Origin of the sequence: Micromonospora sp. DT46, assembly GCF_049841735.1 — a bacterium.
GTDB classification, from domain to species: Bacteria; Actinomycetota; Actinomycetes; order Mycobacteriales; family Micromonosporaceae; genus Micromonospora; species Micromonospora reichwaldensis.
The window spans coordinates 679,087-724,764 of the sequence record NZ_JBNCKW010000002.1 but is presented as its reverse complement, the minus strand read 5'-3'; the positions used below and the strand labels follow the sequence as shown (position 1 = coordinate 724,764).

Genomic DNA, 45,678 nt, shown 5'->3' with positions numbered 1-45,678 from the left:
GGGGCGGGGGGGGGGGGGGTGGGGGGGGCGCCGGTGCGGGGGGTCAACCTCCCTCCCCGCCCGGAGCGGGCGGGCTCCCCGGCAACCCCCAGCGCGGCGGAGAGCGCACGCAGCAACTCGCCCCGCCCCGCGCCCACGTCGACCACGCGGAGGTCGGCGGGGTGGCCGAGGGCGGCGTCGACCTGCTGGACGAGCCGCAGCAGCGCGTCGGCGAAGGCCGGAGACGCGTGCACGCTGGTGCGGAAGTGGCCGGCGGGGCCCGACCCGGAGACGAAGAAGCCGCCCGGCCCGTAGAGGGACCGTTCCATCGCGTCCCGCCAGCGCTCCGGCATCAGTTCGTTCCTCCCGAGCTGCCTGTCCTGCCCGCCACCGGCCGGCCGTACGGCGTGCGTCACCGGCCCGACCCTACGGTCAGCCGGTCGGAGCGGACGTTCCATCCCCGGGTGTGCCGCCGGTGCCGCCGGTGAACGTTTTCACACATCCTTGTCCCGCTTCCGTAACCCCGGCGCATACTTGCCATCGACCGGTACCCCTTCTCGAGGACTGGATCGTCGCCCATGAGCGCACCCCCGCGCCCGCGTTCGGCCGCCCCCCACGGGGCCGCCGTACCGCCGGCCGCCACCCCCCGTCTCCTCACCGTCGGCGTCGTCGGCTCCGGCCGGGTCGGCACCGTGCTGGGCGCCGCACTCGCCGCCGCCGGCCACCGGGTCGTCGCCCTCACGGCCGGCTCCGGCGCCTCCCGGGCCCGGGCCGCGCTGCTGCTTCCCGACGTGCCCCGCCGCTCCGCCGCCGCCGTGGCGCGGGCGGCCATTGACCTGCTGCTGGTCGCCGTGCCCGACGACGCGCTCGCCGGGGTGGTCGCCGCCCTGGCCGACGGCGGCGCGCTGCGCCCCGGCCAGGTGGTCGCGCACACCTCGGGCGCGCACGGGCTGGCCGTGCTCGCCCCCGCCGCCGCGGCGGGCGCCCGCCCGCTCGCCCTGCACCCCGCGATGACCTTCACCGGTACGCCGGACGACCTGGCCCGGCTGGCCGGCATCTCGTACGGGGTGACCGCCCCGGCGGAGCTGCGCCCCCTGGCCGCCCGGCTGGTCGCCGACCTCGGCGGGGTGCCGGAGTGGGTCGGCGAGGCGGACCGGCCGCTCTACCACGCGGCGCTGGCGCACGGCGCCAACCACCTGGTGACCCTGGTCAACGAGGCGGCCGACCGGCTGCGCGACGCCGGGGTGGCCCAGCCAGAGAAGGTGCTCGCCCCGCTGCTGCGGGCCGCCCTGGAGAACGCGCTGCGCCTCGGCGACGACGCGCTGACCGGGCCGGTGTCCCGGGGCGACGCCGGCACGGTCGAGCGCCACCTGGCGCGGCTCGCCGCGACTGCCCCCGAGTCGGTGGCGCCCTACCTGGCCCTGGCCCGGCGTACGGCCGACCGGGCCATCGCCGCGGGCCGGTTGCGGCCGGTCGACGCGGAGTCGCTGCTCGGCGTGCTCGCCGGCGACCGGCGCGAGGTGGCGGCGTGACCGGGCCGACGGTGGACGGAGGGGGACAGGTGACGGAACTGGTGCACACCCGCGCCGAGCTTGCGGCGGCGCGCGACGGGCTCAAGGGCACCGTGGGCGTCGTGATGACCATGGGCGCGCTGCACTCCGGGCACGAGACGCTGCTGCGGGCGGCCCGGGAGCGCGCCGACCACGTGCTCGTCACGATCTTCGTCAACCCGTTGCAGTTCGGCCCGAACGAGGACTTCGACCGCTACCCGCGCACCCTCGACGCCGACCTGGAGATCTGCCGGCGGGCGGGCGCGGACGTGGTCTTCGCCCCCGCCGTGGCGGACATGTACCCGGACGGCCAGCCCCGGGTGCGGGTCAACCCGGGCCCGCTGGGGGAGGACCTGGAGGGGCAGAGCCGCCCCGGGTTCTTCCACGGGGTGCTCACCGTGGTGCTGAAGCTGCTCCAGCTCACCCGCGCCGACCTGACGTTCTTCGGCGAGAAGGACTACCAGCAGCTGACCCTGGTGCGGCGGATGGCCCGGGACCTCGACGTGCCGGTCGAGGTGGTCGGCGTGCCGACCGTACGGGAGCCGGACGGGCTGGCCCTGTCCAGCCGCAACCGCTACCTGTCCCCGGCCGAGCGGGAGGCCGCGCTGAGCCTGTCCGCGGCGCTGCGGGCCGGGGCCGCGGCCGCCGACGAGGGCGGTGACGCGGGGGCGGTGCTCGCCGCCGCGCACGCGGCCTTCGGCGCCGGTACGCCCGGCGCGCGCCTCGACTACCTGGTGCTCACCGACCCGGACCTGGAACCGGGGCCGGTCTCCGGGCCGGCGCGGCTGCTCGTGGCCGCCTGGGTGGGCGCCACCCGGTTGATCGACAACGCGGCGATCCGGCTCGCCCCCCGTTCCTGAACCCCGCCCCCGCCACCTTCCGCGAAAGGCATCCCGATGCTGCGCACCATGCTCAAGTCGAAGATCCACCGAGCCACGGTGACCCAGGCCGACCTGCACTACGTCGGCTCGGTGACCGTCGACGAGGACCTGCTCGACGCCGCCGACCTGATCCCCGGCGAGCAGGTGGCGATCGTGGACATCACCAACGGGGCGCGGCTGGAGACGTACGTGATCCCGGGCGAGCGGGGCAGCGGCGTGATCGGCATCAACGGCGCCGCCGCCCACCTGGTGCACCCGGGAGACCTGGTCATCCTCATCTCGTACGGGCAGATGGACGACGCCGAGGCCCGCGCCTACCGGCCGCGGGTCGTGCACGTCGACGCCGACAACCGGGTCGTCGAGCTGAACGCCGACCCGACCACCGCCGCACCCGGCACCGCCGGCGCCCCGATCCCCAATCCCCTCGCCGCCGCCGCCGTCTGACCCGCCCGTTCCCGCTTCCGCCCGCTCCTCCGGCGGCATTCTGTGGGCTTTTGTGCCCTTCGTGACCGCAGGACCCTGTCGGTGCGGGAAGCAGGCGTGCGTGCGGTCTGTCACCGGAAGGTCATCCCTGGGTAATCTGGTTGCCCGTCGAGAGACGCGGGTGGCTGGGGGAGGCCGCTGTGCGCCGTGCGATGACCACCCTGCTCGCTGCCGTCGCCACGGCCGCGCTCCTGGCCGGCTGCGCCGACGCCGGCGGGCTGGACGGTGACCTGGTCGACGACTGGGCGGCCCCGCCCGCCGTAGGGCCCTTCAACCCGGCCGCCGGGGTGTGCCAGGTCGCCGACTTCGTCGACGTGGTGACCCTGGCGGCGTACGCGCCGGTGGACTGCGCCGCGCCGCACCGGGTCGAGACCGTGCACGTGGGCGCCTTCCCGGCCGGGCGGCCCGCCCCGCCGCCGGGCGGCTCGGCCGAGCTGCGGGGCGCCTTCGCCGACTGCGACGCCCGGGCGACCGGGCACGTGGGCACCGACTGGCGGGCGGGGCGGCTGCGGCTGGCGGTGGCGGTGCCGTCCGGGGCGGGCTGGACGGCGGGCGCCCGCTGGTACCGGTGCGACCTGACCGAGGTGAGCACCGTCGAGGCCGCCGCCACGGTGGTGGTCCGCACCGGCAGCCTCCGGGACGCGCTGCGGGGGCCGTCCCCGCTACGCCTCGGCTGCCAGCAGGCCCGCTCCCGGGGCGGGTCGGTGCGGACGCTGCTCCCGGTCGACTGCGCTGCCCGGCACGACGCCGAGTTCGTCGGGGTGTGGCGGGCGCCCGACCGCCCGTACCCGACCCGGGCCGCCGACTGGGCCCCGCTGTACGCCGGTTGCCGCTCGGTGCTCAGCCGCTACGTGGGGGTGCCCGACGACGCCGACCTGCGCTTCCGCAGCGGGGTGGTGGTCCGTCCGCCGGGAGCGGGCCGGTGGCGCGTCGGCGACCGGGGCGTCCGCTGCTACCTCTGGCTCGACGACCGTACGGTGACCGGCTCGCTGCGGGGCGCGGGCCCGGCGGCCCTCCCGGTCCGGACGCGGTAGCGCGCCGGCCCACGCAGGCGGTCCCACGCGTGGCGCCGGCCGGCCTGCCCGGCTCGGGACCCCATGGCCCAAACCACTCGTCCCGCCCCCGCCGCCCCCCGCGAGGACCCTTCGGGTTGACTGTGGGTATGGACCTTCCGACCGTCGACCTGCCGGCGCTGCCCAGACTGCTGGCCGCCCCCGCGCCCGGCTGGGTGGAGACCACCGACGTGATCGTGGTCGGTTCCGGGGTGGCGGGCCTGACCGCCGCGCTGCACCTGCGCGAGGCGGGGCTGCACGTCACCGTGGTGACCAAGGTCGACATAGACGAGGGGTCGACCCGCTGGGCGCAGGGCGGCATCGCCGCCGTGCTCGACCCGCAGGACACGCCGACCGCGCACGCCTCGGACACCGAGATCGCCGGCGTGGGGCTCTGCGACCCGGCGGCGGTGCGGGTGCTGGTCGAGGAGGGCCCCACCCGGCTGCGTGAGCTGATGCGGATCGGGGCGGAGTTCGACCGCAACCCGGACGGCTCGCTGATGCTGACCCGGGAGGGCGGGCACCGGGCCGACCGGATCGTGCACGCCGGCGGCGACGCCACCGGTGCGGAGGTGCAGCGCGCCCTGCACGCCGCCGTGCGCCGCGACCCGTGGATCCGGCTGGTGGAGCACGCCCTGGTGCTGGACCTGCTGCGCGCCCCCGGGGACTCCCCGGAGGGCCTCGGCCAGGCCTGCGGCATCACCCTGCACGTGCTCGGCGAGGGCAGCGAGGACGGCGTGGGCGCCATCCTGGGCCGGGCGGTCGTCCTGGCCACCGGCGGGATGGGCCAGATCTACGCGGCCACCACCAACCCGGCCGTGTCGACCGGGGACGGGGTGGCCCTCGCGATGCGGGCCGGCGCGGCGGTGACCGACGTGGAGTTCGTCCAGTTCCACCCGACCGCGCTGATCACCCCGGCCGGCGCCGGCGTGCCCGGCGCCGGGCACGCCCAGCAGCCGCTGGTCTCCGAGGCGTTGCGCGGCGAGGGCGCCCACCTGGTCGACGGCGACGGCAAGCGGTTCATGGTCGGGCAGCACGAGCTGGCCGAGCTGGCGCCCCGGGACGTGGTGGCCAAGGGCATCCACCGGGTCCTGCTGGCCACCGGCGCGGACCACGTCTTCCTCGACGCCCGGCACCTGGGCGGTGACTTCCTGGCCCGGCGCTTCCCGACCATCGTCGCGTCCTGCCTGGCCATCGGGGTCGACCCGGGGACCGACCTGATCCCGGTCGCCCCTGCCGCCCATTACGCCTCCGGTGGCGTCCGCACGGACCTGCGCGGCCGCACCTCCATCCCCGGGCTGTACGCCTGCGGCGAGGTCGCCTGCACCGGCGTGCACGGCGCGAACCGGCTGGCCAGCAACTCGCTGCTGGAGGGGCTGGTCTTCTCCCGGCGGATCGCCGAGGACATCGCGGCCGGGCTGCCCGAGCAGGCCCAGCCGGCGGCGACGGGCGCCTGGGTGGGCGGCGAGGGCTGGGTGGTGCCGGCCGAGGCGACGCCGACGCTGCAACGGGCGATGACCCGGGGCGCGGGCGTGCTCCGCTCGGCGGAGACCCTCGCCGGGACCGCCGGCGTGCTGACCGGGCTCGGCGAGGGCCGGGGCCGGCCCCGGACGGCCGACTGGGAGGCGACGAACCTGATCACCGTGGCGTCGGCGCTGGTCGCCGCCGCGTACGCCCGCCGGGAGACCCGGGGCTGCCACTGGCGGGAGGACTTCCCGACGGCCGACGAGCGGTGGCACGGCCACCTGGTCGGCGCGGTCGGGGCGCAGGGCCGGCTGACGCAAACGTGGGAGGGAACCCGATGACGGAGTCGACGGAACGGGCACTGCGGGACGCCGGCCTGGATCCGGCGCAGGTGCGGCGGACGGTCGAGGCCGCGCTCGCCGAGGACCTGGGCCCGGATCTCCTGGACGTCACCAGCGTCGCCACCATCCCGGCCGGGCAGACCGACACGGCCGACCTGGTGGCCCGCGCCGACGGCGTGGTGGCCGGGCTGGCCGTGGCGGCGGCCGTGTTCGAGCTGGTCGGCGAGGCGACCGGCGCCGGTCGTACGGTCGAGGTGTCGGTGGTGGCCCGCGACGGCGAGCGGGTGGCGCGCGGCGACGTGCTGGCCACGGTGACCGGCCCCACCCGGCTGCTGCTGACCGCCGAGCGCACGGCGCTCAACCTGCTCTGCCGGATGTCCGGGGTGGCCACCCACACCCGGGCCTGGGCGGACGCCCTGGCCGGCACCAAGGCGATGGTGCTGGACACCCGCAAGACGACCCCGGGCCTGCGCGCCCTGGAGAAGTACGCGGTCCGCGCGGGCGGCGGCACGAACAAGCGGATGGGCCTGCACGACGTCGCGATGATCAAGGACAACCACAAGTTCGCGGCGGGCGGCATCACGGCGGCCTTCCGCCGGGTCCGGGAGACCTTCCCGGACGTGCCCGTGCAGGTCGAGGTGGACACGGTCGCCGAGGCGGTGGAGGCGGTCGAGGCCGGGGCGGACTTCCTGCTGCTGGACAACATGACCCCGGAGATGCTCACCGAGGTGGCCGCCCTGGTGGGGGACCGGGCGGAGCTGGAGGCGACCGGCGGGCTCACCCTCGACGTGGCGGCGCGGTACGCGGCGACCGGCGTCGACTTCCTGTCGGTCGGGGCCCTGACGCACTCCTCGCCGATCCTCGACATCGCCATGGACCTGCGCACCGCGTGAACCGGCGGCCGGGCGTTGTCTAGGCTGCGAGCGTGCTGCTCTGCATCGACATCGGAAACACCAACACCGTGCTGGCGACCTTCGACGGCGACAAGCTGGTGCACTCCTGGCGGATCAAGACCGATGCGCGGGCGACGGCCGACGAGCTGGGCCTGAAGTTCCGGGGCCTGCTCGCCGCGGACGCCGTCGAGATCACCGGGGTCGCGGCCTGCTCCACGGTCCCGGCCGCGCTGCGCTCGCTGCGCAACATGCTCGCCCGCTACTACGCGGACCTGCCGAGCGTGATCGTCGAGCCCGGCGTGCGCACGGGGGTGCAGCTCGCCATCGACAACCCCAAGGAGGTGGGCGCCGACCGGGTGGTGAACACCCTGGCCGCGTACACCCTCTACGGCGGGCCGTCGATCGTGGTGGACTTCGGCACCACCACCAACTTCGACGTGATCAGCGCCCGGGGCGAGTTCCTCGGCGGCGCCTTCGCCCCGGGCATCGAGATCTCCTTCGACGCGCTCGCCGCCCGGGCCGCCCAGCTGCGCAAGGTGGAGGCGGCCAAGCCCCGCTCGGTGATCGGCAAGAACACCGTCGAGTGCCTCCAGTCCGGCCTCTACTTCGGCTTCGCCGGGCAGGTGGACCGGATCGTCGAGCGGATGATCGAGGAGATCGGCGAGGTGAGCGCGGTGATCGCCACGGGCGGGCTGGCCTCGCTGGTGATCAACGAGTGCCACACCATCACCCATCACGAGCCGATGATCACCCTGATCGGCCTGCGGATGGTCTACGAGCGCAACCTATGAGCGTGGCGGTGGCTCAGCGGCGTCGGGCGCGGAAGACGAACGTGCGGTAGGGGAGTTCGACGGACTCCCGACCGGCCAGGTCGGGGTGGCTCGCGAAGAGTTCGCCGAGTTCCCGGTCGATCCTGTCCTGTTCGTCGATGGACGCGGTCAGCCAGAAGGAGCGGGTGTGCAGCATCGCGACCACCTCGTCGGGGGTGAGCGTCGTGGTGTGGGCGAATTCCCCCAGCTCCGTCGGCTCGAAGGCGGAGCCGAAGTCGCCGTACTTCTCCACCACGCTGCCCGCGTTGTCGCCGAGGTGGGCGATCCGGCTCAACTCGGCGACCCAGTCGATGCGCTCGTCCCGGGTGTTCCAGATCGGGGCGAACGTCCCGCCAGGCCGGAGCAGCCGGGCGACCTCGGCGTGCGCCCGCTCCCGGTCGAACCAGTGGTACGCCTGCCCGACGAGCACCGCGTCGGCCGTGCCGTCGGGCAGCGGCACCGCCTCGGCGCTGCCGGCCAGGGCAGTCGTGCCCGGGGTGGCTACCTCCAGTTGGGCGCGCATCGCGGGGTCCGGCTCCACGGGCACCACCTCGTGGCCGAGAGCGAGCACGCCCCGGGTGAGGATGCCGGTGCCGGCTCCCAGGTCGGCGACGCGGGCGGGCGCCTCCACCCCGGCGAGCGCCCACCGCAGGGCGGCCTCCGGATAGCGGGGTCGAAACCGGTCGTACTCGCGTGCGGCGACCCCGAACGACAGGGCGGGAGTGGGGTCCGTCATGGCGGGCAGGTTATCCCGTAACACCTCGCTGGGGCCTTGAGTACGCTCGGGGCCTGACCCCGCCCGAAATCTCCTTCTGAGGAAGCGTGCCGTGACCGAGCAGAACCCCGTGCCAGTCGATCCCGCCGACGACCTTCCCGAGCAGATGAAGGTCCGCCGGGAGAAGCGGGACCGGATGCTCGCCGAGGGCGTCGAGCCGTACCCCATCGGATTCCCCCGGACCAGCACGCTGGCCGAGATCCGCGAGAAGTACGCCGAGCTGCCCACCGACACCGCCACGGGGGACCAGGTCTCGGTCACCGGCCGGGTGATCTTCGTACGCAACACGGGCAAGCTCTGCTTCGCCACCCTCCGGGACGGCGACGGCACGGAGTTGCAGGCCATGCTCTCCCTCGACCGGGTCGGCCCCGACCGGCTGAACGACTGGAAGCGCCTGGTCGACCTCGGTGACCTCGTCGGCGTGACCGGCGAGGTGATCACCAGCCGGCGCGGCGAGCTGTCCGTGCTGGTCGAGCAGTGGGCGGTGACGGCGAAGGCGCTCCGCCCGCTGCCGGTGGCACACAAGCCGCTGAGCGAGGAGGCGCGGGTCCGGCAGCGCTACGTGGACCTGATCGTCCGGCCGCAGGCCCGCCAGATGGTGCGTACCCGGGCCACGACCGTGCGCAGCCTGCGCGAGACGCTGCACGGCCGGGACTTCATCGAGGTGGAGACTCCGATGCTCCAGCTGCTGCACGGCGGCGCGGCGGCCCGGCCATTCGTGACCCACAGCAATGCGCTCAGCACCGATCTGTATCTGCGAATCGCGCCGGAACTGTTTCTCAAGCGGGCCGTCGTCGGCGGCGTCGACCGGGTCTTCGAGATCAACCGCAACTTCCGTAATGAGGGTGTCGACTCTTCGCACTCGCCCGAGTTCGCGATGCTCGAGGCATACGAGGCGTACGGCGACTACGACACCATGGCCGAGCTGACCCGGAATCTCGTGCAGCAGGCGGCGATCGCCGTCAGCGGCTCGACCGTGGTGACGCACGCCGACGGCCGGGAGTTCGATCTGGGCGGCGAGTGGCCCTCGGTGACCCTCTTCGGGGTGCTTTCCGAGGCGCTCGGCGAGGAGGTCACGGCACGCACCGAGCGCGCCCGCCTGGTGGAGTACGCCGACAAGGTCGGTTTGGCGGTCGACCCGAAGTGGGGGCCGGGCAAGCTGGCGGAGGAACTGTTCGAGGAACTGGTGGTGCCGAGCCTCCAGACGCCCACCTTCGTCCGCGACTACCCGGAGGAGACGAGCCCGCTGACCCGGGCGCACCGCAGCGAGCCCGGGCTGGCCGAGAAGTGGGACCTCTACGTGCTCGGTTTCGAGCTGGGGACCGCGTACTCCGAGCTGGTGGACCCGGTGGTGCAGCGGGAGCGGCTGGTGGCCCAGGCCCAGCTCGGCGCCCGCGGCGACGACGAGGCCATGCGGCTGGACGAGGACTTTCTCCGGGCGATGGAGTACGGAATGCCGCCGGCCGGGGGTATGGGAATGGGAATCGACCGGCTCTTGATGGCGCTCACCGGCCTGGGAATTCGGGAAACCATCCTCTTCCCCCTGGTTCGCCCGGAGTAGCCGCGCATCTCCACCGGGTCGTTACCGCATCCTATTGACGCGGCAAGCGCCGCGCGGGTTATTGTGCTTACAGTTTGCAGGAGCACCCTGCTCGAAAGGAATGTGGGACGTGGCCAAGCAGATCATTCATAAGCTGGTCGATGACCTGGACGGCGGGGACGCTGACGAGACGGTCAAGTTCGCGCTCGACGGCGTTCAGTACGAGATCGACCTGTCTAGCTCCAACGCCGAGAAATTGCGCGACGTATTCGCCTCGTACATCGCCCACGGCACCAAGGTGGGCAGGGGCGGCGTCGTCGTCGGCGGCCGGGCCGCGCGCGGCCGGGGTGGCGCCACCGCCGACCGGGAGCAGAACAAGGCGATCCGCGCCTGGGCCAAGAAGGCCGGCAAGGACATCTCCGACCGGGGCCGGATCCCCCAGGAGATCGTCGACGAGTACCACGCGAAGGCCGGTCACTGACCGGGACCGCCGACGGGCGACACCGACGCCGGGCCGGAGCACGACTCCGGGCCGGCGTCGCCGTATCCGCCCGGGGTCGCGTCCGAGGGGGAAGAATTCCGTCCCGACGGTCGTTGTCCACAGCCGGTGGAGAGTCTGTCCACAGCCTGTGGACAACTCCCGAACGGCTCGGATCCGGGCCGCGTCGGCACCGGCGCGACCCGCACGACGGGTCCGGGACCGGGGTCGAATTTCGCTCTGCGCGTACAGGCAGGGGTACCGGAACACCCCCTGAGCGCGGACGGTTGTGCAAAACGACGCGTACACGGCTTCCGACGGGGACACACGACCTCAGCGGAGTCGGTCCGCGGCGATAGAGTAAGGAGGCACGGACGCCCGTCCCGGTCGTCCGCGCACCGGCCCCGCCACGACTTCTTGACCATCAAGATCGAGTGCGCACGGCACGTGAGGAGCACGAGGGCATGTTCGAGCGGTTCACCGACCGAGCGCGACGGGTTGTCGTCCTGGCCCAAGAAGAGGCCCGGATGCTCAACCACAACTACATCGGTACGGAACACATCCTGCTGGGCCTGATCCACGAGGGTGAGGGCGTCGCCGCCAAGGCTCTGGAGAGCCTCGGCATCTCCCTGGAGGGTGTGCGGCAGCAGGTCGAGGAGATCATCGGCCAGGGTCAGCAGGCGCCGAGCGGGCACATCCCGTTCACGCCGCGGGCCAAGAAGGTGCTGGAGCTGTCGCTGCGCGAGGCGCTGCAGCTCGGCCACAACTACATCGGCACGGAGCACATCCTGCTCGGCCTGATCCGCGAGGGCGAGGGCGTCGCCGCCCAGGTGCTGGTCAAGCTCGGCGCCGACCTCAACCGGGTCCGCCAGCAGGTGATCCAGCTGCTCTCCGGCTACCAGGGCAAGGAGCCGGCCGCGGCGGGCGCCACGCCGGGCGAGGCCGCGCCGTCCACCAGCCTCGTGCTGGACCAGTTCGGCCGCAACCTGACCCAGGCCGCCCGCGAGGGCAAGCTCGACCCGGTCATCGGGCGCGAGAAGGAAATCGAGCGGGTCATGCAGGTGCTCTCCCGCCGCACCAAGAACAACCCGGTCCTGATCGGTGAGCCCGGCGTCGGCAAGACCGCCGTGGTGGAGGGGCTGTCCCAGAAGATCATCAAGGGCGAGGTGCCCGAGACGCTGAAGGACAAGCAGCTCTACACGCTCGACCTCGGTGCCCTGGTCGCCGGTTCCCGCTACCGCGGTGACTTCGAGGAGCGACTCAAGAAGGTGCTCAAGGAGATCCGCACCCGCGGCGACATCATCCTCTTCATCGACGAGATCCACACCCTGGTCGGCGCGGGTGCCGCCGAGGGCGCGATCGACGCGGCGAGCATCCTCAAGCCGATGCTGGCCCGTGGCGAGCTGCAGACCATCGGCGCGACCACGCTCGACGAATACCGCAAGCACCTGGAGAAGGACGCCGCCCTCGAGCGCCGCTTCCAGCCGATCCAGGTGGGTGAGCCGTCGCTGGCCCACACCATCGAGATCCTCAAGGGCCTGCGCGACCGCTACGAGGCGCACCACCGGGTCAGCATCACCGACGCGGCTCTCGTGGCCGCCGCGACGCTGGCCGACCGGTACATCTCCGACCGCTTCCTGCCGGACAAGGCGATCGACCTGATCGACGAGGCCGGCGCCCGGATGCGGATCCGCCGGATGACCGCGCCGCCGGACCTGCGCGACTTCGACGAGCGCATCGCCCAGGTGCGTCGCGACAAGGAGTCCGCGATCGACGCGCAGGACTTCGAGCGCGCCGCCCAGCTGCGCGACAAGGAGAAGCAGCTCCTCGGCCAGAAGGCCCAGCGGGAGAAGGAGTGGAAGGCCGGTGACCTGGACGTCGTCAGCGAGGTCGACGACGAGCAGATCGCCGAGGTGCTCGGCAACTGGACCGGCATCCCGGTCTACAAGCTGACCGAGGAGGAGACCTCGCGCCTGCTGCGCATGGAGGACGAGCTGCACAAGCGCGTCATCGGCCAGGAGGACGCGGTCAAGGCGGTCTCGAAGGCGATCCGGCGTACCCGGGCCGGCCTGAAGGACCCGAAGCGTCCGTCGGGCTCGTTCATCTTCGCCGGCCCGTCCGGTGTCGGTAAGACCGAGCTCTCCAAGGCGCTCGCCGAGTTCCTGTTCGGCAGCGAGGACGCCCTCATCCAGCTGGACATGTCCGAGTTCCACGACCGCTACACGGTCTCCCGGCTGGTGGGTGCCCCTCCCGGCTACGTCGGCTACGACGAGGGCGGCCAGCTGACCGAGAAGGTGCGGCGTCGGCCGTTCTCGGTGGTCCTCTTCGACGAGATCGAGAAGGCCCACCCGGACGTGTTCAACACGCTGCTCCAGATCCTGGAGGACGGTCGGCTCACCGACGGTCAGGGCCGGATCGTGGACTTCAAGAACACGGTCATCATCCTGACCACCAACCTGGGCACCCGCGACGTCGCCAAGGCGGTCTCGCTCGGTTTCCAGGCGTCGGAGGACTCCGAGTCCAACTACGACCGGATGAAGCAGAAGGTCAACGACGAGCTCAAGCAGCACTTCCGGCCTGAGTTCCTCAACCGGATCGACGACACCATCGTCTTCCATCAGCTGCGCCAGCTGGAGATCCTGTCGATCGTCGACATCATGATCCAGCGGATCGAGGGCCAGCTGCGGAACAAGGACATGGGTCTGGAGCTGACCGACAACGCCAAGAAGTACCTGGCGAAGAAGGGCTTCGACCCGGTCCTCGGTGCGCGTCCGCTGCGTCGCACGATCCAGCGCGACATCGAGGACAACCTGTCCGAGCGGATCCTCTTCAACGAGCTGATCCCGGGTCAGATCGTGGTGGTGGACTGCGAGGGCGATCCGGAGGACATCGACAAGTCCAAGCTCATCTTCACGGGCGCGGACCGGCCGGCCACCGTGCCGGACGCCGTCCCGGCCGACCTCGGTGGCACCGCCGCCGCAGGCGCGGACGAGTAGGACCGAAACAGCACGAGGGCGGCGGCCCGGTGGCACCAGCCACCGGGCCGCCGCCTTCTTTCCACCCACCCCCGCTCACCGGCCCCCCACACCCCCGCCCGCCCCGCGCCCGGCCACCCCCGCCACCCCTGCCCGCGGCCACCCTCGCCACCCCCTGCCCGCGCCGATCATTCAGTCGTGGTGCCGGGTAACTGCCCATTCAGGCGTTTTACGCACCACCACACCTGCATGATCGCCCGCCGTCAACGCCGCCGTGACCGACGTCCACGCCGGCATCCCCGACTGAGGCGTCCGGTCGTCGGTAGCGTCGGCGAGTGCCGGGCGGGCTCCGGAAGCTCCGGCAGGTGACGGCCCGGCGCACGGCGCGCTCGGCGGAAGTGACGGCCGGTCTGGGGCGCGCGTCCGGTTCGTGGCGGCGTCGGTGGCGGGGCCGATCAGATCATCGTCCGTTTCGTGGCGTTTCAGGGTGGCCGACGCCACGGATGCGGTGGGCATGGGTCGGGGGGCCGGGTCGTTGTAACCACCGTGAGCGCGTAACCCCGGGCCCCACCCCTGAGCCCCCCGGGATGGCCGGGGTCGCCGGTCGGAATGCCGGCCGGGCCCGTGTCGTTACATCCCCCCGGACGCGCCCCACCCTCTCGTCGAGGGCGTACCTGGTTCGACCTTTCCCTCAGCCCGCGACGCCACCCGTCCCCCGCGGTGTGTGTCGCGTACCCCCGATCGAAAGGTGCTGCCATCATGCGTACCGACATCCTGCGTAAGACCGCCCTGACCGCTGCCGGGCTCGCCTTCACCGGCGGCGCCATCGCCGGCCCCGTCACCACCGCCCTCGCCGCCCCCACCACCCCCGTGTCGGCCTCGGTCGCCCAGGACCGCAAGGGTGGCGAGCGCGAACTCGGCGTGCGCTACGAGGCACAGCCCAACTTCTACTACTGCGGCCCCGCCGCCGCCCGCAACGCCCTCAGCGTGCAGGGCAAGAACATCGACGTCGACGGCATGGCCCAGCGCATGGGCACCACCGAAGCCGGCACCAACTCCATCAACGACATCACCCCCGTCCTCAACAAGGAAACCGGCAAGGACGCCTACCAGTCCGTCGAGATCCCCGACGCCAAGGCCGACGACAAGCAGACCGACAAGCTACGCGGCGACATCGTCACCGCCATCGACGAAGGCCACGCCATCGTCGCCAACATCGCCGGCACCGCCACCGACACCGACGGCACCACCCACTCCTTCGAAGGCGGGCACTACATCAGCGTCGTCGGCTACCGCGACAACGGCAACACCGTCACCATCGCCGACTCCGCCAACCCCAACCAGGCCTCCTACCGCATGAGCGTCGACAACCTCGCCGACTGGATCGCCACCCGCGGCTACACCGCCTGACACACCACACCCAACGACAAGGGCCGGCCCCACAAGGGGGCCGGCCCTTTCGTCACGCCCCGGCTGGCCCACGCCGACCCGGCGCCGCCCAGCGTCCGCGCCGGGTCAGCCCACCGGGACGGGTGGCCCGTCGCCGACGAGGCGGAACGAGGATTCGCCGACCGGTTCCACGAGACCGTCCCGCACCAGTCCGGCGAGCGCCCGGGACCGCTGGACGTCGTCGGCCCACACCTGGTCGAGCCGCTGGTGCGGCACCGGCCCGGCCGTCTCCCGTAGTACGCCGAGCAGCAGCCCGCGTACCTGGCGGTCGGTGCCGGCGTACCGCTGGGGGCGGCGGGTCGGACCCGCGGGCGCCTCGCGGCCGGACGCGCGCCAGGCGCAGACCGATTCGACGGGGCAGACGCCGCAGCGGGGCGACCTGGCGACGCAGACCACCGCGCCCAGCTCCATGAAGGCCGCGCTGGCCAGGGCGGCGGCGGCCGGTTCGACGGGGAGCAGTTCCTCGGTGGCGACCAGGTCGGCCGGGCGGGTCGCCGGGCCGGCGTCCGGTTCGCCGGCGATCGCCCGGCAGACCACCCGCCGCACGTTGGTGTCGACCACCGGGTGCCGCTGACCGTACGCGAACGCGGCCACCGCCCGGGCCGTGTACGTGCCGACGCCCGGCAGCGCCAGCAACTGGTCCAGCCGGTCGGGGACCTGCCCGCCGTGCCTCTCGACGATCGCCAGCGCGCAGTCGCGCAGCCGCACCGCCCGACGGGGATAGCCGAGCCGCCCCCACATCCGGATCGCCTCGGCGGGGCTGTCCGCCGCCAGCGCGGCCGGTTCGGGCCAGCGCGCCAGCCAGGCCTCCCAGGCGGGGAGCACGCGTACGACAGGCGTCTGCTGGAGCATGACCTCGCTGACCAGGATGGCCCACGGGGTCACGTCGGGTCCGCGCCATGGCAGGTCGCGGGCGTTCTCCTCGTACCACCGGCTGACCAGGGTGGCGAAAGTGGGCTCAGACATCGCGTCGCCGATGATGTCACGTGTCCCGTCGCCGGGGCGGTGCGGGCGACGGTGCCACGACGGGGCGCCACTACCGTCCCGCTGGCTGGGCGGTCCGGGCGGGGCGCTGCCGCGGCGGCGGACGGATCGGGCAGAATGCCCGGATGAACGAGCTCGCGATCACCGTCATCGGCCGGGACCGGCCAGGCATCGTGGCCGACGTCGCCGAGCTGCTCGCCCGGCTCGGCGCGAACCTCACCGACAGCACCATGACCCGGCTGCGGGGGCACTTCGCGATGACCCTGATCTGCGTGGGCCCGGCCGCCGCCGACGTCGAGGCCGCGCTGGCGCCGCTCTCCGCCGACGGTCAACTGCTGGCCACCGTACGCGCGGTCACCCCCGACGGCGAGACGGCTCCCGCCGGCGAGCCGTACGTGCTGGCGGTGCACGGCGCGGACCGGATGGGCATCGTGGCGGCCATGACCCGGGTGCTCGCCGACGCCGGCGGCAACGTCACCGACCTGAGTACCCGCCTCACCGGCTCGCTGTACGTGGTGGTCGCCGAGGTGGAGTTGCCGCCCGGCACGGCCGACGGGCTGGCCGGGCGGCTGGCGGCGACGGCCGAGGAGTTGGGCGTCGGGGTGACCCTCCGGCCGGCCGATCCGGACCTGCTGTGACCGGCGCGGGGCGCGGACCGGAGATCGAGGCGTACGTCGGCCTCGGCGACTGGACCCCGGAGTCCCTGGCCGTTCCGGGGGAGGTGCGGCCGGTGGTGTGCGCGCCGGAGCAGGTGCTCAGCCGCTCCGGCGGCGAGGTGGATCCAACGGCGCCGGAGACGGTACGGCTGGCCGCCGACCTGATCGCCACCATGCGGGTGTCCCCGGGTTGCGTGGGGCTGGCCGCCCCGCAGGTCGGCGTGGGTGCGCAGGTCTTCGCGGTGGACGTGACGGGCCACCCGAAGGCGCTCACCGTGCACGGCACCTTCGTGCTGTGCAACGCCCGGGTCGTCGAGGCGAGCCGGTGGAAGGTGGCGCGCGAGGGGTGCATGTCGGTGCCCGACCTGACCGGGGACGTCAAGCGGGCGAGCCGGCTGGTGGTGGAGGGCGTCCTGCCCGGCACCGGTCGGCCCGTACGGCTGGTGACGGACGGGTTCGAGGCGCGGGCCCTCCAGCACGAAATCGACCACTGCGCCGGCCTGCTCTTCCTGGACCGGGTCGCGGGTGCCCACGCCATCTACCAGCGCAAGGTGTACCTCTGAGTGCCGGCGGCGCGGCGACCCAGCGTCGCCGGCGGGACACGGTCGGCAGCCGGAGCCGTCGCATGTGGAGGGTCGGTGCGCTGAGCGGTGGGCGACTCGGCGCGTCGTGCGGGGCTGGCGTGCCCCGCGCCGCTACGGTGGGGACATCATGCGTCTGACGGTCGGCCCCCTGTCCCCCGCCGTGTACTGGCGGCGTCGCGCCGTCGTACTCGGAGCCGGGCTTCTCTTCCTGATTGTCCTGCTCTATTCGTGCACCGGATCGGACCGGAACGCGAAGAAGGGCGGTGACGCGCAGCCCACTCCGGGCGCGACGTCGTCCGGTGCCTCGCCGGAACCCACCGGTTCGGTGCTCGCCCCGCAGACCGGGGGGCCCTCGCCGGGTGCGGCGGACGGCCCTGACGCCGACGATCCGTCGGGCGAGCCGGTCACCACCGACTCGCCGCCGGTGGCGCCCGTCGTGCCGGCCGCCGGTGACGGCGCCTGCACGGACGCCGAGATCACGGTGACCCCGGTGGCCCAGCCCGCCTCGGTGGTCCGGGGGGCCGTGGTGGACCTCCAGCTCAAGATCAAGAATCGCTCCGAGCGGACGTGCAGCCGCGATGTCGGCGCCTCCGTGCAGGAGCTGTTCATCAAGTCGGGGGCCGAGAAGGTCTGGTCGTCCGACACGTGCGGCACCGCCCAGGGTTCCGACGTGCAGTCCTTCACCCCGGGCTTCGAGCGCGCCTACCAGGTGGGCTGGAACGGCCGCGACACCACCAAGTGCGCCAACGGGGTGGCGGCGGGCCCCAACCCGCCGGCCGGCACCTACCAGGTCTACGCCCGGGTCGGCACCAAGCTCAGCGAGCCGGTCAAGCTCACCGTCACCGACTGACCACCCGTGGGCCGGGCGGCCAGCCGGACACTGGGCTGCCGGACAGACCGGGCCGCCGCGCGGTCGGTCGGCCGGGCCGGGATCGCCCGACGGATGGCGGTGGCGGTGTGGCCCCGGAAGCTGTGACCGTGTGGGCCGGGCCGGCGGCCGGCGTACGGCCGGGTCAGACGTAGCGTTCGAGGATCGACGCCTCGGCGAGCCGGGACAGCCCCTCGCGGACGCCCCGGGCGCGTGCGTCGCCGACCCCCTCGACGGCCTGGAGATCCTCGACCGTGGCGCCCAGCAGCCGCTGGAGACTGCCGAAGTGCACGACGAGGCGGTCGACCACGGCGACCGGCAGCCGGGGCACCTTGGCCAGCAGCCGGAACCCGCGCGGGCTGACCGCCGCGTCGAGCGCGTCGGACGCGGCCGGGTAGCCGATGGCCTTGGCGACCGCGACCAGGTCGATCAGCTCGGTGGCGCCGAGCAGATCCAGCTCCACCAGGGCCTCGTCGAGGGTGCGGGACTTCCGGCCGGCCGGCAGGTAGTCCCGGATCACCAGGGTGCGGTCGGCGTCGACGCCGGCCATCAGCTCGTCGAGCTGGAGGGCGAGCAGGCGACCGTCGGTGCCCAACTCCACCACGTAGCCGGCGATCTCGTCGGCGATCCGGCGGACCATCTCCAGCCGCTGCACCACCGCGACCGCGTCCCGTACGGTGACGAGATCCTCGATCTCCAGGGCGGAGAGGGTGCCGGAGACCTCGTCGAGCCGGAGCTTGTAGCGCTCCAGCGTGGCGAGCGCCTGGTTGGCACGGGACAGGATCGCCGCCGAGTCGTCCAGCACGTGCCGCTGGCCGTTGACGTAGAGGCTGATGATCCGCATCGACTGGCTGACCGAGATGACCGGGTAGCCCGTCTGCCGGGCCACCCGCTCCGCCGTGCGGTGCCGGGTGCCGGACTCCTCGGTCGGGATGGTGGGGTCGGGCATCAGGTGCACGGCGGCCCGCACGATGCGGGTGCCGTCGCTGGAGAGCACGACCGCGCCGTCCATCTTGCACAGCTCCCGTACCCGGGTGGCGGAGAACTCGACGTCGAGCGGGAACCCACCGGTGCAGAGACCCTCGACCACCTTGTCGTAGCCGAGGACGATCAACGCGCCCGTCCGGCCGCGCAGGATGCGCTCGAGGCCGTCGCGCAGGGCGGTGCCCGGGGCCATCAGGGCCAGGTTCGCCCGCAACGGGTCACCGGCGCCCCCGGCGCCGCCGGTCACGGTCACGCTGATCGCGCGGGCGGGGGAGCCCACGGCGCCGGTGCGGGCGTGGGGTGTCGCGCCAGCAGGCTTGGCGGTGTCGCGGTCGATCGGCACGGACACAGTCTACGGACTGCCCTGCGGTGGGTGCTGTCGTGGTTACTGTGATGTGTCACGATGCCCCACCTCGCCCGGACCGTGGGCTGGCGTCCGGGCTGTCCGGTATCGGACCGGACGTTCCGCCGACCATTCTCGGCGGTCACTCGGCGGAGGCCCGGGCGACGGCCTGGAGCGCCGAGCGTACGTCGGTCACCTCGATCACCCGCATGTGCTCCGGCGTGACGCCGGTGCTCTCGGGGCCGCAGCCGGTCGGCACCAGCGCGAGCCGGAAGCCGAGCCGGGCCGCCTCGGCCAGCCGGCGCGGCACGGCGCCGACACGGCGCACCTCCCCCGTCAGGCCGACCTCGCCGATCGCCACCAGGTGCGGCGCGATGGCCAGGTTGAGCCCGCCCGAGGCGACGGCGAGGGCCACGGCGAGGTCGGCCGCCGGCTCCACCACCCGGATGCCGCCGACGGTGGCCGCGAAGACCTCCCGGTCGTGCAGGGTCAGGCGTTCGGTGCGTCGCTGGAGCACGGCCAGCACCATCGCGAGCCGGGCCGAGTCGAGCCCCGAGACCGTCCGCCGGGGCGAACCGGCCACGGTCGCGCCGATCAGCGCCTGCACCTCGGTGACGAGTGCCCGGCGCCCCTCCATCGCCACCGTGACGCAGGTGCCGGGCACCGGCTCCGAATAGCGGGTCAGGAAGAGCCCGGACGGGTCGGCCAGGCTGCTGATGCCGCCCTCGTGCATCTCGAAGCAACCCACCTCGTCGGCGGCGCCGAACCGGTTCTTCACGCCGCGCACCATGCGCAACGAGGAGTGCTTGTCGCCCTCGAAGTGCAGCACCACGTCGACCAGGTGCTCCAGCACCCGGGGCCCGGCCACCTGGCCGTCCTTGGTGACGTGGCCGACCAGCACGGTGGCGATGCCCCGCTCCTTGGCCACCGCGACCAGGGCGGCGGTGACCGCCCGCACCTGGGTCACCCCGCCCGACACGCCCTCGGCGTTGTTGGTGGAGATGGTCTGCACCGAGTCGAGCACCAGCAGGCCCGGCTTGACCGCGTCGAGGTGACCGAGCACCGCGGCGAGGTCGCTCTCGGCCGCGAGGTAGAGCTGGTCGTGCAGGGCGCCCATCCGCTCCGCGCGCAGCCGGACCTGGCTGACCGACTCCTCGCCGCTGACCACCAGCGAGGGGCTGCCGGCGCCGGCGGCCCACTGCTGGGCCACGTCGAGCAGCAGGGTGGACTTGCCGACCCCCGGCTCCCCGGCGAGCAGCACCACCGCGCCGGGGACCAGGCCGCCGCCGAGGACGCGGTCGAGCTCGCTGACCCCGGTGGGGCGGGCCCTTGCCGGTGCGGCGCTGATGGTGGCGATCGGCCGGGCCGGCTCGGCCGGCATCCGGGAGCTGACCACCTTTCCGGAGACCGTCGGGCCGGTGACCGTGCACTCGACCACCGAGCCCCACTCGCCGCACTCCGGGCAGCGCCCGACCCACTTCGGCGGCTGGTGCCCGCAGGCGTCGCACTCGTAGGCCGGCCGGGGCTCGCGAGCGGCGGCCCGGCCGCGCCCGCCGGCCCCGCCGGCGCGGGGGGAGCTCGATCGGGAGGTGGTCACACCGGGACGTTAGTCCCCCGGTATGACGAAGACACCGCCGGCGTGGCGGTCACCACGCCGACGGTGTCGTCGGAAACAGCGGGGCGGAGGGTCAGTGACCGCCGCCCTCGTTCTCCTCGTAGCCGCCCAGGCGCTCGACGATCTTCGACGGGGGCGCGGCCGGGGTGAGCGGCACGGCGACCGGGGCCGGGCCGGTGACCGTGGCACCGTTGCCGAAATCGAAGGTCAGGGTGACGTTCTGGCCGGAGCGCAGCGCCTCGTTCAGGCCGATGAGCTGGAAGACCCGGTTCGACTGGGCGCTGAGCTGCACGTAGCTCAGCGGCGGAATCTCGATCCGGGCCGGCTCGCCGGCCGGCGCGGCCGGGCTCTCGGGGGCCGGGCTCTCCGGGGCACCGGGGCTGACCGACTCCGACGGGCTCTCGGAGGCGCCCGGGCTGGCCGATCCCGACGGGCTCTCGGGGGCGCCCGGGCTGGCCGACTCCGCCGGCGAGGGCGACCCGGACGGGGCGGGCGACTCCGACTCGCTCGGGGACGCAGACGGGCTGGCCGAGGCGCCGGTGCCGGTGATCACCACCTCGCGCGCGCTGTCGGTGGTCACGGTCACGGTCACCGGGTTCGGCGAGTCGTTGTAGATCACGGCGCTCAGGACGGCGTTGGCACCCGCCTTGTAGCCCTCGGTGCCGGGGAACTCGACCAGCAGGCCGCGGACCGCGTAGGAGCCGTTGCCGGCCGACAGGTTGACGCCCTGGACCGACGGCGCCTTGTTGGCGGTCTCGGAGACCTGGCCGGCGCCGCAGCCGGACAGCAGCAGCCCGGTCGCCGCGGCCATCCCGGACAGCAGCAGGGCCGCCCGCCGGGAACCCCTGATCGAGCGCGTCACGTCGGTCCTCCTCGTCACGATCCCACCCGGTGCTCACGCCGGGCATGGTGGCCATGCCCGCGCAGACCGCGCTCCAGGGTAGTTGGGCCTGATCCACGCCCGCACGCCGACCCGGAGATGGCACCCGGGGGGACGCGCGTCACACCAGTCGGCCGCTCGTGACGAGCAGGACGACGTCGATGAGGGCGACCAGCATCACGGCCCGGAAGGCGGCCACCTGCCGGCCGCCGGCCCGGGTGGTGGCGCGTCCCGCGTACCAGCTCAGCGGCGGCACCACGACGGCGGCCACGACCGCGGCGAGGCCGACCCCCGACGGCGGCCCGGGCGGCCCGAGGACCAGCGTGGCGGTCGCCGCGAGCAGCAGCAGCGCGGCGGCGGCCCGGCTGCCGGCCGGACCGAGCCGGTGCGGCAGCCCACGCACCCCCGTCCGGGCGTCGTCGGCCAGGTCGGGCAGGACGTTGGCGAAGTGCGCCCCGGCGCCCAGGCAGGCCGCGGCGGCGACCAGCCAGACCGGCGGCACCACCGCTCCGGGCAGCGCCAGCACGACGAAGGCGGGCAGCGAGCCGAAGGAGACCGCGTAGGGCAGCACCGAGACCGGGGTCGACTTCAGCGGCCAGTCGTAGAGCAGCGCGGAGACCAGCCCGAGGGTGGCGCAGAGCGCGGCGGCCGGGCCGGTGGCCAGCGCCAGCGCCGGGGTGGCGAGCGCGGCCACCGCCGCGGCCACGGCCGTGGCGCGCCGACCGACCGCGCCGGCGGCGACCGGCTTGTCGGTACGCCCCACCGTGGCGTCCCGGTCGGCGTCGAGCGCGTCGTTGGCCCAGCCGACGGCGAGCTGGCTGGCCGCCACGGTGAGCACCACGGCGAGGATCCCGCCCGGCCGGTGCCCGACGCCCCACGCGAGCAGCCCGGCCACCGTGGTGACCGCGGCGGCCGGCTCCGGGTGACTCGCCCTGACCAGCCCTAGCACCGTTGGCGACATGAGGAAAGTCTGGTCGTTACCGGGCAGTCGTGCCACGCTCGGTCCATGCCAGACGCGGGCCGCACCCTGCCACGCAACGATCCGCGCCAGTACGACGACCTGGCCGGCGAGTGGTGGCGGCCGGACGGCGCGTTCGCGATGCTGCACTGGCTGGCTGAGGCCCGCGCGGCGCTCGTGCCGTCGGCGTCCCGCCCCGGCGCCCTCCTCGTCGACCTCGGCTGCGGCGCCGGGCTGCTCGCCCCGCACCTGGCCGGCAAGGGCTACCGGCACGTCGGCGTCGACCTCACCCGGTCGGCCCTGGCGCAGGCCGCCGCGCACGGGGTGACCGTCGTCAACGGCGACGTGACCGCCGTACCGCTGGTCGACGGCTGCGCCGACGTGGTCGCGGCGGGCGAGTTGCTGGAGCACGTGCCGGACTGGCGGCGCGCGGTGGCCGAGGCGTGCCGGCTGCTGCGGCCCGGCGGCCTGCTCGTCCTGGACACGTTGAACGACACGGCGCTGAGCCGCCTGCTGGCCGTGCGGATCGCCGAGCGGCTGCCCACGGTGCCGAAGGGCATCCACGATCCACGGTTGTTCGTGGACGCCCGGGCGCTGGTGGCGGAGTGCGCCCGGCACGGGGTCGACCTGCGCCTGCGGGGCATCCGGCCGGGGATGCCCGGCCTGCTCGGCTGGCTGGTCCGCCGGATGCGCGCCGCCGGCCGTCCGTACGCGGTCCCGACCGACCGTCCGCACGCGACGGTCGCCGGCCCGCCGCCGCGGATCGTGCCGACCTGGTCGACGGCCGTGCTCTACCAGGGGCGTGGTACGCGGAGCGGATAGCGGTGCCCGTCCCTGGGTAGGGAGAGGGCCGAGAAGGGGGCTGTATGACGCAGCACGCGTTGGAGGCGGCTCGCCGCCTGGCACCGAGGCTGGCCGCCCGGGCGGCCGAGCACGACCGGGACGGCTCGTTCCCGGTCGAGGACTTCCGTGACCTGCGCGAGGCCGGGCTCTTCGGCCTGATGGTTCCCGCCGCCCTCGGCGGGATGGGCGCCACCTTCGCCGAGTACGCCGCGGTCGCCACCGAGCTGGCCCGGGGCAACGGCGCGACGGCCCTGGTCTTCAACATGCACGCCTCGGTCACCGGCGCGCTCGGCGCGGTGACCGAGGAACTGGCCGAGGCGCTCGGCGTCCCGGCCGAGGCGCTGGCCGCCCGGGACCGGCTGCTCACCGCCGCCGCCCAGGGCTCCTGGTACGCCGTGGCGATGAGCGAGCGCGGCGCCGGTGCCCGGCTCTCCCAGCTCAGCACCGTCTACGAGCCGGCCGACGGCGGTTGGCACCTCAAGGGCAGCAAGACGTTCTGTTCCGGGGCCGGGCACGCGGACGGTTACCTGGTGGCCGCCCGCAGCGCCGTCGACCAGTCGGTGGTCTCCCAGTTCCTGGTGCCGGCCGGCGACGGGCTGACCGTCGAGCCCACGTGGGACTCGCTCGGCATGCGCGCGACCTCCTCGCACGACCTGCACCTGGACGTGACCGTGCCGGCCGACCGGCTGCTCGGCGGCGTGGAGGGGCTGGCCCTGGTGGTCGCCCAGCTCATGCCGCACTGGCTGGTCGCCAGCTACGCCGCCGTCTACGTGGGGGTGGCCCGGGCGGCCCTCGACGCGGCGGCCGAGCACCTGAACGCCCGCAACCTCGCCGGCCTGCCGGCGGTCCGGTCCCGCCTGGGTCGGGCCGACGCGGCGGTGGCGGCGGCCCAGTTGGTGGTCGCGGAGGCGGCCCGCCGGGTGGACGAGGCGCCGGGCGACGCGGAGACCAACCGCTGGGTCTGGCGGGCGAAGCTGCTCGCCGGCACCACCGCCGCCGACGTGGCCGCGTCCGTGCTGGAGGCGGCCGGCACGTCCGCGACCCGGCGGGGACATCCGCTGGAGCGGCTCTACCGGGACGCCCGCTGCGGCTCGCTGCACCCGGCGACGTCGGACGTCTGCGCGGACTGGCTGGGCGTCGCCGCGCTGGGCGGTGACCCGGACCGCGACGGAACGGTGCCTCGTTGGTGAGCGTGGGGGGTCCGCCGGGTCGGCGGACGCGCGGGCGCACGGCCCGTCCAGGGGCGGGTTCGACCGCCCGGTGCGCAAGGCCGGACGAGAGGTGGGCATGGTGGCCGTACCGGTGATCGCGGGGCTGGGGACGGCACACCCGCCGTCGGCCGCGCAGGACGACCTGTGGGAGGGCTTCTTCTCGAAGCACTTCTCCGGCAGCACGCGGGCGCTGGCGCAGCGGATCTTCGCGCACTCAGGGGTCACCCACCGGCAGGCTGCCGTGAACCCGTTGCTGGAGGACGTATCCGACTGGCCCACGGAGCGGCGGATGCGCCGCTACCTGGTCGAGGCGCTGCCGCTGGGCAAGGAGGCGGTGGGTCGGGCACTGACGGCCGCCGGCCTCTCCGCCGGCGACGTCGGGCTCTTCGTCGTCTGTTCGTGCACCGGGTACGCCACCCCGGGGCTGGACATCCTGCTCGCCCGGGACCTGGGCATGGCCCCGGACACGCAGCGCCTGTTCGTCGGGCACATGGGCTGCTACGCCGCGCTGCCGGGCCTGGGCGCGGCGAGCGACTTCGTCACCGCCCGGGGCCGGCCCGCGCTGCTGCTCTGCGCGGAGCTGACCAGCCTGCACATCCAGCCCTCCAGCGCCCGGGTGGACACCCAGCAGATCGTCTCCCATGCGCTCTTCTCGGACGCCGCAGTCGCCGCCGTGGTCGTTCCCGGCGGCCGGGGGTACGCGCTGCGCGAGGTCACGTCCGTCACGGACACCTCGACGGCCGACCACATGACCTGGGACGTCACCGACACGGGTTTCCGGATGGGGCTGTCGCCGAAGGTGCCGCAGGTGCTCTCCACGCACGTCCGGGGCCTGGTCGAGGGGCTGCTGGCCCGGCACGGCACGACGCTGTCCGAGGTGGACGGCTGGGCGGTGCACCCGGGCGGCCCGCGCATCCTGAACGTGGTCGAGCGGGAGCTGGCCCTGCCGCCGGAGGGCCTGGCGGCGTCCCGGGCGACCCTGGACGAGCACGGCAACTGCTCGTCGCCGACGGTGTTGCTGATCCTGGACCGGCTGCGCCGGGCCGCGTCGCCGCCGCGGCGGGTGGTGATGCTGGCGTTCGGCCCCGGCCTGACCCTCTTCGCCGCGTTGCTGGAACGGACAGGAGTGAGCGGTTCGCCCGGCACGGTTACCCTCTGATGATGGACGCCGATGCGGCAGACCGGCCGGAGACCGGGCCGGACGCGGGTGGGCACACGGCTGGCGTCGGGGCCGACGATCGGCTGCGCGGCGCCGTACTGGCCGTGGCGGGGCTGGCCGCGCTGGTCGGCGGCGGCTGGTGGTGGCAGGCCGAGGCGCCCCGCACCGGCCCCGTGCCGGACCTGTCGAACGTCGCACCGGCGGACCGGGTCCGGTTCGCCGCCCCGCCGGACGCCCACGTCCGGTTCGTCGTGCCCGCTGAGGGATCCGGACGGCCCGCCAGCTTCTGGCTCGTCGACCCGCGCAGTGGCGCGACGGTGCGGACGGATCCGCGTGGCGGCGCGACGGTCCGGACGGAGACGCGTGAGGGCACGACGGTGCGGGTGGACGTCGAGGACCCGGAGCAGCGCCGCGCCGGGGACGACCCGCTCCAGGCGGGCGACGGGCGTCGGGGCAGGCTGGCCAGCTTCCCCGACACGGTCTGGACCGCCCGGGCCGTGCTCAGTCCGGCGGAGGGTCTCGTCAAGAGGGCCTCCGCCGAGGGCGGGGCGCGTCACCTGCTCCAGTACCGCTGCGTCGGCCCGGGAGAGCTGCTGATCGTGGTCGAGGGGGCCTGGGCGGCCGACCCGATCACCAGCGCCTGCGACGGCTCGGTCACGTCGACGGAGGTCACCGGCAGGGGCGGGCCGTTCCAGGTCTCGCTGTCGAGCGCCAACGCGGAGCCGCTGCGGGTCGATGCGCAGCTGGTCGCCCTGCCCTGACCACCCTGGCGGGGCGGCTCAGGCGGCGAGGCGGGTCAGGTCGGCGCGGTAGTCCTCGGCGGAGTGGATCTCGGGGACCACCTTGACGAGGACGCCGGTCCGGTCCACCAGCAGCGCGGTGACGGCGCCGGGGCGGGCCGGCAGGTGCAGGAAGGAGCGCAGCCCGCCGGCCGGGTCGGCGAGCGGTCGCACCGTGGCCCCGGCGGGCGGCGTGGCGCGTGCGGGCCGGGTGCCGGCGACGGTGACCACCGTGACGCCGGCCGGTGCCAGGGTGGCGGCGGTGGCCACGTCGGCCGGGCAGGGGCAGCCGTCCACGAGGATGATCATCGCTGGCACCAGTCCGCGCAGGGGCACCGGTGACTGGCCGGCGTCGACCAGGTCCAGCGCGGGCAGCGGTCGACCGGCCGCCCCGGCCGGCGGCGCGTACGGGGTGGGAGTGGGCTCCGGGGTGGACCGGCCGGGCCGGGGCCAGGTGACCGCCGCGAGGCCGGCGAGGGTGGTCAGCACCGCCACCAGCAGCACCAGCAGGGCGAGGGCGAACGGGGACCGGGCCGGCGGAGGCGGGACGGCGTGCCGGGGCGTGCCACCCAGCTCGCGGCGGAGCTGTTCGGCCTCGGCGGCGAGCGCGGAGGCGTCGTCCGGCACGACCACCCGGCCCCACTCGGGTGGCAGGTCGGGCAGTCCGGGGCCGTCTGCGTCGGGCTTGCCCATCGGACCCCCAGGACGTCTCGGCGAGCGGACAGCGGCTCGGTCTCCAGCGTCCCGCACGGGGCGGGCTGCCGCTACACCTGGGCGCGTACCCGGCCGGCGGGCTACCATGGGAGGAGCGCATAGCCCTTGATCTCGACGTTCGCGTCACTCGTACCGGGACGTCATCCGAGCGTTACGGAGCGTGGTCAAACCACTGGTTTGGCGGTCTGTCAAGCTGAAGAAAGACCTCTCACAGGGCCCCTGAGCTGCGCCAACGGTCAGGACAGCGGTGAGACATCGGTGCCTGAGCGTGTTACCCTAGACACAGCGAAAGGGGTTTCGAACCTATGGTTTTCAGTGTCGGCGAGACCGTTGTTTACCCCCACCACGGGGCCGCACTCATCGAGGCAATCGAGACTCGGGTGATCAAGGGCGAGCCTAAGCAATACCTCGTCTTGAAGGTCGCGCAGGGTGACCTGACGGTCCGGGTGCCCGCCGAGAACGCCGAGATCGTGGGTGTGCGCGAGGTGGTCGGCGAAGAGGGCCTCGGCAAGGTCTTCGACGTGCTCCGTGCACCGCACACCGAGGAGCCGACCAACTGGTCGCGGCGTTACAAGGCGAATCTGGAGAAGCTGGCCTCCGGTAACCCGCTGAAGGTCGCCGAGGTCGTCCGCGACCTGTGGCGTCGGGAGCGGGAGCGGGGTCTCTCCGCGGGTGAGAAGCGCATGCTCGCTAAGGCCCGTGACATTCTCGTCGGCGAGGTCGCGCTGGCCGAGAAGAGCACCAAGGACGAGGCGGAGACGCTGCTCGACAAGGTCCTGACCGAGGCCTAGTCCCCGCAGCATCGTCGTACCCGATGCGTAGCGAACAAACCACCGAGGACCGCGACGTGACCGCGCAGCTCAATCCGTGCGGTGACGTCGCGGTCCTCGTGCCTGCGGCCGGTGCCGGCGTGCGGCTCGGCCCCGGCCGCCCCAAGGCGTTGCGCCTGCTCGGTGGGGAACCCCTGCTGGTGCACGCGGTCCGCCGGCTCGCCGCCGCGCCGTCGGTGCACACCATCGTCGTGGCCGCCCCGGCCGCCGAGGTGGCGGCGGTACGTGAGCTGCTCGCCCCGGTCGCCCCGGTGACCGTGGTGCCCGGTGGCGCCGAGCGGCAGGCGTCGGTGGCCGCCGCCCTCGCGGCGGTGCCCGCCGGCCCGGAGATCGTCCTCGTGCACGACGCCGCCCGGGCGCTGACCCCGCCCGACCTGGTGGAATCCGTCGCGGCGGCCGTCCGCGCCGGACATGACGCGGTGATCCCGGTGCTGCCCGTCGTCGACACGATCAAGGAGGTCGGCGCCGACGAGGTCGTCCTCGGCACCGTCGACCGCTCCGCCCTGCGCGCGGTGCAGACCCCGCAGGGCTTCCGCCGGGCGGTGCTGACGGCCGCGCACGCCGCCGCCGGTGACCCGCTCACCGACGACGCCGGCCTGGTCGAGAAGCAGGGCGTCCCGGTGTCCTGCGTCCCCGGCTCCGAGTACGCGCTGAAGGTCACCCGCCCGTTCGACCTGGCGCTGGCCGAGCATCTGCTCGCCACGGGCGCCTGACGCGTACCCTCTTCTCATGATCGTTCCCCGGGTGGCCATCGGCACCGACGTGCACGCCTTCGAGGCGGGCCGGCCGTGCTGGGTGGCCGGCCTGCACTGGCCCGACCAGGACGGCCTGGCCGGGCACTCGGACGCCGACGTGGCCGCGCACGCCGCCTGCAACGCGCTGCTCTCGGCGGCCGGCCTCGGGGACCTGGGCGCCAACTTCGGCGTGGGCCAGCCCGAGTGGGCGGGCGCGTCGGGCGTCGCCCTGCTCACCGAGAGCGCCCGCCGGGTGCGGGCCGCCGGCTTCGCGATCGGCAACGTGTCCGTGCAGGTGGTCGGCAACCGGCCCAAGATCGGCCCGCGCCGTGAGGAGGCCCAGCGGGTGCTCTCCGAGGCGGTCGGCGCGCCGGTGACCGTCTCCGCGGCCACCACCGACGGCCTCGGCTTCCCCGGGCGCGGCGAGGGGCTCACCGGCATCGCGGTGGCCCTGGTGTACGAGGCTCCGGCCGCCTAGGCTCGCCGCGATGTCCAGCGACGCCACCTCAGACCGCTCCGCCGCCGACGGCTACCTCCAACGCGCCCAGCTCCTCGCCGAACTCGGTCGCTACGACGAGGCCGCGGCTGAGGTCTCTTACGCCGTCGCCCTGGACCCGGCCGACGCCGGGGCGCTGACCATGCTGTCCCGGGTCCACCTCGCGGCCGGGCGGCCGACGGAGGCGCGCACCGCCGCCGACGCCGCGGTCGCCGCCGCCCCCGACAGCGTTCCGGCGCTGGTCGCCCGCGCCCTCGCCCTCGGCGATCTGGAGGAGTACGCCGAGGCGGCCCGGACCGCCGACCGGATCCTGGCGCTGGGCCCCGACGACGCGTACGCGCAGAGCAGCGCCGCCGCGATCCTGGCCGGCTCGCGCAACGGGCAGCCGGCGCTGAACGCGGCCTGGCGCGGGATCGAGCTGGCACCCGAGAATCCCCAGGCGCACCTGGTGCTCGGGCTGGTGGCGGCGAACATGCAGATGTTCGACCTGGCCGAGCGCGCCTACCGGGAGGCGTTGCGGCTGGACCCGCAGCTCGCCGAGGCCCGCCACGACATCGGCGTGCTCCGGCTGGAGCAGCGGCGCTGGAGCGAGGCGCTGGAACACCTCGCCGAGGCCGCGTCGATGAGCCCCGGGCGGGTCGACTCCGGCCGGACCATCTCGCTCGGCCTGCGCCAGCTCGTGGTCTACGGCGCGGGCTGGACGATGATCACCGCCGTGCTGATCGCCTGTATGGCGCCGGGCAGCGCCGGGCTGTCCCGCGTCGCGGCGACGTTCGCGGCGCTCGGCGGGGCGCTGGTGGTCTGGCGCTTCGCCGCCCGGCTGCCCGGCCTGTCCCGGACCATCCTGCCGAGCCTGCTCCGCTCCGACCGCACGCTGGCCCTGGCCGTCTACGCGGCGGCCGCCGCCCCGGCCCTGATCCTGCTCTACGCCCTGGTCGGCACCCCGTGGCCGCTGGTGCTCGCCATCCTCGCCGCGGTCGCCGCCGAACTCGCCGTGCTGTCCCGCACCACGGCGTGAGCCGGCACCGGCCGGTCGGCACCACCCGATCCGTCGGCTGGCCGGTCGGGGCCACCTGATCCGTCGGCTGACCCGTCTGCACCACCCGATCCGCCGGCTGGTCCGACGGGGACCGCCCGGTCCGTCGGCTGGCCCGCAGGACCCGCCCTCAGCCGAGGGCGAGGGCGTAGAGGGCGCTGGCGTCCAGCCCGTCGAGCAGCAGCAGGTGGTTGAGCTCGTCGTCGAAGAATCCGCCGAGCGGGGCGGCGGAGAGCCCGAGGGCCGTCGCGGCGAGCAGCAGGTTCTGGGCGAGGTGGCCGGTCTCCATGGCGGAGAACCGGTAGCCGCGCAGCCCGTACCGGGCCCGGGCCCGGCGGAGGTCCGCGACCACGAACAGCCAGAGCGGCACCGTCTCGACGTCGAGCCCGTCGGCGCCGGGGACGACGTCGGGACCGGTGGGCGCGAACTGCGGGGCGACCCGGGACAGCCGGTCGACGCCCGGATCGGGTGCCACCCGCCGGAGGGCGTGCCGCTCCGGCAGGTACTCGTAGAGTGCCGCCCGCACCGAGGCGATCCGGCGGGGAAGCACCAGCAGCCGGGTGGTCGCCAGGGCGCCCGGCGTCGGGTACGCCAGTCGTCGCTGACCGTCGGCCGCTGGCGCGGTGTCACCCGCCGCATAGCGCAGCAGCCGGCCCAGGTCCGCCACGCCGGTCTCCGCTCGGCCGAAGTCGTACCGGGTGCGGCGCTCCAGCAACACCGTGGCGAGCGTGGTGTCGGCGAGCGCGCCCGGCGTCGGCTCGGGCAGTGCCAGGGTCACGGCGTCGGACGGGAGGGGGCGACCCGGTGCGGGCTCGACGGTACGGGGACGCTGGCTCGGCCACCGCGTACGGACGAACTTCGACCCCTGGTGGTACGCGCGGTCCGGGGCGTCGATCCCGTCGGCGTGGAAGTCCGGCGCTGCGGGCGGTGCGCCGTACGCCAGCGACGCGAGCCAGGCGAGGTGGCACTCGGCCGGGATGCTCAGCCCGAGGCGGTTGTGCAGCATGTGCAGCTGCGACGCGAGGATGCCGGGCACCGTGCCGTGCAGCCGGCCCTGCCCGTCGAGCGCCCGTAGCCGCTCGACGTAGGCGGCGACCTCGTCCGCCCAGTAGTTCACGGAGGTGGCGGCGCCCCTGCCGTGCGTGACGATGTCGGCGATGAGCCGCTGCCGGGCCGGGTAGACGGACGCGTCGGCGTGGAAGTCGCGTTCCGCCGCGATCAGGGCCAGGCCGAGGTCCTGACCGTTCGCCTCGGGCACCAGCGTCCACCCGTTGGCGTAGCCGCGCAGGAACCGGACCGCCTCGTGCCCGGTGAGGCCGCTGGCGGTGAGGAACCCGAACAGCAGGTCCACGGCCGTCGACCGGCGGCGGGCGGGTGGCGCGCCGAGCACAGCCGCGGCGACCCGGCTGGACGCGGCGAAGAGTTCCTCGGCCGCGTCGATCGCGTCCGGGCCGCCGTACCGGTCGACCTCCGGCCGGTACGACTGCTCGACCACCGTGCCGTGCGGCTGCCAGCCCAGCTCCGGCCCACTGCCGGCCCCGTGTCCCACGCCGGCCCCGTGTCCCACGCCGGTCTCTTGCCCCACGCCCGGCCGGTCGGGCCGGTCGGTCCCGTCGGGTTGGTCGGTGTCGTCGGACTGGTCGGTCTCGCCGGGCCGGTCGGTCCCGTCGGACCGGTCGGAGGTGTGCACTCCGAACTGGGCGTACCAGTCCGCCGGGCGCAGTTCCCGGGCCGGTGGCGGCAGCGCGGCTACCGCTTCGACCAGCCCGGCGCGCATCCGCCGTACCGTCTCCGGCGTCGCGCCGGCGACCCGCCAGCGCAGGTGCGGGCCGCCCTCCCAGTACCGGACGAAGAACCAGGAGGAGATCTCGCCCCGGGCGAGCAGGTCCGTCGTGGTCGGCACGATGTGCTCCCGCAGCACCGTCTCGGTGCACTCGGAGCCGGCGTGCAGGTGGACGTGCAGGGCGGACCAGCGAGCCATGCTCGGCTCTCCTTCAGGGAAACGGGTGGGGCAGGATCAGGTGGTCGGGGGCGGCGAGCCGGGCCTGCCGCAGGCGGGGCAGGTCGACCCGCCGGTTGAGGTGCCCGAAGGTCATCGGCACGGCCCCGGGCGCGAGGACCTTCACGGCGGCCAGGCCGAGGCGTCGTTCGGCCGCCCCGGTCTGGTCCACCACCAGCGGCGGCGTCCCGGCGGCGGCCATCGCGTCGACGACCCTGCGCAGCACCTCGGTCAGGTCGGGGTGCAGCCACCGCTCGCGCCAGCCGGCGAAGTGCTCGTCGAACGGTCGCGCCGGGCCGGCGGCGGCCTCCCGCAGCGCGAAGTCGAACCGGGGCAGGGCCTGCGGCAGCAGGTGCAGCGCGGCGTGGTCCCCCAGTTCCCCGACCAGGTCGGCATCGGCGAGCATGGCGAGCAGTCGGTCCCGCGGCGGGCGGGCCACCTTCGGCGCGACGGTCACGTTCACGCCGACCTCCAGGACCGCCGCCGCGGCGGCCCGGCGGGGATCGGGATGCGCCCCGGCGGCGGAGAAGGTCGCGCCCCGGTCGGGTCGGTCGGTGACGGCGAGGGCCCAGACGGCCGGTATCCCGACGTCGCTGGTGATGTCGAGCAGGTGCAATCGGTAGCCCTCCGCGGCGATCCGGTCCGCGAGGTGCCGGGTCAGCGGATCGACGTCGGGCGGCAGCGCCAGAGCCGGCGGCGTACGGCCGGCGTACCAGGTGAGCAGGAAGGCGTCCCGCTCGATCGTCTCCAGGCAGGCGTGCAGGATCGCCTCCTCCAGGCAGCCACCGACGGCGCAGCCGCTGGAGGACTCGTAGAGGAACCGGGCGGCCCCGGTACGGTCCACCCCGTAGTAGGCGGCGTGCTCCGGCACGAGGACGGGCCGATCACCCGCCAGGTCGTACGCCCACACCCAGGACGTCACCGTGTCCGGGGTGAAGGGGTCCAGCCGGTACCCGGGGTGGCGGACCGCCTCGGGCTCCGGCAGGCCCAGCCGGGCAGGATCGACGGCGTCGGCGGCGAGTTCCCGGTAGCTGCCCAGCGTGGTCGTCCGGCGGGCCTGCGGGTAGCGTCCGGCCTCCCGTTCGACCGCCTCCAGCAGGGCCAGCACCCGCGCGGTCGGTTGGTCCGCGGCTCGCCCGTATCCACCGACCCGACCGGAGCGGCCGGGGACGGGTATCTCGGCCGCCGCGAGCGCGAGCGGGCCCTGCCGGTCGGTGTGGACGTGCGTCACCGGCCCGTAGCGGGGATCGACCAGTTCGGCGCGGAGCACCGCCAGGTCTGGCGGTCCCGGACGGACCCGCAGGCGGTCGGGTGCGGCCTGCCGGCGGGGGCGCAGGGCGATCGTGGCGGCCCCGGCCGAGTCGGGTGGCAGGGCACCGCAGTCTGGACAGTCCGGCACCGCTCGGATCAGGTGCCGACTGATCGCGCCGTCGCGCACCGCCAGCACGCTGGCCAGGCGCGGGTCGGCGTCGTCGGCGAGCTGGCCGGCGACCAGCTCGCCGACCAGCCCGTGCCAGTACGGCGGCAGCGGCAGCGGCCGGCCACCGGCGAGCAGCGTGGCGGGGCTGCCGGCGCCGAGGACGGCCTCCTGCCGGGCGTCGGCGCACCGCAGGCAGCCGCCGACACCGGGGCGGCTCAACGGGCCGACCTCGATCGCCGTCCCGCGCGCCCGCACCGGCAGGTACGCCCTGCCGGCCGCGTGGGCGGCCCGCTGCTCGGCCAGGTGCCGGGCCACCGGCCAGCCCGCCGCGACGCCCACCACCACGGGCCGATCCGTCCGCCGTACGGTCGAGGCGCCGACGGCGATCGCCCGGACCAGGCGGTCGTCGTCCCCGATGACCCGCACCGGAACGTCCTCCGCTGCGCCCGAACCGAGGGACGCGGTGTCGAGGCCGACCGGTGGGCGGGCCGGCACCGCTCCCGCCGTCGGTCCGGTGCCCGGCGCCCCGTCACCGGCGAGCGCTCCGGTCCGCGTGGCGGGTGCCCCGGTCCGCGCGCCGGGCGCCACGGTCCGCGCGGCCGGCGGCCAGGGCTGTGAGTCGGTCGGCTCGCCGACGCGCTGGACGACCCCGCCGCGCAGTGACAGCGCCGTGCCGTCGGCGAGCCCGGCCAGCACGCGTACCACCTCGTGTGCCACGAGGAACGGCAGCAGCCGGTGGTCGGTCGCCGACCCGGCCGGACCGGCGTCCGTGGCTGCGGCGGTCTGGCCTGGGGCGGTCTGGCCTGCGATGGCCTGGCCTGCGGCGGCGGGGTGACCGGCCGGGTCCAGCGGGCCGATCAGCGCGCCGTCCGGACGGATCGTCACCGGCAGCACCGCGGGCCGCAGGGAGCCGGGCTGCCGCGGAGCCGCCCCCGGCCACGGGGGAACGGGCGGCTCCCGACGCTCGCCGGGGTCCTCCGTCCGGACCCACACGACCAGGTCCGCGCCGCCGCCGTCCCCGGGCACCTCCCGCAGGGCACGGAGAGCCTCTCCAGGCGCGGTGGAGAGCCCGGAGGCGGTCAGTGCCGCCCGTACGGCCGGTGGAAGGTCGCCCTCGCCGGTGACCGCGACCGTGCACCACGACACCGCGTCCAACGCGGCGGTCGGATCCTGCGCGAGCCCCGCCAGCCAGGCCGCCAACGGATGGCCGTCCAGCGGCACCCGGACGTCGACCAGGAGGTCGTGCTCGGCGAGGAGACCGAGCAGCCAGCCCACCGCCCTGGCGGTCCGGTCGGGCAGTCCCAGGGTGGCGGTCGCCGGGTCGAGCCCCCGGCGGAGGGAGGGCTCCAGCCGTTGCCACAGCTCGCCGGCGACCGGCGGGCAGGTCACCACCGAGCTGGCCCGCCAGCCGCTCACGAGGAGCCCGCCCTCGACCGCCCGGACCAGGGTGCCCGGTCGCAGGGTCACCTCACCCACGTCGCCTCCACCCGGGTCACCCGGTGCGGGCGGTGAGGGCGTCCTGCCATGTCACGCCGTGGATCTCCTGGGTGGCCTCGGCGAGCAGGTGGGCCCCGAGGTACCGCTCCAGCGGCGCGACGTCGCAGAGCGTCAGCAGTTGGTAGAGCATGTTCGTGCAGAACCGGTAGACCTGGAACTCGCGGCTCGCGGCGATCCGTTGGAAGCCCGACGCCTCCAGCGCCTGGTGGTAGGCGCTCGCCCCGCGACGGCTCAGGTCCCACCGGATCGCGGTGGCGTCGTCGAACGAGGTGGTGCGCCGCCGGAACTCGGCGGAGAACGCCCCGTCGAGCGCGCCCGCGTCGTACGCCCGCTCGGCGATCCGCCACGCCGCCGCGCTCCACGCCCGCCACGCCGCAGCCACCGGCTCGGCGGTGTCCGGCGTGGACGCCTGGCGGACCAGGTCGTGGTACCTCCCGCCGGCCCGGTCGGCGAAGGCGGCGAAGCGCGGACGCAGGAGGTCGTTCCGCTCGCCGAAGAGGAAGTCCTCCAGGTGCGACAGGAAGGTGTGGTAGCCGGACAGCAGCCGTCCCGGCCAGGTGTCGGCGTGCGCGGCCATGGCGGTGACCACGACGCCCACCCGGGCGGCCTGGGCGTCCCCGACGAGGGCGAGCTGGTCGAGCGACACCCGCACCGGAGCCAGCCCGGCGGCGAGGACGTCGGCACGGCACTCGACCGCGCCCGGCGTGCCCAGCAGCGCGGCCAGCGCACTCTGGTCGCCGGCGGTCACCAGCACCGTGTTGTCCGGGTGGATCGGGTCGTACGGGGGCGGTACGAGTTCCGCCGGGCCGGCCGCCTCGGACCGGCGCAGCAGCAGCTCCTCGTCGAGCCCGGCCCGGGACGGCGCCACCGCCAGGTGACCACGCAACCGTTCGGCGGCCTCGGCGGCGGCCGTGGCCCGTTGCGCCTCGGGGCCGCGTAGCCGCAGGCGCACGTGCGGGCCGTGCAACCAGTGCCGTTCCAGGTGGACGGCCAGCCCGGCACCGCGCAACCGCTCCGCGACGGGCAGGACGGCGTCGCGCAGCAGCGATGCCTTGGCCTCCTCGTGGTAGTGGCACACGACGTCGGTGGTCGGAGCCAGTCCGGTCGTCCTCGGCTCGGTCATGGCTGGACTCCACTCGGCTCGGTGGTGCGGTCGCACGCCGGCGCCCGGCCGGTCACCGGGGGGCCGCCGGCAGGTAGGTCTCGACGACCAGCTCGGTGACCCGGTGCGGCCGGTCGTGGCCGGCGGGGCGGGGCAGCGCCTCCTCGACGACCAGCCGGCCGGTGATCCGCCCGAGCCATCGGGGCACGCAGCGCAGGTGCAGCGGGCTGGCCAGGTCGACGAACTGCGGCTTGGGCCGGGCGACCGCCTCCCGGAGCCCGGCGATCGCCGGGGGAGGCGGCGGGGCGGACGGACGTTCCGACGGCTGCCGGGCCTGGGCGCCGGGGTGCTGCGCGGCGTGGCCCGGTGCGGGCGGCTGCCCGTCGCGCCGGCTGCCCTGGTTGAGGAAGACCTGGTCGGGCAGGTCCCAGCCCGCCCGCAGCGCCGCGGCGGCGGCGACCGACGGCGAGCCGAGCTCGCGAAGGTGCTCTTCGGCCCCGTCGTCGAAGCGCCAGCTCCGGCGGGCGAGGACGACGCGGCCACAGCGGAGCCGGTCGGAGACGACGGCCTGCCCGCCCGGACCGGCCACCGTCCGGGTCGCGGCCAGGTGGCGGAGCCCCACCTCGCCGCTGCCCAGGTCGCCGAGCAGCGCGGCCACCCGGGCCGGCAGCGCCGGCGGCGATAGGAACCCGAGGTACAGCACGTCGAGCAGGTCACCGGTGGCCGGATCGCGCAGCCGGATCTGGTCGCCGGCCAGGTCGTGCACCAGTTCGACCGAGGCGAGGTCGAGCCCGCCCAGCCGCTGGTCGTCGCCGATGTCCTCGCCGAGCAGCAGCGGGTGCAGGTTGGCGTTGAAACCGTGCACCGGCCGGAACTGGGCCACTCGGCCGGGCAGCACCCGGCGGAGCTGGGCGGCCACCGCGGCGCGCATGCCGCTGTCGCCGAAGAGGTCCAGGAAGCGACTGGTGAACCGGCCCCAGCCGCCGTAGACGTGGTTGAGGTGCAGCGACCCGTCCGGGCCGTGCTGACCGAAGAAGGCGTACGACACCGGCCGGGCCCGCAGCCAGCGGGGCAGTGCCGCGGCCACCTCGGCCACCAGGTCGGCACCGATGACGGTCTCCACGCCGTCGTTCCCGCCGTCGGCGCGTACCGCCCGGACCACCTCCTGCCGCAGCGTGGCCAGCTGGGCCAGCTCGGGCACCCGGGCGATCGGACCGCCCGCCAGGGCCCCCTCCTGGGTCACCGTCGGCAGGTCGTCGAAGCCGGCGCCGATCTCGGCGAAGAACTGGCCGAGGTCGGCACAGCGGGCCCCGGGACCGTAGCGCTCGACGAACCGGTGTCGCAGGAGCCGGCGCAGCACCTGGTCCTCGTCGAACAGCAGCGCGAGGCTGGTCAGCGCGGTCAGGTCGGCGGTGTCCGCGGGCCGGCGGGTCAGGCGTACCGGCCCGGATAGCACGACATCCTCGGTGACGGGCGCCTGGGCCGGTGCGGTGGCCCCGAGCTGCCGCAGGGCCTCGTGCCAGCCGGCGTCGATCCGACGTACGAGCTGGCCGCGCCGCGCCGCGTCGACGTCCGCCAGCGACCGGATGTCCCTGTCGAGGTGCCGTACCTGCTCGGCGAGGGCGGGGGCACCGGTGTCGCCGAGCCAGTCGGCGATCGCCGCCAGCGCCGCCGGGTCGTGCTCGGTGGTCGGCGGTACCGGGATCAGCAGGCGTTCGTCGCAGAGCTGGGTGACGAGACGCTGCGCGAGCCGCTCGGCCTCGGCGGCGTCCGTGGCGGGGCGCGCGGCGCCTCGGCCGAGGGCCGCCACGAGCGCCGCCGGCGGGTGTCCGTCGGGTGCGGCGCGGAGCACCCGGATGATCGCGGCCAGTGCGGGCCGCAGCGGCATCCGGACCCGTTCCTCCCGGATCACCGGCATGCCGTCGGCGCCGGTCGTCGGGTGCTCGCGGTAGAACACGACGTGCCCGTCCTGCACGCGGGTGCCGGGCGCGAGCCGGTGCGGGGTGCGCAGCATCTGGTCCGGGCGGCTGGTCCCGGCCAGGAAGAGGCTGGCGACCAGGCTGGCGGGAGGACGGGTCACCGCCACCGGTTCCCCCGCCGCCGTCACGTCCAGACCCGCCGCGAGGTCCAGGTGGGTCGGCGGCGCCCCATCGGGCGGGGACGCCAGCGGGGCGGGGACGGCTTCCGCATCCGGCCAGGGGGCCCAGCCGACGATGGTGAACCAGGAGAGCGGGCTGGTCCGGGTGGTGGCCCGCAAGGCGTAACGGAGCACGGTGGGTTCGGACTTGCGACCCCGGGCGTCCGGCTCGCCGCCGCGCGCCGCCGTCCGCTGCACCGCTGCCAACAGCTCAGGGCTGGTCAACGCGACCGCCCGGCCGAACGGCTCGCTGCCGCACAGGGCGGCGAGTGCGACGCGCTCCTCGGCCAGCGCCGCAGCCGACCCGGCGTCGACGGCGCCGGTGAGCCGGTCGATCTCGGCCCGGGCCCGCAACCAGCGCCCCAGCGCCGGCAGTCGGTCGGGCAGGTCGCCGAGCCGGTCGCGCAGGTCGCTGGCCGGCGACCGGTCGTTGTGTACGTCCCGCCGCAGCGGTAGCAGGACCGAGCGGCGGTACGCCGTCGGGGCCTGACCGCCGAGCCGGTACAGCTCCTCGGTGAGTTCGGGGCCGAGGGCCCGGCACTCGACCAGTCGATCGACGAGCTGGTCCTGGAGGCGACGCAGGTGCCGTCCGGCCGGACCGGCAGCCGGCAGGTCGACCGCCGTCCTGCGGATCAGCACGTACGGGGCGACCTGGACCTCCGGCGCGACTCGGCCGCCCGGTGCCGGCGACACCGGCGGGGCAGGGGATTGGCGGGTGGTTGTCACGGTCTCCTCCGTACGCGGTCGTCGGCACCGACCCCGGCCGAGCCGGTGAGGCCGCGAAACGCCGGTGTCGGCGTCCCCGGCCCCACCGGTCAGCCCCGGTCCGGTACGACTACTGGGGAAGCTGGGCGGCGCAGGACGAGTAGCCCAGCCACTGCCAGACGGCGGAGGTGCTCGCCGAGGCACCGGTCTCCGGCAGGGCCACCGCGTCGCGCACTGCGTGCACCTCCAGCAGGTCGGACACCTCCAGGTCGGCCAGGTTGAGGTCTTCGAGGTCGGCCAGCGTGGCCGTCATGTCGCGCATCGTGTACTCCGGTTCCAGGGGGATGTCGTCGACGAACAAGCGCACTTGTCGATGACAAGATGGACAGTGCGCAAGATGTTAGTCAGCTCCGTCCACGAACTATTCGTCCGAGCGTCCAGTCGCCGATGGCCGTACGACGGCTGTGGACGGACGATGAGAAGGAAGTGCGCTCCCGCGGCTGATGCGCGGGAGGCCGGAGGCGCTGCGGACGCGGCTGCCGGAGCGCGGTCGACGCCCGCCCGCCCCCGCGCGCACGAAGGTGCCGCAGTCCGCCCCTGCCGGACCGCGGCACCGCTCACCCGGAACCGTCCGCCTAGGGGCGGCGGGCCCAGGTCCAGGCGTAGCCGTCGTCCTCGCACGCGGTCGCGGCGTCGCAGAGGTCCAGCGGCCGGAAGGTGTCGACCATGACGGCAAGTTCGTCGAAGAAGTCGGCGCCGATGGAACGCTCGGCGGCGCCCGGCTGCGGGCCGTGGGTGAAGCCGGACGGGTGCAGCGAGATCGAGCCCTGTTCGATGCCGGAGCCGCGCCGGGCCTCGTAGTTGCCGCCGGTGTAGAAGAGCATCTCGTCGGAGTCGACGTTGTGGTGGTTGTACGGCACCGGGATCGCGTCCGGGTGGTAGTCGACCTTGCGGGGCACGAACGAGCAGATCACGAAGTTGGGGCCCTGGAAGGTCTGGTGCACGGGCGGCGGCTGGTGGATCCGGCCGGTGATCGGCTCGAAGTCGTGGATGGAGAACGCCCACGGGTACATGTGCCCGTCCCAGCCGACCACGTCGAACGGGTGGTGGGCATAGGTGTAGCGGGTCCAGCCGCGGCGGTGCCGGACCAGCACCTCCACGTCCTCGCCGTCGACCAGCAGTGGCGCGTCCGGCCCCCGGACGTCGCGCTCGCAGTAGGGCGAGTGCTCCAGGAACTGGCCCCGCACGGAGAGGTAGCGCTTGGGCGGGCCGATGTGCCCCGCCGCCTCGACGGCGAGCAGCCTGGTCGGCGCGTCGCCGGTGGGCACCAGCCGGTGGATGGTCGAGGTGGGGATGACGACGTAGTCGCCGGGCACCGCGTCGAGCACGCCGAACGTGGACTCGACCCGCAGGGTGCCCGACTCCACGTAGAGGCAGTGGTCGCCGGTGGCGTCGCGGAACAGCGGGGACGGCCGGTCCGCCAGCACGTACGCGATGCGCACGTCGTCGTTGGCGAGCAGGTACTGCCGGCCGAGCACCGGGTCAACGCCGGTGCCGTCGAGCTTGTGGGTGCGCAGGTGGCGGGGCTTGAGCGGAAGGTTCGGCACCCGGGTGAACGCCGGCGGGGTGAACTCCTCGGCCGCCACGATCGCGGTCGGCGCGTGCCGGTGGTAGAGCAGGGACGAGTCGGAGGAGAAGCCCTCCTGGCCCATCAGCTCCTCGGCGTAGAGGCTGCCGTCGGGCTGGCGGAACTGGGTGTGGCGCTTGCGCGGCACCTCGCCGACGCTGCGGTAGTACGGCATCTCGCCTCCCGGTTCGTCCCGTTCACCGATCCAACAGCGTCCGATAATCGGACGCTGTTGTCCGTTACTTGTAGCGTCCCGTACATTCTTGTCTCGTGTCAACGCAGGTGCCCGCGCTCGTCGACGGCCTCGTCGACGACGCCGCCGTCTTCCCGCCCGGCAGCGCGCCGCTGCCCGACGCCGTCGCCGCGCACCGGCGGCACCGCACCTCCTGGTACGCCGACCTGGTCGGCCCGCTCCTGGTCCCGGCCACGAGGCTGCCCGAGGTGGCGGGCCTGCTCGGCGCCGACGAGCGGATCGCGGTCGGGGTGATCGGCGACGTGCCCCTCGACCGGCTCGACGAGGTGCGGGCCACGGCCGACCCGCGCATCCGCGTGCGCCAGGTGGAGGCGGCGGTCGCCAAGCGCGGCGAGGACCCGCTGCCCGGCCTGACCGAGCTGGTGGCGCTGGCCCGCCGCGCCGGTGCCGGTCCAGCCACCCTCGACGCCGTCTACGCCGAGCTGCCGCTCACGTTCGGGCTGATGGGGGCGCTGGACGCGCTCGCCGCCGCCCGCGCCGACGGCGTGCCGATCGCCGCGAAGTTCCGCACCGGCGGGCTGGCCGCCGAGCTGTTCCCCACCCCGGCGGAGCTGGCCGCCGTGATCTGCGCCTGCCGGGACCGGGACCTGCCGTTCAAGCTGACCGCCGGGCTGCACCAGGCGGTCCGGCACCTCGACCCGGAGACCGGCTTCACCCACCACGGCTTCGTCAACGTGCTGGCGGCGACGCTGGCGGCCGCCGGGGGCGCCACCGTGGAGTCGGTCGCCGAACTGCTCACCGCGACCGACCCGCGCCCGCTGGTGCAGTACGCCGAGGCCGGGCTGGACGGCCCGCGCCCGCTGTGGATCGGCTTCGGCTCGTGCAGCATCCTGGAACCACTGACCGATCTGATCCGGCTGGGGCTGGTGAACGGGGGCTTTCAAGCATGACCTGGGTGACGGGTGCCGACGGTTCGTCGTACGGGGTCGCCAACCTCCCGTACGGGGTGTTCCGCCACGCGGAGGGCGCGCCGCGCGTCGGCGTACGCATCGGTGACTTCGTGCTCGACCTGGCCGGCGCGGAGGAGGCCGGCCTGGTGCTGGCCGCCGGGACGCTGGGTCGGCCCACTCTCAACGACTTCATGGCCCTCGGTCGTCCACAGTGGACGGCCGTCCGGCAGCGGGTGACCGAGCTGCTCACCGACGCCGCCCACCGGCCGGCGGTGGAGCCGCTGCTGGTGCCCCTGGCCGAGGTGCGGATGCAGCTGCCGTTCGAGGTCGCCGACTACGTCGACTTCTACTCCTCCGACCACCACGCGTCCAACGTCGGCCAGATCTTCCGCCCCGGTCAGCCGCCGCTGCTGCCCAACTGGAAGCACCTGCCGATCGGCTACCACGGTCGGGCCGGCACGGTGGTCGTCTCCGGCACGCCGGTGGTGCGGCCGAGCGGGCAGCGGGCCACCCCGCAGGGCCCGGTCACCGGCCCGTCCGTACGCCTCGACATCGAGGCCGAGGTCGGCTTCGTGGTCGGCGTGCCCAGCCCGCTGGGCGATCGGGTCTCCGTCGACGACTTCGCCGACCACGTCTTCGGTGTCGTGCTGGTCAACGACTGGTCGGCCCGCGACATCCAGGCCTGGGAGTACCAGCCTCTCGGCCCGTTCCTGGGCAAGTCCTTCGCCACCTCGGTCGCGGCCTGGGTGACCCCGCTGGACGCGCTGGGCGACGCCTTCGTCCCCGCCCCCGACCAGGACCCGCCGGTCGCCGCCTACCTGCGCGACGTGCCGCACCTCGGGCTGGACCTGCGCCTGTCGGTGGAGTGGAACGGCGAGCGGGTCAGCGAGCCGCCGTTCGCGACCATGTACTGGACGCCGGCCCAGCAGTTGGCCCACCTCACGGTCAACGGCGCCTCGCTGCGCACCGGCGACCTCTACGCCTCGGGCACCGTCTCCGGGCCGGAACGGGGACAGGTCGGCTCGTTCCTGGAACTCACCTGGGGCGGCAGCGAGCCGGTGAAGTTCGCCGACGGCGGGACCCGCACCTTCCTGGAGGACGGCGACACGGTGACGATCACCGCCACCGCGCCCGGTCCGGACGGCACCACCATCGCCCTGGGCGAGGTGACCGGGAAGGTCCTCGCCGCCCGCTGACCCACCTTCCGATCATCGACGGTCCCCGGTCGCACAGTTGGTGCGACCGGGGACCGTTGCTTGCGCGTTGATCGTCGCGGATTCCGTCGCCATGCCGCGCCGGGGCCGGGCCGGACGACCCCTTCCGGTCCCGGCCCGGCCGCCGTTTGGCGTACCGACGACAGGAAGGTGACGACGATGAACGATCTCCCGGGCGCGGTCTGGCGTACCAGCAGCCGCTCCAACGACCAGGGGCTCTGCGTGGAGGTGGCGGACAACCTGGTCGACGCCCTCGGCGTGGTGGGCGTACGCGACTCGAAGGACCAGGCGGGCCCCACGCTGGCGGTCAGCCCGCCGGGGTGGGCGGCCTTCGTCGGCGCGATCCGGGCCGGCCAGTTCGGTCGCTGACGGGTCGATCGCTCCGGATCGGGGCTCCCGGCGGTGGAAAATCCGCTCCGGGGGCCCCGATCCGCGCTCACCCGGCGTACCGTCGAGGCCACGGGAGGTGGCATGTCGACGGTGGCGGTCACGGAGTTCGTGGAGGCGCACGACGTCGACCTCTGGCGGCTGCTGACCGACCTGACCACCCGCACCCGGCGCTTCACCGGGCCGGTGGAGGTGCTCACCCCCGGCCCGTTCGGCCCCGGCACCGTGTGGCGGGAGACCCGTTCCCAGCCCGACGGCACCGCGCTGGTCGAGGAGTTCCTCGTCATCGAGGCCGAGCCGCCCCGACGGTTGGTGCTCGGCTCCCGGGGCGCCGGCGTGGACTACCGGATCACCTGGGCGCTGCGCCCGGTCGAGCGGCGTCGCCGGGGCTGCACCGCCGTCACGGTCGAGCAGGAGGCGGTGCCGACCGCCCCGTACAGCCGGGTGGTCGCGCTGCTGCTCGGCGGGCTGGCGGCCCGGGCGGTCGAGCGCGCACTGCGGCAGGACCTCGCCGACCTGGCCGCCGCAGCGGCCACCAACGCGACCGAGGCGGCCTGAGGCGCACGCCGGGGAGGTCCGAGAGGCGCACGCCCGACGGCCTGAGGCGCACGCCGGGCTGGCCCGAGGCGAATGCGGGGCGGCCTCAGGCGCCTGCCGGACGGCCCGAGGCGCACGCCGGGTGGTCCGAGGCGCATGCCCTGGGCGGTCCGTGGATGCCCTGGGCAGGTCACCGCCGGAGCGCCCGGGCGCCGGTGACCTGACAGGGCCCTGACCGGCTCCGCTGGGTAGGGTGCCGGGCGGAGGTGCGGCATGGGGTTCCCGAACGGCCGGCGGCGGATCGCGGTGGCGGTCGCGGCGCTGCTCGGCACCGTCGCCGTCGCGGCGACGGTCTACCGGGTGCTCGCCCCCGCCGAGGTCAGCACGCCCGCGCGGGCCGGGTACCCGGCTGCCGCGGCCCCCTCAGCCGGCGTGATCGGCCGGCTGCCCGTCGCCCCGCTCGTCGTGGACGGCCGGCTGCGGGTCTACGTGGCCCACCGTCAGGTCTACGCCGACCGCCCGGTCGACGGCCGGCACCGGACGACCCCGTACTGGTCGTACCGCCGCTGGCCGGCGGCGCTCGACGGGGTCGTGGCGAGCGGGACGACGGTGGTCACCCGCTGGTCCGACGGGCGGCTCGTGGCGCTGGACGCGCGGACAGGCCGGGTCGCCTGGCGGGCGGACGGGCCGGCGCCGGTCGGGGAGGGGGCGGTCCGGCGCACCGGCGCGGCGACGGTCTGGGATCCGCAGGGGATCTTCGTGGCCCCCGCGCCCGACGGGCGGCAGGTGGTGGTGGCGGCCGGGGCGGAGTGGGCGCGTGCCGTGGACCTGGCCGACGGCCGCGAACTGTGGCGGTCGCACGTCACCGTCACGCTGCCGCCGGGCGACACGGTCGCCGGGTGCCGGGACGCGCTCGGCACGACCGCGTCGGGACACCTGATCACCGTCGACTCCTGCGCGGGGCCGGCGACGGTGGAGTTCCGCGACGCCGCGACCGGGGCGGTGGGCCTGCGCTGGCGGCCGCCGGATGCCGGCGACGAGCTGGTGGCGACCCTGGTGGGCTGCGGCACCGGCCGGACGGGGTGCACCGGGTTGCGGACGGCGAGGCCGGGCGACGACGCGGGCCGGGGCTGGCTGCTCGGCGCCGGGGAACCGGTCGCCGCCCCGGCCCTGGACCGGCCGGACGCCGAACTCGTCGGCGGGACGGCCGTGGCGGTCGTGGACGGGGTGGCGGTCGGCCGCTCGGCGCGTACGGGCGCGGAGCTGTGGCGCCGTCCCGGCCTGTCGCAGGCGCGGCTGCTCGCCGTCCAGCCCGACCGGGTGCACCTGCTGACGGAGACGAACGACCTGCTGACGCTGGACCCGGCGACGGGGGCGCAGCGGTCCTTCTTCGCGCTCAACGTGGGCTCGGACGGGATCGGCTGGGTGCCCGGCGCGGTGTACGCGGCCGGCGGGTTCGTGGCCGTGGAGCGGCTCCGCAAGCCGGTCGACCCGGCGGCGGACGACCAGCGTTACTACCTGACCTCGGAGCCGATGGTCTTCGCGGCGACGTGAAACGCCGGCCCGG

General features: G+C 74.7%; 40 protein-coding genes and 1 pseudogene. 27 read left to right on the top strand and 14 right to left on the bottom strand.

Annotation, left to right across the window (positions count from 1 at the left end):
- Positions 1-332 (bottom strand): annotated as a pseudogene (locus tag ACLQ20_RS07730) (SAM-dependent methyltransferase); the annotation flags it as partial.
- Positions 333-557: 225 nt separating this feature from the next.
- Between ACLQ20_RS07730 and ACLQ20_RS07725 the strand changes: the two are divergent.
- From ACLQ20_RS07725 to ACLQ20_RS07695, 7 genes are all read left to right on the top strand, one after another.
- Positions 558-1,511, top strand: coding sequence for a Rossmann-like and DUF2520 domain-containing protein (locus ACLQ20_RS07725; RefSeq protein WP_358121521.1), 954 nt, complete (start codon positions 558-560; stop codon positions 1,509-1,511).
- 29 nt (positions 1,512-1,540) lie between these two features.
- Positions 1,541-2,389 carry a pantoate--beta-alanine ligase gene (gene panC, locus ACLQ20_RS07720; RefSeq protein WP_151457734.1) on the top strand — a complete coding sequence of 283 codons (849 nt, stop codon included), beginning with the start codon at positions 1,541-1,543 and terminating at the stop codon, positions 2,387-2,389.
- A gap of 36 nt (positions 2,390-2,425) precedes the next feature.
- Positions 2,426-2,854: an aspartate 1-decarboxylase gene (panD, locus tag ACLQ20_RS07715; RefSeq protein WP_151457733.1), complete on the top strand. Its 429-nt coding sequence runs from the start codon at positions 2,426-2,428 to the stop codon at positions 2,852-2,854.
- 191 nt (positions 2,855-3,045) lie between these two features.
- A complete protein-coding gene (locus ACLQ20_RS07710) occupies positions 3,046-3,927 on the top strand; it encodes a septum formation family protein (protein WP_425854845.1) in 882 nt (293 codons plus the stop codon).
- Between the two features lie 128 nt (positions 3,928-4,055).
- The gene (locus ACLQ20_RS07705; protein ID WP_358121523.1) at positions 4,056-5,750 is read left to right on the top strand and encodes an L-aspartate oxidase; all 1,695 of its coding nucleotides are present in this window, start codon (positions 4,056-4,058) and stop codon (positions 5,748-5,750) included.
- Positions 5,747-6,643 carry a carboxylating nicotinate-nucleotide diphosphorylase gene (nadC, locus tag ACLQ20_RS07700; RefSeq protein WP_327029830.1) on the top strand — a complete coding sequence of 299 codons (897 nt, stop codon included), beginning with the start codon at positions 5,747-5,749 and terminating at the stop codon, positions 6,641-6,643. Before ACLQ20_RS07705 ends, nadC begins: the two co-directional genes overlap by 4 nt.
- Positions 6,644-6,675: 32 nt before the next feature.
- Positions 6,676-7,434 carry a type III pantothenate kinase gene (locus ACLQ20_RS07695; RefSeq protein WP_151456720.1) on the top strand — a complete coding sequence of 253 codons (759 nt, stop codon included), beginning with the start codon at positions 6,676-6,678 and terminating at the stop codon, positions 7,432-7,434.
- Between the two features lie 13 nt (positions 7,435-7,447).
- Here ACLQ20_RS07695 and ACLQ20_RS07690 read toward each other — a convergent pair whose 3' ends face one another.
- Positions 7,448-8,188 carry a class I SAM-dependent methyltransferase gene (locus ACLQ20_RS07690; RefSeq protein WP_425854698.1) on the bottom strand — a complete coding sequence of 247 codons (741 nt, stop codon included), beginning with the start codon at positions 8,186-8,188 and terminating at the stop codon, positions 7,448-7,450.
- A 91-nt stretch (positions 8,189-8,279) separates the two neighbouring features.
- On the opposite strand from ACLQ20_RS07690, the gene lysS reads away from it, so the two are divergent.
- The 4 genes from lysS to ACLQ20_RS07670 all read left to right on the top strand — a co-directional run bounded on the left by lysS (position 8,280) and on the right by ACLQ20_RS07670 (position 14,630).
- Positions 8,280-9,788 (top strand): lysine--tRNA ligase, encoded by a 1,509-nt coding sequence (lysS, locus tag ACLQ20_RS07685; protein WP_425854696.1) that lies wholly within the window; start codon positions 8,280-8,282, stop codon positions 9,786-9,788.
- A gap of 109 nt (positions 9,789-9,897) precedes the next feature.
- Entirely contained in the window at positions 9,898-10,248 is a 351-nt protein-coding gene (locus ACLQ20_RS07680) for a histone-like nucleoid-structuring protein Lsr2 (RefSeq protein ID WP_165947879.1), read from the top strand.
- Positions 10,249-10,709: 461 nt separating this feature from the next.
- Positions 10,710-13,241 (top strand): ATP-dependent Clp protease ATP-binding subunit, encoded by a 2,532-nt coding sequence (locus tag ACLQ20_RS07675; RefSeq protein WP_151456722.1) that lies wholly within the window; start codon positions 10,710-10,712, stop codon positions 13,239-13,241.
- Positions 13,242-13,979: 738 nt separating this feature from the next.
- Positions 13,980-14,630 (top strand): C39 family peptidase, encoded by a 651-nt coding sequence (locus ACLQ20_RS07670; protein WP_425854695.1) that lies wholly within the window; start codon positions 13,980-13,982, stop codon positions 14,628-14,630.
- Between the two features lie 105 nt (positions 14,631-14,735).
- Here the strand turns inward: ACLQ20_RS07670 and ACLQ20_RS07665 are convergent, their stop codons facing one another.
- A complete protein-coding gene (locus ACLQ20_RS07665; RefSeq protein WP_151454101.1) occupies positions 14,736-15,635 on the bottom strand; it encodes an A/G-specific adenine glycosylase in 900 nt (299 codons plus the stop codon).
- 143 nt (positions 15,636-15,778) lie between these two features.
- Here ACLQ20_RS07665 and ACLQ20_RS07660 point away from each other — a divergent pair, with 143 nt between their 5' ends.
- From ACLQ20_RS07660 to ACLQ20_RS07650, 3 genes are all read left to right on the top strand, one after another.
- Positions 15,779-16,291: a glycine cleavage system protein R gene (locus tag ACLQ20_RS07660; RefSeq protein ID WP_151454102.1), complete on the top strand. Its 513-nt coding sequence runs from the start codon at positions 15,779-15,781 to the stop codon at positions 16,289-16,291.
- Positions 16,292-16,314: 23 nt separating this feature from the next.
- Entirely contained in the window at positions 16,315-16,872 is a 558-nt protein-coding gene (locus tag ACLQ20_RS07655) for a peptide deformylase (RefSeq protein WP_393166894.1), read from the top strand.
- A gap of 148 nt (positions 16,873-17,020) precedes the next feature.
- Entirely contained in the window at positions 17,021-17,743 is a 723-nt protein-coding gene (locus ACLQ20_RS07650) for a hypothetical protein (protein ID WP_151454104.1), read from the top strand.
- Between the two features lie 163 nt (positions 17,744-17,906).
- On the opposite strand, the gene disA is transcribed toward ACLQ20_RS07650, so the two are convergent.
- The 4 genes from disA to ACLQ20_RS07630 form a co-directional block, all read right to left on the bottom strand.
- Complete coding sequence (gene disA, locus ACLQ20_RS07645; RefSeq protein ID WP_151454105.1) at positions 17,907-19,088, bottom strand: DNA integrity scanning diadenylate cyclase DisA; 1,182 nt, start codon at positions 19,086-19,088, stop codon at positions 17,907-17,909.
- Between the two features lie 142 nt (positions 19,089-19,230).
- Positions 19,231-20,685 carry a DNA repair protein RadA gene (gene radA / locus ACLQ20_RS07640; RefSeq protein ID WP_151454106.1) on the bottom strand — a complete coding sequence of 485 codons (1,455 nt, stop codon included), beginning with the start codon at positions 20,683-20,685 and terminating at the stop codon, positions 19,231-19,233.
- 91 nt (positions 20,686-20,776) lie between these two features.
- A complete protein-coding gene (locus ACLQ20_RS07635) occupies positions 20,777-21,565 on the bottom strand; it encodes a hypothetical protein (RefSeq protein WP_425854693.1) in 789 nt (262 codons plus the stop codon).
- Positions 21,566-21,704: 139 nt separating this feature from the next.
- Complete coding sequence (locus ACLQ20_RS07630) at positions 21,705-22,544, bottom strand: UbiA family prenyltransferase (RefSeq protein ID WP_425854692.1); 840 nt, start codon at positions 22,542-22,544, stop codon at positions 21,705-21,707.
- A 45-nt stretch (positions 22,545-22,589) separates the two neighbouring features.
- Between ACLQ20_RS07630 and ACLQ20_RS07625 the strand changes: the two genes are divergently transcribed.
- From ACLQ20_RS07625 to ACLQ20_RS07610, 4 genes are all read left to right on the top strand, one after another.
- Positions 22,590-23,363, top strand: a complete 774-nt coding sequence (locus ACLQ20_RS07625; protein WP_425854690.1) for a methyltransferase domain-containing protein — start codon at positions 22,590-22,592, stop codon at positions 23,361-23,363.
- 44 nt (positions 23,364-23,407) lie between these two features.
- Complete coding sequence (locus tag ACLQ20_RS07620; RefSeq protein ID WP_151454110.1) at positions 23,408-24,574, top strand: acyl-CoA dehydrogenase family protein; 1,167 nt, start codon at positions 23,408-23,410, stop codon at positions 24,572-24,574.
- Between the two features lie 91 nt (positions 24,575-24,665).
- Positions 24,666-25,754 carry a type III polyketide synthase gene (locus ACLQ20_RS07615; RefSeq protein WP_192581362.1) on the top strand — a complete coding sequence of 363 codons (1,089 nt, stop codon included), beginning with the start codon at positions 24,666-24,668 and terminating at the stop codon, positions 25,752-25,754.
- A gap of 2 nt (positions 25,755-25,756) precedes the next feature.
- A complete protein-coding gene (locus ACLQ20_RS07610; protein WP_358121153.1) occupies positions 25,757-26,515 on the top strand; it encodes a hypothetical protein in 759 nt (252 codons plus the stop codon).
- 18 nt (positions 26,516-26,533) lie between these two features.
- Here ACLQ20_RS07610 and ACLQ20_RS07605 read toward each other — a convergent pair whose 3' ends face one another.
- The gene (locus ACLQ20_RS07605) at positions 26,534-27,226 is read right to left on the bottom strand and encodes a hypothetical protein (RefSeq protein WP_425854688.1); all 693 of its coding nucleotides are present in this window, start codon (positions 27,224-27,226) and stop codon (positions 26,534-26,536) included.
- Between the two features lie 326 nt (positions 27,227-27,552).
- Here ACLQ20_RS07605 and ACLQ20_RS07600 point away from each other — a divergent pair, with 326 nt between their 5' ends.
- Genes ACLQ20_RS07600 through ACLQ20_RS07585 form a run of 4 tightly spaced genes read left to right on the top strand, consistent with a single transcriptional unit; the run spans position 27,553 to position 30,325 of the window.
- Entirely contained in the window at positions 27,553-28,038 is a 486-nt protein-coding gene (locus tag ACLQ20_RS07600; RefSeq protein ID WP_091626665.1) for a CarD family transcriptional regulator, read from the top strand.
- 56 nt (positions 28,039-28,094) lie between these two features.
- Positions 28,095-28,790, top strand: coding sequence for a 2-C-methyl-D-erythritol 4-phosphate cytidylyltransferase (gene ispD, locus ACLQ20_RS07595; RefSeq protein WP_132239894.1), 696 nt, complete (start codon positions 28,095-28,097; stop codon positions 28,788-28,790).
- 16 nt (positions 28,791-28,806) lie between these two features.
- Positions 28,807-29,289: a 2-C-methyl-D-erythritol 2,4-cyclodiphosphate synthase gene (gene ispF, locus ACLQ20_RS07590; protein ID WP_089003124.1), complete on the top strand. Its 483-nt coding sequence runs from the start codon at positions 28,807-28,809 to the stop codon at positions 29,287-29,289.
- A 10-nt stretch (positions 29,290-29,299) separates the two neighbouring features.
- On the top strand, positions 29,300-30,325 hold the full coding sequence (locus tag ACLQ20_RS07585; protein ID WP_425854686.1) for a tetratricopeptide repeat protein: 1,026 nt from the start codon (positions 29,300-29,302) through the stop codon (positions 30,323-30,325).
- A gap of 148 nt (positions 30,326-30,473) precedes the next feature.
- Here ACLQ20_RS07585 and ACLQ20_RS07580 read toward each other — a convergent pair whose 3' ends face one another.
- The 6 genes from ACLQ20_RS07580 to ACLQ20_RS07555 all read right to left on the bottom strand — a co-directional run bounded on the left by ACLQ20_RS07580 (position 30,474) and on the right by ACLQ20_RS07555 (position 41,005).
- Complete coding sequence (locus ACLQ20_RS07580) at positions 30,474-32,324, bottom strand: thiopeptide-type bacteriocin biosynthesis protein (protein ID WP_425854684.1); 1,851 nt, start codon at positions 32,322-32,324, stop codon at positions 30,474-30,476.
- Positions 32,325-32,337: 13 nt separating this feature from the next.
- Complete coding sequence (locus ACLQ20_RS07575; RefSeq protein ID WP_425854682.1) at positions 32,338-35,238, bottom strand: TOMM precursor leader peptide-binding protein; 2,901 nt, start codon at positions 35,236-35,238, stop codon at positions 32,338-32,340.
- A 16-nt stretch (positions 35,239-35,254) separates the two neighbouring features.
- Positions 35,255-36,382: a lantibiotic dehydratase C-terminal domain-containing protein gene (locus ACLQ20_RS07570; protein WP_425854680.1), complete on the bottom strand. Its 1,128-nt coding sequence runs from the start codon at positions 36,380-36,382 to the stop codon at positions 35,255-35,257.
- A 52-nt stretch (positions 36,383-36,434) separates the two neighbouring features.
- Positions 36,435-39,224: a lantibiotic dehydratase gene (locus ACLQ20_RS07565; protein ID WP_425854678.1), complete on the bottom strand. Its 2,790-nt coding sequence runs from the start codon at positions 39,222-39,224 to the stop codon at positions 36,435-36,437.
- Between the two features lie 109 nt (positions 39,225-39,333).
- Complete coding sequence (locus tag ACLQ20_RS07560) at positions 39,334-39,570, bottom strand: thiopeptide-type bacteriocin (RefSeq protein WP_225852132.1); 237 nt, start codon at positions 39,568-39,570, stop codon at positions 39,334-39,336.
- A 268-nt stretch (positions 39,571-39,838) separates the two neighbouring features.
- Positions 39,839-41,005 (bottom strand): homogentisate 1,2-dioxygenase, encoded by a 1,167-nt coding sequence (locus ACLQ20_RS07555; protein ID WP_425854677.1) that lies wholly within the window; start codon positions 41,003-41,005, stop codon positions 39,839-39,841.
- A 95-nt stretch (positions 41,006-41,100) separates the two neighbouring features.
- Here ACLQ20_RS07555 and ACLQ20_RS07550 point away from each other — a divergent pair, with 95 nt between their 5' ends.
- The 5 genes from ACLQ20_RS07550 to ACLQ20_RS07530 all read left to right on the top strand — a co-directional run bounded on the left by ACLQ20_RS07550 (position 41,101) and on the right by ACLQ20_RS07530 (position 45,665).
- Positions 41,101-41,973: a hypothetical protein gene (locus tag ACLQ20_RS07550; RefSeq protein WP_425854676.1), complete on the top strand. Its 873-nt coding sequence runs from the start codon at positions 41,101-41,103 to the stop codon at positions 41,971-41,973.
- Positions 41,970-43,169: a fumarylacetoacetase gene (fahA, locus tag ACLQ20_RS07545; protein WP_151454120.1), complete on the top strand. Its 1,200-nt coding sequence runs from the start codon at positions 41,970-41,972 to the stop codon at positions 43,167-43,169. Before ACLQ20_RS07550 ends, fahA begins: the two co-directional genes overlap by 4 nt.
- Before the next feature lie 177 nt (positions 43,170-43,346).
- Entirely contained in the window at positions 43,347-43,556 is a 210-nt protein-coding gene (locus tag ACLQ20_RS07540) for a DUF397 domain-containing protein (protein ID WP_132239904.1), read from the top strand.
- Between the two features lie 102 nt (positions 43,557-43,658).
- Positions 43,659-44,132, top strand: a complete 474-nt coding sequence (locus tag ACLQ20_RS07535) for an SRPBCC family protein (protein WP_151454121.1) — start codon at positions 43,659-43,661, stop codon at positions 44,130-44,132.
- Positions 44,133-44,384: 252 nt separating this feature from the next.
- Entirely contained in the window at positions 44,385-45,665 is a 1,281-nt protein-coding gene (locus ACLQ20_RS07530) for a PQQ-binding-like beta-propeller repeat protein (RefSeq protein ID WP_425854675.1), read from the top strand.
- Positions 45,666-45,678: the final 13 nt, after the last annotated feature.

Excerpts from the sequence above, each read along its gene's own strand:
- ACLQ20_RS07585 (WP_425854686.1), top strand. The coding sequence starts at position 29,300 with ATGTCCAGCGACGCCACCTCAGACCGCTCCGCCGCCGACGGCTACCTC.
- ACLQ20_RS07570 (WP_425854680.1), bottom strand. The coding sequence starts at position 36,382 with ATGACCGAGCCGAGGACGACCGGACTGGCTCCGACCACCGACGTCGTG.
- ACLQ20_RS07625 (WP_425854690.1), top strand. The coding sequence starts at position 22,590 with ATGCCAGACGCGGGCCGCACCCTGCCACGCAACGATCCGCGCCAGTAC.
- ACLQ20_RS07710 (WP_425854845.1), top strand. The coding sequence starts at position 3,046 with ATGACCACCCTGCTCGCTGCCGTCGCCACGGCCGCGCTCCTGGCCGGC.
- ACLQ20_RS07610 (WP_358121153.1), top strand. The coding sequence starts at position 25,757 with ATGGACGCCGATGCGGCAGACCGGCCGGAGACCGGGCCGGACGCGGGT.
- ispF (WP_089003124.1), top strand. The coding sequence starts at position 28,807 with ATGATCGTTCCCCGGGTGGCCATCGGCACCGACGTGCACGCCTTCGAG.
- ACLQ20_RS07555 (WP_425854677.1), bottom strand. The coding sequence starts at position 41,005 with ATGCCGTACTACCGCAGCGTCGGCGAGGTGCCGCGCAAGCGCCACACC.
- ACLQ20_RS07660 (WP_151454102.1), top strand. The coding sequence starts at position 15,779 with ATGAACGAGCTCGCGATCACCGTCATCGGCCGGGACCGGCCAGGCATC.
- ACLQ20_RS07630 (WP_425854692.1), bottom strand. The coding sequence starts at position 22,544 with ATGTCGCCAACGGTGCTAGGGCTGGTCAGGGCGAGTCACCCGGAGCCG.
- ACLQ20_RS07675 (WP_151456722.1), top strand. The coding sequence starts at position 10,710 with ATGTTCGAGCGGTTCACCGACCGAGCGCGACGGGTTGTCGTCCTGGCC.
- ACLQ20_RS07530 (WP_425854675.1), top strand. The coding sequence starts at position 44,385 with ATGGGGTTCCCGAACGGCCGGCGGCGGATCGCGGTGGCGGTCGCGGCG.
- panD (WP_151457733.1), top strand. The coding sequence starts at position 2,426 with ATGCTGCGCACCATGCTCAAGTCGAAGATCCACCGAGCCACGGTGACC.
- ACLQ20_RS07665 (WP_151454101.1), bottom strand. The coding sequence starts at position 15,635 with ATGTCTGAGCCCACTTTCGCCACCCTGGTCAGCCGGTGGTACGAGGAG.
- ACLQ20_RS07535 (WP_151454121.1), top strand. The coding sequence starts at position 43,659 with ATGTCGACGGTGGCGGTCACGGAGTTCGTGGAGGCGCACGACGTCGAC.
- ACLQ20_RS07620 (WP_151454110.1), top strand. The coding sequence starts at position 23,408 with ATGACGCAGCACGCGTTGGAGGCGGCTCGCCGCCTGGCACCGAGGCTG.
- ACLQ20_RS07650 (WP_151454104.1), top strand. The coding sequence starts at position 17,021 with ATGCGTCTGACGGTCGGCCCCCTGTCCCCCGCCGTGTACTGGCGGCGT.
- ACLQ20_RS07580 (WP_425854684.1), bottom strand. The coding sequence starts at position 32,324 with ATGGCTCGCTGGTCCGCCCTGCACGTCCACCTGCACGCCGGCTCCGAG.
- ACLQ20_RS07605 (WP_425854688.1), bottom strand. The coding sequence starts at position 27,226 with ATGGGCAAGCCCGACGCAGACGGCCCCGGACTGCCCGACCTGCCACCC.
- ACLQ20_RS07690 (WP_425854698.1), bottom strand. The coding sequence starts at position 8,188 with ATGACGGACCCCACTCCCGCCCTGTCGTTCGGGGTCGCCGCACGCGAG.
- ACLQ20_RS07725 (WP_358121521.1), top strand. The coding sequence starts at position 558 with ATGAGCGCACCCCCGCGCCCGCGTTCGGCCGCCCCCCACGGGGCCGCC.
- ACLQ20_RS07600 (WP_091626665.1), top strand. The coding sequence starts at position 27,553 with ATGGTTTTCAGTGTCGGCGAGACCGTTGTTTACCCCCACCACGGGGCC.
- fahA (WP_151454120.1), top strand. The coding sequence starts at position 41,970 with ATGACCTGGGTGACGGGTGCCGACGGTTCGTCGTACGGGGTCGCCAAC.
- ACLQ20_RS07540 (WP_132239904.1), top strand. The coding sequence starts at position 43,347 with ATGAACGATCTCCCGGGCGCGGTCTGGCGTACCAGCAGCCGCTCCAAC.
- ACLQ20_RS07705 (WP_358121523.1), top strand. The coding sequence starts at position 4,056 with ATGGACCTTCCGACCGTCGACCTGCCGGCGCTGCCCAGACTGCTGGCC.
- nadC (WP_327029830.1), top strand. The coding sequence starts at position 5,747 with ATGACGGAGTCGACGGAACGGGCACTGCGGGACGCCGGCCTGGATCCG.
- ACLQ20_RS07670 (WP_425854695.1), top strand. The coding sequence starts at position 13,980 with ATGCGTACCGACATCCTGCGTAAGACCGCCCTGACCGCTGCCGGGCTC.